This is a genomic window from Zafaria sp. Z1313, from assembly GCF_050563205.1.
In the GTDB taxonomy this organism is placed as follows: domain Bacteria; phylum Actinomycetota; class Actinomycetes; order Actinomycetales; family Micrococcaceae; genus JAZDCJ01.
On sequence record NZ_JBNWUK010000020.1, the window covers coordinates 1 to 54,208 of the forward strand.

Sequence of the window (54,208 nt, forward strand, 5' to 3'; positions counted from 1 at the left end):
GAACCGTGGGGATCGTCGGGTTGTGGTTTAGGTGGGGGTGGCTTGGGGGTGGAAGTAGGTGTTGCGTTGTGGTCTTCGGGCGGGGTCGATGTGGGGTGGTGGGATCCAGTAGGGGGCGTTGTTGATCATGGTGATCTGCCAGCCGCCGTCGTGGACGAGGTGGTGGTGGAAGGGGCAGCAGAGGGCGCCGTTGTCGATGTCGGTGGTGCCGCCGCGTGACCACCAGGTGATGTGGTGGGCTTCGGTGCCGCTGGCGGGGGTGGTGCAGCCGGGGGCGGTGCAGCCGCGGTCGCGGGCGTAGAGGATCTTGCGTTGTTCCTCGGTGAAGAGCCGTTCGGAGCGTCCGGCGTCCAGGACCTGTCCGGCGGATCCGAGCACGACGGGGATCAGCTCGGCTTCGCAGGCGAGGCGGCGGATCTGGGCGGGGCTGACGAGTCCGGCGTGCACGGCTTCGGAGCGTTGGGTGCCCATCGTGGCGAGCTCGCCCAGCAGGGTCTGGTAGTCGATGGTGACCATGACCTGGGGCCGGTTCCCGCCGTTGCGGGGCAGCTTGTTCGTGGACAGGGCGATCCCGACCGCGTTGACGAGTCCCTCGAGTTGGTGCTGGGCCCGCGTCCTGCCATCCGCGGGCGCCTCGGCCGGCTCCCCCTCCACGTCGGCCGCCGCGGTGGGGGCGGGATCGCTGGCGGCGTCTGCGGTGTCACTGGTCTCGGTGCTGTGGGCCTTGGTGTCTCCGGCCCCGTCGGCGTCGTGGGGCGCGGTGCGGGGGCCGGTGCGGGGGTTGGCGGCCGGGGCGCAGACGCTGAAGAGCTGTTCGGCCTGGGCGTCGTCGGTGACGAGTTTGAACACGTGCAGGTTCTGGGACCGGCCCTGGTAGAACAGGCCCTGGAGCGCGCGCTTGGTTTCCTCGCTGGGTTCGCGGCCGTCGGGGTCCAGGAACAGGGTCCAGGTGTCGGCGACCTGGTGCATCGTCGCGGGCCCGTCCTGCAGCACGGTCTGAACGAGGCTGTCTTCCATCGCGGCCAGTTCCGCGGTCCCGCCTCCGGGGCGGGTCCTGGCCGTGGGCGCCGCCTTCTCGACGCGGCGGGTCAGTTGCAGGGCGGCCGGGACCGAGAGCCGGCCCGCGTGCACGGCGGCCGCGGCGGCCTCGTAGCGGGCCGGGAGCGGTTCGCCGGTCAGGGAGGTGCGCGGAAGCAGTTTCCGGGCCGCTTCGAGCCGGGCCCGGGCCTCGGAGCGTGGGATGTGCAGTTCCTTGGCCAGGTAGTCGGAGGTGTCCCGGTACTCGGCCCGCCCGCCGGGTCCCGGGGCGGCACCGAGGAGGGTGATCTGCTCGTCCTCGGCCGCGCGGGCGGCGATGACCTGGGCGCGTTGGACCTCCACGGAGAGCTTCTCGAGTCCGCGCAGCAGGCCCGCGAGCGCGTGCCGGCCCGGTGGTTGGGCCTGGATGGTGTCCGACCAGCCGCGCAAGGCCTCCCGCAGCCCGGCCAACGCCACGGCCCCGCTGCCGGCCCCATCGCCGGCTCCATCCCCGGACCCGTCCGGCAAGGGCGCGGGACCCGTTCCGGGGACGGCCCATCCGTCGTCAGGGACAATGGCCCCGCTGTCAGCGGGCATGCCGTCGCCGGTTCCCGGGCTGCCGCCTGGAGCGGGCCCGGCGGCCGCAGCGGCCGCGGCAACACCGCCCTCCGGGAAGGGCGCGGGATCCGCTCCGGGGACGGCCCACGCGCCCTCCCGGAACGGATCCGCCGGCAGCTCGTTGATGGTCATGAATCCATCATCATCGAAACTTTCTTCGAATGAGCAAGAGTTTCCGGCAACCGTGGACAACACCCCCGGCATCGAAGCTGTGGAGGAGAAACCGGGTAGCGAAGGAACGCCGGATTTCTCCATCCGCTTAATGGGTGAACAGTCCACAGCAACGGTGGACTCTTCGTCCCCGGCATGCCTAAGGTAGGCAGCGGTGGGTCCACGCGGACCCGCCATCCAGTGTCAACCCCAGCAACCAGTGACGGAAGAAGGTAGTGCCATGGGACTCGGAGACAACCTCGGCGGCCTCGGCGACAAGCTGAACGACCTGAAGAACCAGCACGGCGACAAGATCAACGAAACCATCGACAACCTCCAGGCGCAGCACGGCGACAAGCTCGGCGAGCACGCCGACAAGGTGAACAAGTTCGTCGACGACGCCCAGGCCCAGCACCTCGGCGGCAAGGACGCCAAGCCGCAGGAGGGCCAGCAGTAGCTGCCCACTCCGTCAACGCCTGACGTCCCCGCGGCCGCCGGCCGGGGGACGTCACGCGTCCGGGCGACAGGAGCTTGGGCAGCGTGCATCCGGGCCTGCCGAAGCGTGGCTCGCGGTCAGTGCGTCGCTTCCCGGAGGCCCTGCCCGTCCAGGACCAATGCGAGTTGGGTGCCCGCGATCCGGCACTGACCCGCGCCGTGGCTGACCTCGCCGGCCTCCAACGCGGCCCGGGCTTCGTCGAGCCCCTCGGCGGAGAACGCCACCTCGACGGCCCCGGGGAGTAGCTCGGGCGCCGGCCAGAAGCCATGGAGCGTCCCGTTGGGGACGGAGGAAGCGGAACAGGCATCGTCGGGGCCGTCGCCGTCGCACCCGAGATCCACGGTGTCGGAACCCGCGAAGAGCTCGAGCACCACTTCGTGGCACGCCCCGTCCTGGCACCAGGTCAATGACCCCTGGGCCGGCGGATCCGCGGGCACGATGTCGGCCGCGATCGTCAAGGAGACGCCCGTCGCGAGTCCGATCGCCGGGCAGCCGCGCTCCGGCAGCATGCCGCAACCGGCTAGGAGCGCCACGGCGCCGATCGCCAAGGCCGCCGCCGACGTCGGTAAGGGCGGCACGGTCTTCGTCGCGCGCGCCCGGCTTTCCGTCACTTCCCGCCGTGGTGCGTCCCGGTGTGCCGTCATGGCGCCAGCCTACGAGCCCCGGCGCGGTCGCCGGAAGCACGGGAAGGCAACGACCTGCCGCCCGGCCGTCGTCAGTGGGGCCAGCGACCTGCCGCCCGGCCGTCGTCAGTGGGGCCAGCGACCTGCCGCCCGGCCGTCGTCAGTGGGGCAGCGCGATGCCCTCTGACCCCTCGTGCGCGAGTCCGTCGGCGAGCAGCCCCTCGAGACAGCGCTCCCTCTGTTCCCCGCCCGCGGGCAGCTCGGCAAGCCTCTTCCACGCCGCGGAGTACGCCGCAGGGTACGACGCCGGTGCCTCCCCGGTCTCGCCGGCGGTGGCCGGGCCCTGGGTCGTGCCGACGCCAGTCGGGACCTCCGCCTCGACGCCTCCCGCGGGCGCTTCCCCGGCGGAGAGGTGGGCGCCGAGGAGCGCCGCGCGCGGCACGGGGGCGTCGGCCTCGCGCAGAACGGCCATGAAGGCCCCGCGCACCTGGCGGTCGGTCCCGGCCCACGGCTGGCCCTTGGGCACGTAGTGGGGTTCCGGACGTCCGGCGTCGACCCACGCGCAGTCCTGAGCCACGGGGCAGTCCCCGCAGCGCGGCGCTCGGGCCGTGCAGACCAGCGCGCCCAGCTCCATGACCGCGGCGTTCCAGCGGCAGGCGAGGGCACCGGCGTCGTGCTCCTTCTCCGGCATCAGCGCCTCGGCGAGCCGGGCCTCGGCCGCCGTATAGGAGGGTTCGGGCAGGGCACGGCCGGATACGAGCCGGGCGTGGACCCGGCGGATGTTGGTGTCCACGACGGTCTCCGGGATCCCGAACGCGAAACACGCGACGGCCGCGGCCGTGTACGCGCCGACGCCCGGCAGTGCGAGGAGCGCGCCCGGATCCGAGGGCACCTCCCCGGCGTGGTCCTCGGCGATCCGCTGCGCCGCGGCGTGCAGGCGCAGCGCCCGGCGCGGATACCCGAGCCGCCCCCACGCGCGCAGCGCCTCCCCGGCGGGTTCGACGGCGAGCGCGGACGGCGTCGGCCAGCGCTCCATCCATTCCTCCCACACCGGCAGGACGCGCACCACGGGGGTTTGCTGGAGCATGAACTCGCTGACCATCACGCCCCACGGGGTCCGCTCCGCCCGCCGCCACGGCAAGTCGCGCGCGTGGACGTCGAACCAGTCGGTGATGCCGCGGTGCAGCGCGGTCGTGTCGGTCGTCGCGGGCACGGCTCTCCTCTCCAGAACCCTCAAGGGCTCTCCGGGTGCGCTTCGGGCCGCGTCCAGGCGGGAACGCCGGGCCCTCATCGGCCCCAGCCCGACGCCGGACGCCGGCCGGGTGCGGGGCCGCACCTGACGGGTCGGGTGCTTCCCGGCACCAATACTCTAGTGCCCGGCGTGGGAACGGGGGCGCCCGCACGCGGGCTCATAGCCTAGAAGCATGGCACAACAGCACCCTCGGCCCCCGCGCCGTCCGAGCCCCGCCGTGTACCGGAGGCGCCGGCTCGCCGCGGGAATCGTGCTGCTCGTGGTGCTGGGACTGCTGGTCTGGGCCGGCTTCGCTCTCGCCTCCCTCTTCTCCGGTTCCGACGACGGTCAGGGCGCCCCGCAGGGGTCCGGCACCTCGGCCCCGGGCAACGACCCGGACGGAACCGGGGGCGGCGCGTCGGAGAGCGGCGCCCCGGAAGGCTCGGCCCCGGCGTCGGACGCGGGGGAGCCGAGCGGGGCCCCGGAATCCCCGAGCTGCGTCGCGGGCGACGTCGTTGTCAGCGCCGAGACGGACCAGAGCGCCTACGGGGCCAACGAGAACCCCGTGCTGATCATGACCGTCGGCAACCAGGGCCAGGCGCCCTGCACGGTCAACGTCGGCACCGGGCAACAGGAGTTCCAGGTCCTCAGCGGTGACGACCGGATCTTCAACAGCAGCGACTGCCGGACCGAGCCCACCACCGTGGAGCTCGAGATCAAGCCCGGAGGCCAGGAGACCGCCCGCTTCACGTGGGAGCGCGTCCGCAGCGCCCCCGGCTGCGAGGCGGTCGCGACCAAGCCCCGCCCCGGCACCTATGTCTTCACGGCCAAGCTCGGCGAGCTGACGAGCAACAAGGCGCCCTTCCAGTTGCGCTAGAGCGCGTCCGGCGGGGACGCGCGGAGGCAATCGTCGCGGCTGCCCGTCCCGCCAGCCACGCCAGCCCCCGTCGCGGTCGCCGCGTCCAAGGCGGTCCGCCGCGCGCGGCCGGGCCCCGGCGTCGGAATCCTAGGAGAAGCGGTCCAGGAGGCTCGATTCGGCGATCCGCGAGAGCCCTTCACGGATGGTCCGGGCCCGCTGCTCGCCGATCCCGTCGACGTTCATGAGGTCCTCGATGTTGGCGGCCATGAGCCGCTGCAGCCCGTCGAAGCTCGCCACGAGCCGGTCGGCGACGGCGCGCGGCACGGCTTTGATCCCCGCGACGAGCCGGAAGCCCTTCGGGTGCACGATCGCCTCGAGCGAATCGGTGCCCGGCGTGACGCCGAGGACGGTGGCGATCCGGGACAGGTCGATCATCTCGGTCGAGGAGAACCCCTGCAGCCGCGCGAGCGCGGCGTCGATCTCCTGCTGCGAGTCCAGCTCCGCGTAGTCCCTGAGCAGCAGGTCGCTGCCGGGGCCCAGCCCCGCGCTGAGTTCGTCGAGCTGCAGGGCCAGGAGCCGGCCGTCGACGCCGAGCTCCAGGACGTACTGGGCGATCTCCTCGGAGATCCGGCGCACCATCTCCTGCCGCTGCAGGACCACGGCGACGTCGCGGACCGTGACCGTCGCCTCGATCTCCAGCGCCGAGAGCGTGGCGGTGACCTGGTCCAGGCGGTTGCGGTAGCGCTCGAGCGTCGCGAGGGCCTGGTTGGCGCGGGCGAGGACGGGCTCGGAGCCCTCCAGGACGTGGCGGATCCCCTGCACGTACACGGCGATGATCTGCATGGACTGGGAGACGGAGATGACGGGCAGCCCGGTCTGGATGGCCACGCGCTCGGCCGTGCGGTGGCGCGTGCCCGACTCCTGCGTGGGGATCGTGTGGTCCGGGACCAGCTGCACGGCCGCCTTGAGGATGTTGGAGGCGTCCTTGTCGCAGACGATCGCACCGTCCATCTTGGCGAGCTCGCGCAGCCGCGTCGGGGTGAACGGGATGTCGATGTCGAAGCCGCCCGAGCAGATGGAGTCCACGACCCGGTCGGAGCCGAGGACGATCAGCGCGCCGGTGCGCCCCCTCAGGATGCGCTCGAGTCCGTCGCGCAGATGGGTGCCGGGCGCGACTCGGGCGAGGGTCGTCCGCAGCGCGTCTTCGGGGCTCTTGGCCATGGTGGTTGTCCTTCCGGGGCGGCTACCACCATCGTAGGGGGAAGGGTACGACGCCGGACGCCGCGCGCGCCTATCCTTCCTGCTCCCCGCCGGGGAAGGCGATCTCGAGGGCCTCGTTGAGCGTGCCGACCTCCTTGACGCGGAAGCCCTCGGGGACGGTGCCGGGGCCGTTGGGGGAGGCGGGGACGATCGCGTACCCGAAGCCGAGCCGCTCGGCCTCGGTGATCCGGCGAGAGATGTCCGGGACGGGGCGGACCTCGCCGGCGAGGCCGACCTCGCCGAACACCACCATCCGCGAGGAGAGCGGGCGGTCCATCCGCGCCCCGGCGACGGCCAGCGCGGCCGCGAGATCGACGGCCGGCTCGGCGAGGCGCACGCCGCCGACCGTGGCGACGTAGGAGTCCTGGCTGGACAGGTCCAGGCCGGCCCGGCTCTGCAGAACGGCCAGGACCATCGCCGTGCGGGAGGAGTCCAGTCCGCTCGTGGCCCGGCGCGGCTGGGCGGTGGAGGACTTGGCGATGAGGGCCTGGACCTCGGCGACGAGTGGGCGCCGGCCCTCCACGGTGACCGTGATGCACGTGCCGGAGACCGGTTCACGGGTCCGGGTCACGAACAGCCCGCTGGGATCGGCGAGCCCCTCGATGCCGGTCTCGGTGAGGTCGAAGCAGCCCACCTCGTCCGTCGGACCGTAGCGGTTCTTGACGGCCCGCAGCAGGCGCAGGCGGGAGTGGCGCTCGCCGTCGAACTGGCAGACCACGTCCACGAGGTGCTCGAGGAGGCGCGGTCCCGCGATCGAGCCCTCCTTCGTGACGTGGCCGACGAGCAGCGTGGCCATGTGCCGCTTCTTCGCGGCGTTGATCAGGGAGGCTGCGACCTCGCGGACCTGGGTGACGCCGCCGGCCGCGCCCTCGACCTCGGACGAGGAGAGCGTCTGCACGGAGTCCACGATGAGCAGGTCCGGGGCGAGCCGCTCCACTTGTCCGAGCGCGATCCCGAGGTCCGTCTCGGCGGTCAGGTGCAGCGTGTCCGCGAGTGCCCCGATGCGATCGGCCCGCATGCGCACCTGGGCCGCTGACTCCTCGCCCGTGACGTAGAGGACGCGGCGCCCGCCGCGGGCCGTCCGAGCCGCGACGTCCAGCAGCAGCGTGGACTTGCCGACGCCCGGTTCGCCCGCCAGCAGGATCACCGCCCCGGGGACGAGGCCGCCGCCGAGGACGCGGTCCAGCTCGCCCACGCCCGTGGGGCGGTAGCCGGCCGCCGTCGCGTCGACGTCGCCGATCGCGGGGGCGGGATGGGCGATCACCGTCGCCGGCGTCGTCCGGGCGACCGTCTGGCCCGTCTCCTCGACCGTTCCCCACGCCTGGCACTCGCCGCAGCGGCCGACCCACTTCACGGTGGTCCAGCCGCACTCGGTGCAGCGGTAGCCGGAAGCGGGCTTGGTGCGCGTGGAGGACTTCGTGGCCATGGGTCACAAGGCTAGCCGCTGGCCCCGACGATTGGGGGCGCGGGCGCGGCTGGCGGCCCCGGCGGTCAGGACCGGAGGCGCGGCAGGTAGCCCGCGGCCTCCTCGTTGTCGAGGCCCGCCGCCTCGAGCAGGTCCACGAGCATCGGGCGCAGCAGGAGCACGATCCCCTCGCCTTGGAGGCCCGAGACGCCGAAGGCCTCCGGACTCAGGCGCGCAGCCGAGGAGGCGAGCTCCTTGCGGGCCCCGTGCTCGGCCCGGTCGCGAGCCGGCTGGCTCGGTTCGACGACGGAGCGGCCCAGGGTGTCGACGCCGTCGGCGACCTCGTCGAGGAACTGGGAGAGCGCGTCGATGGCCTCGTCGCTTAGCGCCGCGTGCGTGATCACGGAGGTGAGCCGGCGCGTGAAGACGCGGGAGTTGCGGACGGCCAGGTCGGTCTTGTCCGCGAGCCGGGCGAGCCGCTCCACCTCCCCGCGCTGGCTGCGGTAGGCGGGGGAGAGCGTCGCGATCTCGCGCGCCCCGCGCATCGAGGAGGGCAGGGCGTCCATGAGCTGCTGGGTGCCCCGGGCCCGGATCAGCGCGTGCCAGGCCCGTGTCGAGTCGGAGGCGCGCAGGGCCGCCGAGGAGTCGCGCAGGACGCCGGCGAGCTCCTCGAGCAGGGCGCGCAGCTCCCGGGCGGGCTCGCGGCGCGGGTTCCGCGGCGTCAGCGCGGCGATCACGAGCGCGAACACGCCGCCGATGATCGCGTCGGCGCTGCGGGCGAACACGCCGTCGGCCGGGGCGGGCAGCAGGACCACGAGGAGGGACTGCAGGCCCATCTGCGTCGTGAAGATCGTGCCGCTGTCCAGGAACCGCGCGATGACGAGGGAGACGAGGAGGACGGCCGCGGCCTGCAGTGGGCCCGTGCCCAGGACGTGGAGGAGCAGGTCCCCCACGAGGATCCCGAGGGTGCAGCCAAGGGCGACCTCGATGGTGCGGCGCGTATGGGTGTCGCGGCCGAATCCGAGGGCGATCATCGCCGACGTCGCGGCAAACAACGGCCCCGCATGCCCGAGGACCTCCTCGGCGAACCAGTACGCGCCGACGGCGCACACCGTGATCTGCACGATCTTGAGCGAGGAGGACTTGACGCGCAGCGCGCCGACGACGGTCCTGCGGCGCAGGAAGCGCCACGCGCTGCGCAGGGGCCGGGGGCGGGTCATGAAACCAGTCTGGCACGCGGGCCGCGCCGTGACGGGAATCACCGCCGCCCCCCCACTACCGCCGAATGCCGCGGCAAACCAGCCCCTCCGCGCGGAAAAGGTTCAAAATGCCAGTTCCGTTCACCCCCCGTTCACTTTCGGCGGAAGGTTCCGTTACCTCGCGCCCCTACCTTCAAGTACGGAGCGCGACGGCGAACACCGCACCGCGCCGGCCCGGAGCACGTGGTTGCCCGGCATCCACCACTGACGGGGACCCGTTCCCCCCGAGCACTCGACGAAGGAAAACTCGTGAAGGTTACCCGCTTCGGCCAAGCAGCCGTTGTCCTGTCCGTCGCCGCCCTGGCCCTGACCGCCTGCGGCTCCGACAACGCCACCGGCGCTCCCGCCACGACCCCCGCCGCCGGCGGCTCCGAGGCGCCCGTCTCCGCGGTCACCGGCACCCTCACCGGCGTCGGCGCCTCCGCGCAGAACGCCGCCATGGACGCCTGGAAGGTCGGCTTCTCCGCCGCCCACAGCGGCGCCAGCGTGCAGTACTCCCCGGACGGCTCCGGTGCCGGCCGCAAGGCCTTCCTGGCCGGCGCCGCGCAGTTCGCCGGCTCCGACGCCTCCCTGAAGGACGACGAGTACGAGGAGGCCAAGCAGGTCTGCGGCCCCGACGGCGCCTTCAACATCCCGGCCTACATCTCCCCGATCGCCGTCGCCTACAACCTCGAGGGCGTCGACGAGCTGAAGCTCGATGCCGAGACGATCGCCAAGATCTTCAAGCAGGAGATCACCACCTGGAACGATCCCGCGATCGCCGCGCACAACGAGGGCGTCGAGCTGCCGGACACCGCCATCACGGTCGTCCACCGGAACGACGAGTCCGGCACCACCGAGAACTTCACCGAGTACCTCGAGCAGGCCGCAGGCGATGCGTGGGGCTTCGAGGCCTCCGGCGAGTGGCCGTCCGACATCCAGGCCGAGAACGCCAAGGGCACCTCCGGCGTCGTCTCGACCGCCTCCTCGACCGCCGGCGCGATCACCTACGCCGACGCCTCTGCCGTCGGCAACCTGGGCACCGTCAGCGTCAAGGTCGGCGAGGACTACACCAAGCTCTCCTCCGAGGCCGCCGCCAAGGCCGTCGAGGCCGCCACCCCGGTCGAGGGCCGCGCCGACATCGACATGTCCCTGGTCCTGGACCGCAACACCTCCGAGTCGGGCGCCTACCCGATCGTCCTCGTGAGCTACCACATCTACTGCACGAGCTACAAGGACCAGGCGACGGTCGACCTCGTCAAGGCCTTCGGCGAGTACATCGTCTCCGAGCAGGGCCAGCAGGACGCCGCGGAGTCGGCCGGAAGCGCCGCGCTCTCGGAGACCCTGCGCGAGAAGGCGATCGCCGCCATCGAGACCATCACGGTCGCTTCCTAGCCAAGCACCCCACGTCAATGCTTGAGTAGGTAGACGACGCAGCGCCGCCGCCTCCGCCCCGTGGCCACCACCACGGGGCGGAGGCGCGGCACCCCCTCAACGCAGCGGCGCCCTCCGATCCCCCGGGGCGGCCGCCGCCCAACACGACCGAAGGGTCACCATGTCCACCAGCGCGCTCACCCGCGGTGAGAAGTCGGGCCAGGCCGGAGACAAGGTCTTCTCCACGGCCTCCATGTCCGCCGGCATCCTCATCCTCGTCACCCTCTTCGCCGTCGCCGCCTTCCTCTTTGCGCAAGCCGTCCCCGTCTTCCAGGCGGACGCCGAGGACGTGTCCGGCGGCAACGGATTCGCCAGCTACATCTTCCCGATCGTCATCGGCACGATCATCGCCGCCGCGATCGCCCTGGTCATCGCGACCCCCGTGGGCATCGGCGTCGCCCTCTTCATCTCCCACTACGCCCCCCGGCGCCTCGCCGCGGGGCTCGGCTACGTGATCGACCTGCTGGCCGCGATCCCCTCCGTCATCTACGGCGCCTGGGGCTACATGGTCCTCGCTCCCGCTCTCGTGCCGGGCTACGTCTGGCTCGCCGAGAACCTCGGCTGGATCCCGATCTTCGAAGGACCGGCCAGCCAGACCGGCAAGACCATGCTCACGGCGGGCATCGTCCTCGCCGTCATGGTCCTGCCCATCATCACCTCGCTCTCCCGCGAGATCTTCCTGCAGACGCCCAAGCTGCACGAGGAGGCCGCCCTGGCCCTCGGCGCCACGCGCTGGGAGATGATCACCATGGCCGTCATCCCGTTCGCGCGGCCCGGCATCATCTCCGCCGTGATGCTCGGCCTCGGCCGCGCCCTGGGCGAGACCATGGCCGTCGCGCTCGTGCTCTCCACCGGCGGGCTCATCCCGTCGCTGATCAAGACGGGCAACCAGACCATCGCCGCCGAGATCGCCCTGAACTTCCCGGAGGCGTTCGGCCTCCGCCTGGCCGAGCTGATCGCCGCCGGCCTGGTCCTCTTCGTCATCACCCTCGCCGTGAACATGATCGCCCGTTGGATCATCAGCCGGCACAAGGAATTCTCGGGAGCCAACTGATGAGCAACGCCACCCTGACCTCGCAGCGCAACTCCCTCGCCAAGGGCCGCCTCCCGCGGTGGGCCGTTCCCGCCGTCCTGGGCGGTGCCCTCGTGCTCGGCGCGGCCCTGTCCACGCTCGGCGGCTTCAGCATCGCCACCTTTCTGATCTACACCGCGGTCCTGTTCGTCGCCGCGGCCACGATCACCACGACCGTCGTCGAGGGGCGGCGCCAGGGCACGAACGCCTTCGCCAAGTACCTCGTCTACGGGGCATTCATCCTCGCGGTGATCCCGCTCGTGTCCGTGATCGTCACGGTCCTCGCCCGCGGCGTGCCCGGCCTGACGCCCGAGTTCCTCTTCACGTCCATGAACGGCATGACCGGCGCGGTGGACAACGCCTCGGTCGAGAACGGCACCCCGGTGCTCGGCGGCGCCTACCACGCCGTCGTCGGCACCCTGCTCATCACCCTGTGGGCCACGCTGATCTCCGTGCCCGTCGGCATGCTGACCGCGATCTACCTCGTCGAGTACGGGCAGGGCAAGTCGCTCTCCCGCGGCATCACGTTCTTCGTGGACGTCATGACGGGCATCCCCTCGATCGTCGCGGGCCTCTTCGCGGCCGCGCTCTTCGCGGTCATCCTCGGCCCGACGGCCCGCATGGGCATCGTCGCCGCCGTCGCCCTCTCGGTCCTCATGATCCCCACCGTGGTCCGTTCCACGGAGGAGATGCTCAAGATCGTCCCGAACGAGCTGCGCGAGGCGTCCTATGCCCTCGGGGTGCGCAAGTGGCGCACCATCACCAAGGTGGTCATTCCGACGGCGATCTCCGGCATCGCGTCGGGCGTCACCCTCGCGATCGCCCGGGTCATCGGCGAGACGGCCCCGATCCTGGTCACGGCCGGCCTCGCGAGCAGCATCAACTGGAACGTTTTCGCGAACTGGATGGCCACGCTGCCGACGTTCATCTACTACCAGATCCTCACCCCGACCTCCCCGACGAACATCGATCCGAGCGCCCAGCGCGCCTGGGCCGCGGCCCTGCTGCTGATCCTGATCGTCATGCTCCTGAACCTCGTGGCCCGGCTCGTGGCCCGCGTCTTCGCCCCCAAGACCGGCCGCTAGGCCCCCGCACACCCGAAGGAACACTTCACATGTCCAAGCGCATCGACGTCAAAGACCTCAACGTCTACTACGGCAAGTTCCTCGCCGTGGAGGGCGTCAACATCAACATCGACGCACGCTCCGTGACGGCCTTCATCGGCCCGTCCGGCTGCGGCAAGTCGACCTTCCTCCGCACCCTGAACCGCATGCACGAGGTCATCCCGGGCGCCACGGTCGAAGGGGACGTCCTGCTCGACGGCGACAACCTCTACGGTTCCGGCGTGGACCCGGTGACCGTGCGCAGCCAGATCGGCATGGTCTTCCAGCGCCCCAACCCGTTCCCGACGATGTCCATCCGCGACAACGTGCTGGCCGGGGTCAAGCTCAATGCCCGGCGCATCAGCAAGGCCGACGCCGACGAGCTCGTGGAGCGCTCGCTGCAGGGCGCCAACCTGTGGAACGAGGTCAAGGACCGCCTCGACAAGCCCGGCTCCGGCCTCTCGGGCGGCCAGCAGCAGCGCCTGTGCATCGCCCGCACGATCGCGGTCAAGCCCGACGTGATCCTCATGGACGAGCCCTGCTCCGCCCTGGACCCGATCTCCACGCTCGCGATCGAGGACCTCATCAACGAGCTCAAGAGCGAGTACACCGTGGTGATCGTGACCCACAACATGCAGCAGGCCGCCCGCGTCTCCGACAAGACGGCGTTCTTCAACATCGCCGGCACCGGCAAGCCCGGCAAGCTCATCGAGTACGACGACACGACCACGATCTTCAACAACCCCTCGGTCAAGGCGACCGAGGACTACGTCTCCGGCCGCTTCGGATAGGCCGTCCACGCGTCCCCCGGCCGACGAACGGCGGCCGGGGGAGGCCCTGAAGGGGGATCTTCAGGGGATCTTGAGGGGGATCGACGGCGGGTGCCGGCTGTGGCCGGCTCCCGCCGTTTCCGTTTCCGTTCCCGTGCCCACGCCCACGCCGGGACGGGCGCCGGGGGGTGGGGCCCCGGCGTCGTCCTCGGTTCCGGCGCCCCGGCACGCGTCAGGTGAGCAGCGGGTGCAGGGCCAGGAAGAGGACCGCGGCGGCCGTCCCGCACGCGACGGGGGCGGCGAGCCAGTAGCCGGCCACGCCGAGCACCTTGCCCCAGCGCACCGTCTCGAAGCGCTGGTTCGCCCCGGCGCCCACGATCGCGCTCGTCACGGCCTGCGTCGTGGACAGCGGCAGGTGCAGCACCAGGGCGCCGACGAACAGCATCGCCGCCGAGACGGTCTGCGCGGAGGCCCCCCGCAGCGGATCGAAGTTCACGAGCCGGTGGCCCAGCGTGTAGGTGATCCGCCAGCCGCCGGCCAGTGCGCCGAGCGCGAGGAAGGAGGCGGCCGTGAGCTGGGCCGCGAACGGCACCGGCGTTCCCGGCTCGAGGACGTGCGCCGTCACGAGGGCGAGGGTGATCATGGCCCCGGTGCGCTGCCCGTCCTGCAGGCCGTGGCCCAGCGAGACGGCGAACGCGCTGACCGACTGCGCGCCGCGGCCCACCCGCGTGACGTCGGCGGAGGACCAATGGCGCATGAGCCACGTCGCGGGGAGCACGAGCAGGTAGGACGCCGCGAACGCGACGAGGGGCGTCACGAGCAGCGGCAGGAGCACGGCGAACAGGAGCATCGAGCGCGCCCCGTGCGTTCCGTCGCCGCCGAGCAGCGCGGACGCGGCGCTCGCGCCGGCCAGGCCGGAGATGACGGCGTGGGTCGACGACGTCGGGATGCCGCGCCACCAGCAGAACAGCCCCCAGCCGCCCGCCGAGACGAGCGCGGCCAGGAGGATGCCCAGTCCCAGCGAGCGTTCCGGGACGTTGAGTTCGACGGCGGAAACCAGGTAGGTGCCGAACGTGGAGCTGAGGAGGGTGCCCAGGAAGGCGAAGGCGGCGGCGCAGACGACGGCGATGGTCGGGGTGAGCGCGCGGGTGCGGACGGCGGCCGCGACGGAGTTCGAGATGTCGCGGAAGCCGTTGAGGAAGGCGAAGGCACACGTGGCCGCGAGGACCAGTGCCAGCAGGATGGAGTCCATGCCGCCCGTCAGGACTCCTTGACCAGGACCTGGCCGAGGTGGTCCGCGAAGGAGCGCATGAACCCGGCGCCCGTGAGCAGCTGGTCGGCCACGGCGCGGTGGCGGATGATCGTGGCGGTCTTCTGGATGTCGCCGAGCTCGCCGAGCCAGGCGCGGTGCGTGCCGTTGATGCGGTGCGTCAGGCGGACCATCTGCAGCCAGGTCTCCTCGACGTCGTCGAGGCGGTTCAGGTCCGCGATGGCGGTCAAGGCGAGCTGGGCCTGGCGGCCGATGAGCTCGAGCTGCTGCGAGGCGCGCTGGGAGATCCACGTCAGCCGGGACTGCTGGACCAGGTCGCCGGCGCCGCTGAGCGCCCCGACGGCGTCGTGCAGGCGGCGGGAAAAGGCGTAGAGGTCCTCACGGGGCAGGGGGTTGACGTAGCTCGTGCGGAGGTGCGTGAGAATGCTGTAGTGCAGGTCGGTGGCACGGGTCTCGCAGGACGTGAGCTCGTCGAGGAGCTCGGCCGAGTCGGTGCCGAGCGCGCCGAGGAGCTGGGCCAGGACGTCGACCGCGCGCTGCACTTCGGAGCAGAGGTTGGCCAGGAGGTCCAGGCCCCGGGTTTCCTGGGGGAACAGGCTGAATTTCACGTGGGGACCGCCGGGGGATCGCAAGGGGAGGATGAAGCAGGCCCCAGTCTACGCATCGGGGGTGAACAGCTCCGCCGCGCGCTGCGCCGGCGGCGACACGGAGCCGCTCCGGGGGAGGTCTTGATGGTGCCGAACCGGGAACGCCTCTCGGCGGAAGGCCGCTCGAAGCGGCTGCAAGTTGGAGCCCGGGGTTACCGCGGCCCGGCACCGCCTACAGTGTTCTCCCCGCGGCCGGGGCCTGTCAACACGGCCGCCCCGGGCCGGCTCAGGAGAGCTCGCCGCGGCGCCACGACTCCGCGGCGGCCTCGAGGTCCTCGGCGGTCTTGACGAGCTGGTGGGAGTTCCGGGTCAGCCGGCTGGCGTGCCGGGAGTCGGCGGCCTCGGCGGCGTCGGCGTGGTGCGTCTGCCCCAGCGCGACGACGCGGCAGAAGGCGGCGGTGCGTTCGAGGGCGACGTCGAAGTCGCCGTCGAACGCGCCCGAGAGGATGGAGTCCGCCATGCTGCGCAACTCGTCGGCGCCCGGGGGCTCGGCGACGCCGGAGACGACGTGCGCGACCTCGGCGGCGTGGCGGCCCGCCGAGAAGAACGAGGCCATGCGCTCCGGCTGCTGGATCGTCGCGGCGCGCAGCGCGTAGAGCCGCCACAGCACGCCCGGCAGGGAGCGGGCAGGGCTCTCCGCCCAGAGCTCCGCGATGGCCTCGAGACCCTCCTTGTCGGCGAGCTTCACGAGGCGGCGGGTGATCTCGGGGTCGTCGGTGGCGCGGCCGCGGCTCACGAGGGCCTGGGCGGCCAGGTGCGCGGCCTCGGAAACGCGGGCCGGATCGGCCCCGCCGATGAACGGCTCGAAGTCCGCCGGCGCGAACGGCTTGGGCTTGTGGTGGCGCGGCGCAGCGTCGCCCGGTCCTGCTGGGTCTGCCTTCATGCCCCCGAGGATACTCCCCGTCGGCTGCCCGCACAGGGGCTCCGGGTGCCGTGCGGTAGCATGGATCCGGGCCGGATTCCCGGTCCAAGGGGCCTTTAGCTCAGCTGGTAGAGCACCGGACTTTTAATCCGTGGGTCGCGGGTTCGATCCCCGCAGGGCCCACCCGTCAAGGCCCGGAAACGCACGGATTCCGGGCCTTTTCCGCTGCCCTGGCACCGGGTGGACCGACCCCGGTTTGACCTCAGTTTTCACCCGGAGCGCTTCCGGCTCCGCGGGAATCCGCCGCACGGGCGCGGTGCCGGCGGACGGCCGCGCGGTTGGCGCAGCGCACGGAGCAGTACCGTTGGCGGCCGTTGCGGGTGACGTCGACGACGACGGCCGTGCAGGGATCGCCCGGGTCGGCGGCGTCCACGACCGCCAGCCACTCGTCGATGACTCCCCGGACCCGGCAGCGTGGCAGGGCCTGGGGCAGCTCACCCCGGACCAGGCCGCGAAACAGCTCGATGCCGGGTTCGACACCGTCTCGCTGGTGACCAATGACTCCGGCACCGCCGCCTTCGCCCGTCTCCCGATCGGCCTGTACCTCGTCACGGAGACGGACACGGGGGCCAACAACATCGCCTTCCACGGCGAGCCGTTCCTCGTCACGATCCCGATGGCGGATGCGAACGCCTGGAACTACGACGTCCACGTGTACCCCAAGAACACCGCGACGGGCCTGACCAAGGCCGTGGACGACTCGGGCGCCCACGTCATCGGCGACACCGTCACCTTCACGCTCACCGCCCAGGTCCCCTCGCTGCCGGCCGCGCAGACCCTGACCGACTTCGGCATCACCGATGCGCTCGACAAGCGGCTGCGCTACGCCTCTGCGACCGTCGCCGTCGAAGGGCTGACCCTGGCCGACGGCGACTACACCGCCGGCGCCGACGGCCAGGAGTTCTCCGTGGTGTTCAGTGACTCCGGCCGGGCGAAGCTCCGCACCGTCCAGGGCAACGCCATCACCGTGACCCTGCAGACGACCGTCGCCTCGCTCGGTGACGGCAAGATCACCAACCAGGCCGCGATCTACGTCAACGACCCCAAAAAGTCCTTCGGCTCCAACACGGTCACCACCTCGTGGGGGGCCCTGACGGTCCTCAAGCACGCCAAGGACGAGCCGTCCAAGACCCTCGCCGGCGCCGAGTTCGAGCTCTACGCCCTCGACGCCCAGGGGGACAAGATCATCGCCGGCCCGCTGAAGGACGTGAGCGACAACGACACGATCTTCACCACGGGCGCCGACGGAACCTTCACCGTCAACGGCCTCAAGGCCGGCCTGTTCGTGGGCGCCGGCGTGGCGCTGATCGTGGGCGGCATCGCCCTGTCCGCCGCGCGCCGCAACCGCGCCCGCACGGCCTAGGACGGGGAGGGGGCGTGGGCACCATGACCGCACGGTCCACGCCCCCTCGCACCCCCGCACCGGCGGGCGGCCCGCTTCCCGCCTCCCGCCCGGATGGGGCCCCGGCCCCGCGTGCCCGCGGCCGCCGACGCGCCCACCGGGCGTCCCGCCGTCGTGCCCCGGCCCACGTCATCGCCACGGCGGTCCTCGTGCTCGTCGGGACGTGCATCATGCTCTACCCGCCGGCGGCGAGCTGGTTCTCCGCGCTCGGGCAGGGGCACGAGGCGGATCGCTACGTCGCGGCCGTGGACGGCATGTTCCCGGCCGACCGCGAGGCGGGCCTCGGCGCGGCGCAGTCCTACAACGCCTCCCTCGCCGACGGCAGCCGCGTCGTGGACCCCATCGCCGCCATCCAGGAGGAGACGGTCCGGGACGGCGATCCCTACTGGGGCCTGCTCGACCCGGCCGGCGACGGGGTCATGGCGCGCCTGCGCATCCCTTCGCTCGACCTGAGCCTGCCCGTCTACCACGGGACGGGGGCCGACGTCCTCATGGACGGCGTCGGGCATCTGCAGGGAACGGCGCTTCCGGTCGGCGGGGCGGGGACGCACGCCGTCCTGACGGGCCATCGCGGGCTGCCCCAGGCGACGATCTTCACCCACCTGGACCGCCTCGAGGCGGGCGACGCGATCGAGCTCGACGTCTATGGCCGCACGCTGCTCTACCGGGTCGCGAGCTCGACCGTTGTGCTCCCGACCCAAACCGATCCGCTGCGCGCGCAGCCGGGACGGGATCTGCTGACCCTGGTCACCTGCACGCCCCTGGGCGTGAATTCCCACCGGATCCTGGTCCAGGCCGAGCGCGTCCTGCCGCTCCCCGCGGAGGCCGGGGCCCCGGTGGAGCCGGCGGGTTTCCCGTGGTGGGCCGTGGTCCTGGGCGTCGTCGTCCTCGCCGATGCCGCCTACGTCGCGAGGGCCAGGCCCGGGGCGTCGGCCACGAGGGCGGCCGCCGCCTGAACGACCGCCTTTCTCAGCGCCTGGGCGGCGAGGGTGGGTACGACGTCGGAGCGCTGGGCCATGCTGATGGTGCGGCCCAGGCGCGGGCCGGCGAGGCGGGCGGAACGGAGCCCGGGCCGGTCGATCAGGACCATGGCGGGCACGATCGCGACGCCGAGGCCGCGCTCGACGAAGCGCAGCACGGCGTCCATCTCCGCGCCCTCGACGACCGCCGTCGGGGCGAGGCCCGCGTCCCGGAAGGCGGTGTCCGTCGTCGCACGCAGTTCGTAGCCCTCGTGGAAGACGACCTGGGGGAGCGAGGCGACCTCGGCCAGCCCGATCTCCGCCGCCCCGGCGGCGAGCGGCGGCCGGGCGGCCGAGGAGACCACGACGAGGTCCTCGCGCAGCAGCGGGGCGCGGTCCAGGCTCGCGTCCGCCCCCGGGCGCCCGGCGGGCCCGGTCACGAGGGCCAGGTCCAGCTGGCCGGCGGAGAGCTCCTCGATCAGGCCGCGGGATCCACGCTCCGTGACGTGCAGCTGGATGCCCGGATGGGCGGCGTGGAAGCCGACGAGCGCTTCGGCCACGAGCGTGCCGCACAGCGTCGGCGTCGCCCCGATCCGGACCCGTCCGCGGCGCAGGCCCGCGAGCTCCTCCATGCCACGGCGCACGGAGTCGGCGTCCGCGAGCATGCGCCGGGCGAGCGGCAGCAGGAGCTCGCCGGCCGGCGTCAGCGAGATGTTGCCGCGGGAGCGGTGGAACAGGACGGAGCCGAGCTCGTGCTCCAGCGTCGAGATCTGCCGGCTGAGCGACGGCTGGGCGAGGTGCAACCGGGCCGCGGCCCGCGTGAAGTGCCCCTCCCGGGAGACCTCCACGAAGCCGCGCAACTGCTCGAGATTCATGATTCATAGCCTAAACGCATTGAAACCACTCGGATAATTCATTGGAGTTATCGTCGAGGTCTTCCTAGCGTGGACCACATGAACGCACGGAACAACAGGGAACGCAGGATCTCCACCACGGTCCTGGTCATCGGCACGGGCGGCTCCGGCCTGCGCGCGGCCATCGAGGTCGCCGAGCAGGGCGTCGACGTCGTAGCGGTGGGGAAGCGTCCACGCCACGACGCCCACACCGCCCTCGCGGCGGGCGGCATCAATGCGGCCCTCGGCACCATGGATGCCGAGGACAGCTGGCAGCAGCACGCGGCCGACACGATCAAGGAGGGCTACTTCCTCTCCAGCCCGCACACGGTGGAGATCGTGGCGCGGGGCGCGGAGCAGGGCATCCGCGACCTCGAGCGCTACGGCATGGGCTTCGCCCGGGAGGACGACGGCCGCATCTCCCAGCGCTTCTTCGGCGCCCACACCTACCGCCGCACGGCCTTCGCCGGCGACTACACGGGCCTCGAGATCCAGCGCACGCTCGTCGCCCGGAGCGAGCAGCTCGAGATCCCCCTCCTGGACACCGTCTACATCACCCGCCTGCTCGTGAAGGACAACACGGTCTTCGGCGCCTACGGATTCGACCTGCGGGACGGGACGCGCTACCTGATCCACGCCGACGCCGTCATCCTGGCCGCGGGCGGCCACAACCGCATCTGGCGCCGCACGTCCTCCCGCCGCGACGAGAACACGGGCGACTCCTTCCGCCTCGCCGTCGAGGCCGGCGCCCGGCTGCGCGACCCGGAGCTCGTCCAGTTCCACCCCTCGGGCCTGATCGATCCGGAGAACGCGGCCGGCACGCTCGTCTCCGAGGCCGCGCGCGGCGAGGGCGGGATCCTCCGGAACGGCCTCGGCGAGCGGTTCATGGAACGCTACGATCCGGAGCGCAAGGAGCTCTCGACGCGGGACCGGGTCGCCCTCGCCGCGTACACGGAAATCAAGGAGGGGCGCGGCACCGAGCGCGGCGGCGTCTGGCTCGACGTCTCCCACCTGCCCCGCGAGACCATCATGCAGCGGCTGCCGCGCGTCTACCAGACGCTCCTGGAGCTGCAGATGCGGGACATCACCGCGGAACCGATCGAGATCGCCCCCACGGCCCACTACTCCATGGGCGGCGTCTGGGTCCGGCCGGAGGACCACCGGACGGACGTCGGGGGGCTGTACGCGATCGGCGAGGCGTCATCGGGCCTGCACGGAGCCAACCGGCTCGGCGGCAACTCGCTCATCGAGCTGCTGGTCTTCGGCCGGATCGTGGGGCGCGCCGCCGTCGAACACTCCACGGGGCTGACCGCGCAACGGCGCTCCGCGGCGGCCGTCCTCGAGGCCCGGGCGGAGATCGACGAGCTGCTCGCCGCCGACGGCACCGAGAACGTGCGCGCCCTGCAGCGGGCGATCCGCGACACCATGACCGAGCACGCCGGCGTCGTCCGCGACGAGGCGGGGCTCCGGGCCGGGCTCGCCGAGCTCGACGCGATCGAGGCGCGCCTGGCCGACGTCGGAATCCACCCCGACATCGCCGGCTTCCAGGACCTGGCCCACGCGTTCGACCTGAAGTCCTCCGCGCTCGCCGCGCGGGCCACCCTCGAGGCCGCGCTCGAGCGGCGCGAGACGCGCGGCTGCCACAACCGCAGCGACCACCCGGAGCTGGATCCGTCGCTGCAGGTGAACCTCGTCTGGTCCCCCGCGCGGGGGATCGAGCGGGAGGAGATCCCGCCGGTTCCCGAGGAGATCGCGGCGCTGATCCGCGAGGTCTCGACGGCCGGCAAGCTCGTCGAGTAGCCGCCGCTGCGGTGCACCGGTACCCCACCCCGGGCCCCGAGCGGCCCGGGGCGGGCCGCCGGCTTGTTGCCGCCGGGTATCAATCGGGCAACGATGCCGGGCCGGTGCGCGCGCGGGCCGGAGGGCCCGCCGATCCGCGTCCTGTCTAGTGCCGACGCGGGTACGACGCCGGACGCGGGCTGCGCGGGACGCCTCCCGCGGGTGCCGATCACCCCCTCACACCCCTGTCGCCCCACAGCCCGACCCCCTAGTCTGATATCCATGCGTTCATTGATCCGGGCGGCTTCCGCCGTGCTCGCGGCCGTCGTGCTGACGGCCGCCGCGGTCGTGCCCGCATCCGCGCAGAGGGGGATGGACGAGACCTTGGACGCCATGGACCCGCGGGCCTTCCACCGGACCTCGACCCACGAGCACGCCGCGCAGGCGGGCGACGGCCTCCGCGTAGCCACCTTCAACGCCTCGCTGCACCGCGCCGCTCCGGGCGACCTCATCGGCGACCTGCTCAGCCCGAACAACGCGCAGGCCCAGGCCGTCGCCGAGATCATCCAACGCACGGCACCGGACGTCGTCCTGCTCAACGAGTTCGACTACGACGACGGTCACGAGGCCGCCGGGCTCTTCCGCGCCAACTACCTGGCCACGGGCCAGAACGGTCAGCAGGGCATCGACTACCCCTACGTCTACACCGCGCCGTCCAACACCGGAGTCGGCATCGGAGCCGACCTCGACAAGGACGGCGCCGTCGGCGGCCCCGCCGACAACTTCGGCTACGGCGACTTCGAGGGCCAGTACGGCATGGTCCTCTACTCCAAACACCCCATCGTCGAGGACCAGGTCCGCACCTTCCAGCGCTTCCTCTGGAAGGACATGCCGGAGAACCTCCTGCCGACGGACTACTACGGGCCGCTCGTGTCCAAGGTCTTCCGCCTCAGCAGCAAGTCGCACTGGGACGTCCCGGTCAGGGTGGGAGGGCGCACCGTCCACCTCCTGGCCTCGCATCCCACGCCCCCCGTGTTCGACGGGGAGGAACGCCGCAACGCCCGCCGCAACCACGACGAGATCCGCTTCTGGTCCGACTACGTCTCCGGTGGCGACGCCGCGGGCTACGTCTACGACGACGCCGGGACGCGCGGCGGACTCGAACCGGACGCCGACTTCGTGGTGCTTGGCGACCTGAACGCGGACCCGTCCCGCGGTGACTCGTACGACGGGGCCGTCAGCCAGCTGCTCGGCCATCCCGCGCTCGTCGACCCGCGGCCGTCCTCGCCCGGCGCCGTCACGGGCAGCCGCTCGGGCCTGCAGTCCTTCATCCACCCCTCCACCGGGGTCGAGGCGGTCGATCCCGCCGCCGCGGCCGAGCTGCGGACGGCCGACTTCGGATCCGCCGGGCCGCTGCGGGTCGACTACGTCCTGCCCTCGGCCACGCTCGGCTTCACGGGATCCGGCGTCTTCTGGCCTGCCGCGGAGCAGGACGGCGCCCGGCTCGTGGGCGGCCACCCGCCCCGCAGCAGCGACCACCGGCTCGTCTGGGTCGACATCGCCCTCTGAGCAGCGGCCGCCGCCCCGCCTCAGGCGATCGGGACCTGAGTCCCGTCGTTCCGGCGCGACCACGAGAGCGCGTGGACGGCCAGGGCGGAACTCGCCGCGACGACGGCGCCCATCACGAGCCCCGTCATGAGCTGCGGGAAGTACTGCGCCCGCGCCATGCGTTCCGGAGTCGGGCCCTCGCCTTCGAGGGACTGGACCAGGCTGCCCTGGCCGCCCGCCCCGTAGAGGATCCGGTAGAGGTCGCCAATGTCGCGGTAGGCGAGCAGCGCCGCGAGCGCGAGCAATCCGGCCAGGACCCACAGGGCCACGAGGAACGGATTGGCGCGGCGTCGTCGCACGGAGGCGAGGGCCCCGGCGTCGTCCTGCTCCGCGACGCCGTCCGCCGCGGCCGACGCAGAGCGCCCGGCCGCGCCCGGCCCGTCCAGTCCGTTCCGCCTATCCAGCCGCTGCCGCCCGTCCGGTCCGGCGGCCGCCGGGCCGGGGGCCGCGGCGGGGGCTCCTGCGGTCCCGGCGGGGGCCGACGCGGGGTCGGCGGAGGACGGGCCCGACGGCGCGGACGCACCGGAGCGCGAGGGGAGAGCGGACCAGCCCGGCCGGTGCGCCGGGGAGCCGTCGCCGGTGGAAGGCCGCTGGTAGATCGGGTCGTAGCCGTTCGCATCGGTTCTCGCCATGGACCCAGCGTAGATGCCCCGATGGCCGATGCCGGGATACGATCATCCGCGGCCCGCGGCCCGCGGCCCGCGGCCCGCGGCCCGCTGCCCCACTCGCCTGCCCCAGGAGATCACCATGAAGAAGTCCCACCGTTTCGCCGCCGCCGGTGCGGCGCTCGCACTCGCCGGAACCGCCGCCCTCGCAGGGCCGGCGATCGCCGGCCCTGCCCCCACGGTCCCCGGCCTGTGCTGGGTGCTCAGCGGTGGCGGCTGGCTGGGAGCACCTTGCCCGTCCACGACCGGCGACGCCAAGCCCGCGCCCGCTCCCGCACCGGAATCCGCGCCCGCGGGCCCGGCCCCCGAGGCCAAGGCCGGCCAGTCCGTGACCGGATACCGGATCGGCGGGGCGACGCGCTGGGAGACGGCCGCGCTCATCAGCCGCGCGAACTACGAGCCCGGCGTGGACAACGTGTACCTCGCGAACCCGAACGGGATCGACGCCCTGGCGGCGTCCACGACGCTGGACGGGCCGCTCCTGCTGGTCCCGCCGACGGGCGCCCTGCCCGCCCCGGTGGTGGCCGAGCTCAAGCGCCTCGACCCGGCCGCGGTCACCGTGCTCGGCGGGCCCGGCGCCGTCTCGGACGCCGTGTTCGCCGCGGCCGTCGAGGCGGCGCGGCAGTAGGAGCCCCCGGCGGTACGGGCGGGCTCCCGGAGATGGGCGCCCGCCCGCGCCGGTCTTCTCCCTAGGATGGGGCCATGCTGCACGCGGTCTTCTCCCGCCCGCCGGCCGAGCGCCCGGGCACGCACCTGCTCATCATGCTCCACGGCTACGGCTCCACCGAGCAGCGCATGGTGGAGCTCTTCGACGTGCTTCCGGAGAACACCACGGGCGCCGCGCTGAGGGGGCCGTTCGCCGTCGGCGGCGACCACGGGTGGTTCCTCCTGGACTACTTCCTCGCCCACGACTTCGCCGCCGTCGTCGCGGCCGTCCAACAGGTCTACGACTGGCAGGACGCGCACTCCGCGCAGCACGAGTCGGTCTCCGTGCTCGGCTACTCGCAGGGCATGGCCATGGCCACGACCATGATGCGGCTGCGCCCCGGGCGCTACGCGGCGGGCGTCGGGCTGAACGGATTCGTCCTGCACAGCGAGCTCCTGGCCCTGACCGACGACGTCCCCGCCGACCCCGCGCTGCGCGTGCCGTTCTTCTGGGGCCGGGACCCCGAGGACCCGGTCATCAACCAGGACGCCGCCGAACACACGGCCGCCTGGCTCGAGGACTCCACGCGGCTCACCTCCCGCCGCTATCCGGGCATGGGCCACGGCATCTCGGCCGAGGAGCGGCGCGACGCCGCCGCGTTCCTGCGCCACTACCTCCCCTGAGCCGCTACCTCCCCTGAGCCGCGCGCCTCCGCCCCCGTGCCGGACGACCACCCGCCCCCGTGCCGGGCCCCTTGCCCGGCGCCGCGTCGCGTCATCCGCCCGCACGGCGGTTGGCCGGGTGGCGCTCCTCACCCCGGGACTCAACCGGACGGTTGATCCGCCCCGGGCCCCGCCGCAGAAGAATCGATGGTGGGACGAACGCCCTCCCCGGCGCATCGGCGTCGTTCCCCGTGACCACGGCCGGGACCCCAGGGAAAGGACCGACGTGCTCCGTCTCCTCAAGACCTCCTTCGCCTTCGCGTTCGCCGGAGTCGCCTCCGGGCTGTACTACCGCGAGCTGACCAAGCTCAACGACTTCACCGACCGCGCCGGCTCCCAGCTGGGCCTCGTGCACACGCACTTCCTCGTCCTCGGCTTCCTGGTGCTGCTGATCGTCCTGGCGCTCGAGAAGGCGTTCGCGCTCTCCGCCGCCGCGCCGCGGCTGGGGGCCTGGTTCTACTGGACGTGGACCACCGGGACCGCGCTCACGGGCGGCATGATGCTGCTCAAGGGCTCCCTCGTGGTCCTCGGCGCCGACGCCTCCTCCAAGGCGTTCGCCGGGATCGCGGGCCTCGGCCACATGCTGCTGACCGCGGGGCTCGTGCTGCTCTTCCTGCAGCTGCGCCGTGCGCTCGCCGCCACCCGGCGCTCGGCTGGCACAGAGGGCGCCGCCGCCGAGGAGGCGCGACCCCAGGGAACGCCGGCCGCCTGAGGTGCCGCGCCGGCCGACGCCGGGCCGGTCCACGCCGCGCTGGATCACGCCACGCCGGTCCACGCCGCGCCGGCCGCGGCTCGGTCGGCCAAAGCCCTGCGCGAAAATCCTCCCGGCGAGGCTCCATGGGCCCTAGAGTGGGCACCACGATGAAAGAACAGCTACCAGACGTGGTCCTCGGTCCCGACGGCAAGCCCGTGGCGGGGCTGCAGGGCGCCATCATCAAGGCGATCGGCGTGCAGCGCCCCCTCGTGATCGGCTACCTGCGGCGCTTGCGGCGCAAGCATCCGGACGCGACCGCGGCCGAGCTCGCGCGGCTGATCGAACGCGACTACCTGCTGGCCGTCACGGGCGGCGGCGCCGCGGTCGGCGCGACGGCGGCCGTTCCCGGCGTCGGCACGGCGGCCTCGCTCGGCCTGTCCGTGGCCGCGACGGTCGGCTTCCTCGAGGCGAGCGCGCTCTACGCCCAGTCGCTCGCGGAGCTGCACGGCATCACCACCGAGGACCCGGCCAAGGCGCGCGCCATGGTCATGGCGATCCTCATGGGCGACGAGGGCAGCTCCATGATCTCCTCGCTGACCCACCAGGTCGCAGGCCGCGGCGCCGGTCCCGTGCAGGGCTGGGGCGCCGTGTTCGGGGCGAGCAGCCAGAAAGGGCTGTGGGGCGGCATCTCGGGGAACATCCAGCGCCGCTTTCTGCGCAAGATGCTCGCCACGCAGGGCGCGTCCGTCCTGGGCCGCGCGATTCCGTTCGGCGTCGGGGCGGCCATCGGCGGGGTCGGCAACCGCTTCCTCGGCAAGAAGGTCGTCGAGGCGGCGTCGCTGGCCTTCGGCCCGCTGCCGACCGTCATTCCCGGCGAGCTCGAGCTGGAGACCCAGGGCGCCGGAGTACGACGCCGGGAGCTCGCCTCCGGCGCCGACGGCACCCCGGGCGGGGCCCCGTCGTCGTCCGTGTCCGTGCGCACCGCGGCCGACGAGGAGCGCGTGCGCCGCCTCGCCGAAGAGGACGTCGAGCGCCGGATCGAGGCGGAACGCCTCCGCCGCGGAGGTTCCCAGGGCTAACTGCCGCCCCGGCCTGTCCCCGCGCCACCCCTCCCGCGCGCCCGAACTTCCCGCGCGACCACCCCTCCCGGCGGTGTCGGGGTAGATGCTCGCAAGCGCGAGGTGTTCCAACACCTTCCCCGACGCCGCGGGAGCAGGCGGAGGGGGTGGCAGGGTGGCGGGAGGAAGAAGGGCGGGAAAGTCGCGGGAGGGGGCGGAAGCGACGCGGGTCAGCGCAGGATCAGGTCGGCGACGGTGAAGATCGCCAAGCCGGCAAGCGAGCCCACGACGGTTCCGTTGATGCGGATGAACTGCAGGTCGCGGCCGACGTGGAGCTCGATCTTCCGGCTCGTCTCCTCCCCGTCCCAGCGCGCCACGGTGTCGCGGATGAGCGCCGAGATCTCCCCGCGGTAGGTGGAGACGAGGTATCCGGCCGCGCCGGCCAGCCAGGCGTCGATCTTCCCGGCGAGCACCTCGTCCCGCGTCAGGCGCCCTCCGAAGTCCGCGACCGCGCGGACGAACGAGCGGCGCAGCTCCGACTCGGGATGCTCGACCGCCTCGAGGACGGCCGCCTTGACGCTGGACCAGCTGGCCGCCGCGAGCTGTTGCAGCTGGGGATCGCCGAGCAGGGAGTGCTTGAGCGCCTCGACCTTGGCGATCGTGGACGGGTCCGCCTGCATGTCGGCGGCGAAGGCGGCCAGCCAGGAGTCGATGCTGCCGCGCAGCCGGTGGCCGGGATCCGTGCGGACGGCCGCGATGAACTTCAGCAGCTCGCGGTGCAGCTTCTCGCCCACGAGCTGGTCCAGCACGCCCGGCAGCCAGGACGGAGAGCGCTCCGAGACCAGCGACACGACGGTCGCCCGGTTCCGCTCCACCCAGTCCCCGGCGCGGTCCGCGAGCAGGTCCACGAGCTGGCGGTGGTGGCCGTCGCGCACCACGGTCTCGAGCATCCGCCCGAGCGTCGAGGACCACTCCGGAGCCAGCATGTGCCGCCGCGCGAGGGATTCGAGGAGCCGCAGGACGTCCTCGTCGTCGAGGACCTCCAGCACGCCCCGGATCGCGACCGAGCCCTCCCGGGCCACGCGCTCGGCCCCCTCCGGCCGGGCGAGCCACGCGCCGGCCCCCGCGGCGAAGCGCACCTCGGCGAGCTTGCTCCGCACCACGGCGTCGTCGAGGAAGTTCTCCTGCACGAACCCGCCCAGGCTCTCGCCGATCTGGTCCTTCTTCCGCGGGATGATCGCGGTGTGCGGGATCCTCAGCCCCATCGGGTGGCGGAAGAGAGCCGTCACCGCGAACCAGTCGGCCAGCGCGCCGACCATGCCGCCCTCCGCCGCGGCCCGCACGTACTCGAGCCACGGGTAGCGCTCCTGCAGGGCGAAGGCGATCGCGAACACCACGGCCATCGCGAGCAGCAGCCCGGTCGCGAGCCGCTTCATCGAACGCAGCGCCCGGGCGCGTCCGGCCTCCGTCGTCGTCGGTTCCATGGGGCTCCCCTTCCCGTCCTCGTCGGCCTCGCCGTCCGCGCTCCCCGCGTCAAGGCTTCAACAGTAGTTCACGTCACCCGGCCACACGCGGGCCGTCCGGGCCCGTCGGGTGGCGTATTTTGGGTGGATGCACTCCGTCTACGCGCACCGCGGATCCAGCGGTGCCTTCGCCGAGAACACCCGTGCCGCGTTCCTGCAGGCGATCGCCGACGGAGCGGACGGGATCGAATGCGACGTCCACCTCAGCGAGGACCTGCAGCTCGTCTGCTTCCACGACGCCTCCGTGGACCGGACCTCCGACGGCACCGGGGCGCTCGCCGGCCGGACGCTCAAGGAACTGCGCCGCCTCGACGTCTCCTCATGGAAGGGCGTGCGGATCCCGGACGAGTTCGGGGCGCGCAGCGAGCAGCTCGTGACGCTGCGGGAGCTGATCGGCCTCATGGTGGACTCCGGCCGCGAGCTGGGGCTGGCGGTGGAGCTGAAGCATCCGAGCCCGTTCGGCCGCAAGCTTGAGGAGCGCGTCCTCGCCGAGCTCATGGGCCTGGGCTGGGACCCGGACACGTCGCGGATCGGCGGGATCACGGTGAGCCTCATGAGCTTCGACGCCGGATCCATCCGCTACCTCCTGGATTCCGTCCCGGGCGAGCACTTGTGCCAGCTCGTGACCGGCGTGGACGAGGACGCCGTGGAGAGCCTCGGCCAGCTCGGCCGCGCCGCCGCGACGCAAGTGCTCAACCGGGTCCTCGCCGACGGACTCGAGGTGATCGGCTCCGGCGCGGTCGGCATCGCGGGCCCCGGCGTCGCGTTCGTCCGCGAGAACCCGGAGCTCGTCCGCGGGTGGATCGACGCGGGCCGGACCGTGCGGGTGTGGACCGCCAACGCGCCCGAGGACGTCGACTTCCTCGCGGACCTCGGCGTGCAGGAACTCACGAGCGACTACCCGGTGCGCGTCAAGGAGCGCCTCGCCGCGGGCTCCGGGGGCCCCGCGGAATGAGGCTCACGCGGTCCCCGGCGTTCCGGATCGGCGCCTCGATCGCCGTGGCCACGGGGCTCTACGGTGTCTCCTTCGGCGCGCTCGCGGTGGCCGCCGGGCTGTCGTTCTGGCAGACGGTAGCGCTCAGTGCGCTCATGTTCACGGGCGGGTCGCAGTTCGCGTTCATCGGCGTGCTCGCCGGTGGCGGTGCCGGCCCGGCGGCGTTCGGCGCGGCCACCCTGCTCGGCATCCGCAACGTCGTCTACGGCATGCAGATGAACGCCCTGATCCGCCCCGCGCCCCGGCTGCGCCCGCTGGCCGCCCACCTGACGATCGACGAATCCGCCGCGACGGCGTCGGGACAGGAGGATCCGCTCGAGCGGCGCCGGGGCTTCTGGACGGCCGGGATCGGCGTGTTCCTGTTCTGGAACCTCTTCACGGTGCTCGGCGCGCTGCTCGGCGACGCGCTCGGGGATCCCAAGGCGTGGGGCCTGGACGGCGCGGCGGTGGCCGCCTTCCTGGGCCTGCTCTGGCCGCGGCTGCGCGGCAGGGACCCGGTCGCGATCGCCGTCGTCTGCGCCCTCGTGACCGTGCTCGCGGTCCCGTTCGCCCCTCCCGGCCTCCCGATCCTGCTCGCCGCGCTCGTCGCCGGGGCGTGGGGCTGGTTCGGGCGCGGGCCGCAGGACGAGGGCATGGAACCGGACGTCGACCCGTACCCGGGGCGGCACGCGGGGGCGCCGGGTACGACGCCGGAGCCGGGCGGCGGCGCGGAGGGCACCGGCGCGTCCGGTGCCGGCGGAAGGGGGAGCGCGTGAGCGTCTGGTTCTGGATCCTGGCCGCCTGCGCGGCCGCGTACGCGATCAAGGTCGCGGGCTATCTCGTGCCCGCGCGGGTGCTGGACCACCCACGGATGCTCCGGGTCGCCGGGACGCTGACGATCGGCCTGCTGGCCTCCCTGACGGCCGTCAACGCGTTCGCCTCCGGGCAGCAGCTGGCCTTCGACGCCCGCGTCGGCGCGCTCGTGGCCGCGGGGATCGCGCTGGCCTGCCGGGCGCCGTTCCTCGTGGTCGTGATCGCCGGAGCCGCCGCGGCCGCACTGCTGCGCCTCGCCGGCATCGGCTAGATCCCGCGGCCGGGGAGGCCTCCGTCACCGAATCGTGATCATTTTGGGACTGTGACGGATATGGGCCAAGTCACACTTCTTTCACATTTGGCGTTAGGCTCGCTCACATGCATCCGTGCCCCATCCCCGGGGCGCGCCGGTTGCGACACCGGACTTGCACGGACTCGACCCACAGGAGAGAAGCCATGACACCCAATGGCCTGCCGAAGCGGCCATCCCGCCGCTTCGCCGCCATCACCACGTCGCTCGCGATCGGAGCGCTCGTGCTCAGCGGCTGCGCCGAAAGCCAGCGCGGCGACGACGGCGGCACCGCGGGCGGGGGCGACGCCGAGGTCAACTCGACGTTCATCTTCGCCGCATCCTCCGACCCGGCCTCGCTCGACCCGGCCTTCGCCTCCGACGGCGAATCGTTCCGCGTCAGCCGCCAGATCTTCGAGGGCCTCGTCGGCACCGAACCCGGCACCGCCGACCCTGCCCCGCTGCTCGCCGAATCCTGGGAAGCCTCCGAGGACGGCCTGAGCTACGACTTCACCCTCAAGGAGGGCGTGAAGTTCCACGACGGCACCGACTTCAACGCCGAGGCCGTGTGCGCGAACTTCGACCGCTGGTACAACTTCAAGGGCATCCAGCAGGCCGAGAGCGTCGGCTACTACTACAACTCGCTCTTCAAGGGCTACGCCGACTCCCCGGAGAACGCGGTCTACGAGTCCTGCGAGGCCACCTCCGGCAACCAGGCCACGATCAAGCTCGCCAAGCCGTTCGCCGGCTTCATCGCCTCCCTTTCCCTTCCGGCCTTCGCGATGCAGTCGCCGGCGGCCATGGAGGAGTTCGAGGCGGACAAGATCGAAGGCACCGCCGAGGCCCCCGTGCTCTCGGAGTACGCCACGGCGCACCCGACCGGCACCGGCCCGTTCAAGTTCGACTCGTGGGACAACGGCCAGCAGATCGAGCTGAGCTACAACGAGGACTACTGGGGCGAGAAGGGCCAGATCGACCGGCTGATCTTCCGCGTCCTGGATGATCCCGTGGCGCGCCGCCAGGCCCTCGAGGCCGGCACGATCGACGGCTACGACCTCGTCGCCCCGGCCGATACCCAGGCCCTCGAGGACGCGGGCTACAAGATCATGGCCCGCGAGCCGTTCACCATCCTCTACCTCGGCATCAACCAGGCCGTCGAGGAGCTCGCCGACCTCAAGGTCCGTCAGGCGATCTCCTACGCGATCGACAAGGACGCCCTCATCCGCCAGACCCTGCCCGAGGGCACGGAGAAGGCCATCCAGTTCATCCCGCCGGTCGTCAACGGCTGGACCGAGGACGTCGAGGCCTACGACTTCGACCCGGAGAAGGCCAAGGAGCTGCTCGCCGAGGCCGGCTACCCGGACGGCTTCACGGTCGACTTCAACTACCCGACCGGCGTCTCCCGCCCGTACATGCCGACCCCGGAGCAGATCTTCACCAACATCAGCGCCCAGCTGGCGGACGTGGGGATCACGGCCAACCCGCAGCCGGACAAGTGGAGCCCGGACTACCTGGACCGCATCCAGGGCGGAGCCAACCACGGCATCCACCTGCTGGGCTGGACCGGCGACTACAACGACACGGACAACTTCGTCGGCGTCTTCTTCGGCGGCACGAAGCCGGAGTTCGCGTTCGACAACCAGGAGCTGTTCGACAAGCTCACCGAGGCCCGCGGCATCGCCGTCCTCGAGGAGCAGACGCCGCTGTACGAGGAGATCAACCGCGACGTGTCCGAGCTGGTCCCGGCCGTTCCGCTGGCCCACCCGGCCCCGTCGCTCGCGTTCAACGAGCGCGTGGACTCGTTCCCGACGAGCCCGGTCAACGACGAGGTCTTCAACGACATCAAGCTGAACAAGTAACCCCGGCGGGGGTACGACGGCGGGCGCGCGCCCGCCGTCGTACCCTTGTCCACGTTCCGACGAGAGGACGCGATGCTCCAAGTCATCGGCAAACGGCTCGCGCTGCTGGTCCCCACGCTGCTGGGGCTCTCGGTCCTGCTGTTCCTGTGGGTGCGCAACCTGCCCGGCGGCCCCGCGACCGCGCTGCTGGGCGACAAGGCCACGCCGGAGGCGGTGGCCAGGATCAACGAGGCCTACGGCTTCAACAAGCCCGTGATCGAGCAGTACATGACGTACATGGGCAAGCTGCTCACGGGCGACTTCGGCGTCAGCCTCCGCACGGGGCGGCCCGTCCTGGAGGAGTTCGCCACGCGCTTCCCCGCGACGATCGAGCTCACCGCCGTGGCGCTCGTGTTCGCGATCGGCCTCGGCATCCCGCTGGGCTACTGGGCGGCACGGAACGTCGGGAAGTGGCAGGACCACTTCTCCGTGCTCCTGTCGCTGTTCGGGATCGTGATCCCCGTGTTCTTCCTGGCGTTCATCCTCAAGTGGGTGTTCGCCATCCAGCTGCCGTGGTTCCCCACCGACGGCCGGCAGAACCCCCGCATCGACGCCACGCACGTCACCGACTTCTACGTGCTCGACGGCATCCTGACCCAGGAGTGGGACGCCGCGTGGGACGCGTTCATGCACCTCGTGCTGCCCGGCATCGCCCTGGGCACCATCCCGCTCGCGATCATCGTGCGCATCACCCGGGCCTCGGTCCTGGAGGTCATGAACGCCGACTACGTGCGCACCGCGCGGGCCAAGGGCCTCACGGCGCCTCTGATCCGCAACCGGTTCATCCTGCGCAACGCCATGCTGCCCGTGACCACGACGATCGGCCTGCAGTTGGGACTGTTGATCTCGGGGGCGGTGCTCACCGAGACGGTGTTCGCCTTCAACGGGATCGGGCGGTTCCTCCGGGACGCGATCTTCAACCTCGACTACCCCGTGCTGCAGGGATTCATCATCTTCATCGCGTTGATCTACTCGCTGATCAACCTGTTGGTTGACGTCTCCTACGGCTTCATCGACCCGAGGGTGCGTGTGCAATGAGCATGTCTCTTCCCCCCGCCAGCGGATCCGGGCTGCCGGATCCGAACCTCCCTGACCACGGGGCGGCGCACGCCACGGCCGGCCCGCCCGCGGGCGGGCCCACCGAGCCCGCGGCGCGCGGCACGAGCGTGTGGCGCGACGCGTTCCTGCGGCTGCGGCGCAACCCGGCGGCGATCGCCGGCGCCGTGATCGTGTTCCTCTTCCTGCTCGTCGCGGTGCTGGCCCCCGTGCTGGCCCCGTTCGGCGGCGAGGAGCTCCCGGGCCGCACCGAGGTCACGCCGACGCACATCCCCGGGCCCGGCGAGCTGCCGGACCACGTGCTCGGCCTCGACCGCTTCGGCGGCGACGTGTTGTCCAAGCTGATCTGGGGCGCGCAGGCGTCCCTGACCATCGGGATCGTCTCCACGGCCATGGGGCTCGTGGGCGGGATGATCCTGGGCCTGATCGCCGGCGGCTTCGGCGGCTGGGTGGACAACGTGATCATGCGCTTCGTCGACATCCTGCTCTCCGTGCCGAACCTGCTGCTCGCGGTGTCCATCGCCGCGGTCCTCGGGCAGGGCGCGTACGCGATCATGATCGCCATCGGCGTCTCCGCGGTCCCGGTGTTCGCGCGCCTGCTGCGCTCCTCGATGATGCAGCAGAAGGGCGCCGACTACATCCTGGCCGCGCAGACGCTGGGCCTGAGCCGGCGCACCATCACCATGAGCCACCTGCTGCCGAACTCGGTCGGCCCCGTGATCGTGCAGGCCACCCTGACGCTCGCGACGGCGGTCATCGACGCGGCCGCCCTGTCCTTCCTGGGCCTCGGCGGCGGCGTCCCGCAGGTCGCGGAGTGGGGCCGCATGCTCACCTACGCGCAGGCCGAGCTCGGCATCGCGCCGCAGCTCGCGTTCCTGCCGGGCCTGTGCATCGCCATCACCGCCCTGGGCTTCACGCTCCTGGGCGAGTCGCTGCGCGAGGCGCTGGACCCGAAGTCCCGCCAGCGCTGAGCCGCGGGGCAACGCACGGAGGCGGGGCCGGTCCAACCGGCCCTGCCTCCACGCGTTCCTGCCCGCTGGTTCCGCCCCGAACGCTCTGGGGCCCACCGCCGTGCCGCCGCCGTGCCGCCGCCGTGCCGCCGCCGTGCCGCGGCCCTATGCCGGGCGCGGGCCCTGCGCCGGGCCGGTCTCCCTCACGGCCGCCCACAGCTCCATGTCGCGGCGCCGTCCCCGCCCGATCTCCTGGTGGCTGCGCAGGAGGCCCTCCCGGACGTATCCCGCGTGTTCGGCCGTCCGGAGGGACGGCGTGTTCCAGGGCTCGATGTAGAGGGCCACGCGGTACAGCCCCGGCACGGTCCACGCCAACGCCGTGAGCGCGGCCAGGGCCTGTTCCTCCGTGGCCCGCGCGGGGAGCGATCCGACGGTCGGCACAGAGGGGTCCGTCGACAGCTCCCGGGCCAAGGGCACGTCGCCGTCCAGGACGCGGCGCAGGGCCACCCGCCCGTGGGCGGGCGCCTGCTCCGGCCACGGCGGTAAGCCCGGGGCCGGGGGCCGGATGCCGGACACGGCGCGCCCCTACGCTGCGTCCGGGTCGATCTCCAGCTCGTTGCCCGGGATCGAGGCCAGGAGCCTGCGGGTGTAGGGATGGCGCGGGTTCGTGAAGATCTCCTCGGAGCTCGCCGCCTCGACGAGCTCGCCGTCCTTCATGACGCACACGTAGTCGGAGATCAGGCGCACCACCGCGAGGTCGTGGCTGATGAACAAGTAGCTCAGACCGAGCTCGGACTGCAGATCGCCGAGCAGCTTGAGGATCTGCGCCTGCACGAGCACGTCGAGGGCGGAGACCGGTTCGTCGCAGACGATCAGCTCCGGTTGCAGGGCGAGGGCCCGGGCGATCGCCACGCGCTGGCGCTGCCCGCCGGAGAGCTCGGCCGGATAGCGGCGCAGCATCGACTGCGGCAGGGCGACCTGGTCCATGAGCTCGCGCACCCGGACGCCGCGCTCCTTCGCGGTGCCGCGCTTGTACGTGGTCAGGGGCTCCTCGATGATCCGGCCGATCGTGAACATCGGGTTCAGCGAGGAGTACGGGTCCTGGAAGACGGGCTGCACGCGCTGGCGGAAGTCGCGCAACTGCTCCTTGCCGAGCGTGGCCACGTCCATCCCGTCGAAGAGCATGGTGCCGGAGGTCGGCTCGATGAGCTTCAGGAGCATCCGCGCCGTCGTCGTCTTGCCCGAACCGGACTCGCCGACGATCGCCACGGTGGAACCGCGCGGGATGTCCAGGGTGACGTTCTTGGCGGCGTGGAAGTCCTCCTTCGAGCCGCGCCGCTTGTAGACCTTGGTCAGGTCGCGGATCTCGACGATGTTGGGGGTGGCCTCCGCCTCCACCGCGGCCTCCGCGGCCGCCTCCGCCCGCTCGGCGGCGTCGCCCGTGTAGGCGCCCGGCCGCAGCCGCACGGCGGCCACGGACGGCGCGGCACGCACGAGCGACTGGGTGTAGGGGTGCTGCGGGTCCTCGAGCAGCTGGCGCGCGGGGCCGGATTCGACGACCTTGCCCCGGTGCATCACCACGAGGTCCTCGGCCCGCTCGGCGGCGAGGCCCAGGTCGTGGGTGATGAGCAGGACGGCGGTGCCGAGCTCGTCGGTCATCCGCCCGATCTGGTCGAGGATGGTCTGCTGCACGGTCACGTCGAGCGCGGACGTCGGCTCGTCGGCGATGAGCAGGCGCGGCCGGCAGGCCAGCCCGATCGCGATGAGCGCGCGCTGGCGCAGGCCGCCGGAGAACTCGTGCGGGTACTGCTTGGCGCGGGCCGCGGCGTCCGGGATGCCGGCGGCCTCGAGGGTGGCGACGACCTTGGAGTCCACGTCCCGCCGCGTGGCCATGCCGTGCACCAGCAGGGTCTCGGCCACCTGCTGGCCGATCTTGGTGACGGGGTTCAGGTTGGACATCGGGTCCTGGGGGACCAGGCCGATCTGCCGGCCGCGGATGTGGACCATCTTCGACTCGGGCAGCCCGACGAGCTCCTGGCCGTCGAAGACGATGCTGCCGGAGACGCGGGCGTTGCCGGGCAGGAGTCCGATCGCCGCCATGGCCGAGGTGCTCTTCCCGGAGCCGGACTCGCCGACGATCGCGAGCGTGCGCCCGGCCTCGAGCCGCAGACTGGCGCCCTCCACGGCGCGCACCGGGCCGTGCATGGTCTGGAAGTCGACCGCGAGGTCGCTGATCCGCAGCAGCGGGGTCCCGGGCGCGGCCGCGGTGGCGGACGCGTCGGGCGTGATGTCGAGGGGTTCGGGGGTGGAATCCGTCATGCAGTACATCCTGCCTTAAAACGCGGCCCGGGTGAGTCACATCACAAGGAGGGTGCCGCCGTCGTCAGGGCGCGGAGGGCCCGGGCCGCCAGCTCGTCGGGGGAGGCGTGGCGCGAGTCGAGGACCACGCGCCCGTCCTTCCACAACGCCAGCTGCCTCCGGCGCCGGTTGAGCGACTCCCACGTGGGCGCCCCGATGAGCGGATCCTCCTCGCGGCGGCGCTGCTGGAGCCGCATCCGGTGCACGGTGGGGTCCGAGCACACGACCTCGAACCACTCGAGCGCCGCCCCCGTCCGGTCCGCGAGCCGGATCCACTGCCCCCGCGCCTCCGCGACGTCGTTGACGGCGTCCACGATCACCGTGATGCCGGCCCGCAACTGGGCCTCGGCCAGGGCCTCGACGACCGTGTAGGCGGCCAGGCCGGTGGGCTGGCGGTGCTGCTCGATCCCCGCGCGCACGAGAGCGGCCTCGGCCGGGTCGACGCCGAGCACGGGCCATCCGGTGGCCCGGGCCAGGGCCCCGGCGGCGGCCGACTTGCCGGCCCCGGGCAGCCCGCAGAAGACCACGAGCCGCAGCGGTCCTCCCTCCACGTTCCTAGCCTCCGCAGAGGGCGGCCGTCGCCGCGGCGATCTGCGCTTCCTCGTCGGTGGGCACCACGAGCACCGGGATCGCCGACTCCGGCGTGGAGATGACGCGGGGCGCGCCGGAACGCCGGACGTTGGCGTAGCGGTCCAGTTCCACCCCGAGCGCCCCGAGGCCCTCGACCACGCGCTCGCGGAACGGCCACGAGTTCTCCCCGATGCCCGCGGTGAACACGAGCGCGTGCGCCCCGCCCACGGCCACGTGGTAGCCGCCGATGTACTTCTGCAGCCGGTAGGCCGCGACCGCGAGCGCCAGTTCGGCGCCGTCGTCGCCCTCGGCCGCCGCCTCGACGACGGAGCGCATGTCGTTGTTCCCGGATAGTCCCTTGAGGCCGGAGTCCTGGTTCAGGATCCGGTCCAGGTCCCCGGCCGTGTACTCGCCGCGCACGATCAGCTGCGTGACGATCGAGGGGTCCAGATCGCCCGAGCGCGTGCCCATGACGAGCCCCTCGAGCGGGGTGTAGCCCATGGAGGTGTCCACGCTCGCCCCGCCGCGGACCGCGGTCACGGAGGCCCCGTTGCCGAGGTGGGCGACGACGGCGTTGAACCGGCTCCGCTCGATGCCCAGCAGTTCCGCGGCGAGGCCCGTGACGTAGTCGTGGCTTGTCCCGTGGAAGCCGTAGCGGCGGACCCCGTGCTCCGTATAGAGGGCGTCGGGGATCGCGTAGCGCCACGCGTGCTCGGGCATCGTGCGGTGGAACGCCGTGTCGAACACGGCCACCTGCGGGATCCGGGGCCACTTGGCCGTGACCGCCCGGATGCCGAGGGCATTGGCGGGGTTGTGCAGCGGGGCGAGCGGGGCAAGCCGCTCGATCGCGCGGACGATCTCGTTGTCGATCAGCACGGGCGCCCCGAAGCGCTCCCCGCCGTGCACCACGCGGTGCCCCACGGCGTCGATCGACCGCCCGCCGAGCGCGCCCTCCAGCTCGGCGAGGACCTGCTCGATCGCCTCGCCGTGGTCTGCGGGATGGCCGCCGGAGGCATCCCCGATGCGTTCCACGAGCCCGTTGGCCAGGCGGGAACCGGCGGCGGTGTCCCGCACCTGGTACTTCAGGGACGAGGAACCGGAGTTGATGACGAGGACGAGCATGGTTCAGGCCTCCTGCGCCTGGATGGCGGTGATCGCGACGGTGTTGACGATGTCCTGGACGGTGCAGCCGCGGGAGAGGTCGTTGACGGCCTTGTTCAGACCCTGGAGGACGGGTCCGACGGCGACCGCGCCCGCGGACTGCTGCACCGCCTTGTAGGTGTTGTTGCCCGTATTCAGGTCCGGGAAGATGAACACGGTCGCCTGCCCGGCCACGTCGGAGCCGGGCAGCTTGGAGGCCGCGATCGAGGCGTCGACGGCGGCGTCGTACTGGATGGGGCCCTCGACCGCGAGCCCGGGCGCGGCCTCGCGCACGAGCTCGGTGGCGGTGCGGACGTCCTCGACCGAACCGCCGGACCCCGAGGTGCCCGTGGAGTAGGAGAGCATGGCGACGCGCGGGTCGACGCCGAACTGGCGGGCCGTCTGCGCGGAGGCGAGGGCGATGTCGGCGAGCTGGCGGGCGTCGGGCTCCGGATTCACGGCGCAGTCCCCGTAGACCAGGACGCGGTCCTTCATGAGCATGAGGAACACGGAGGAGACGATCGAGACGCCCGGACGGGTCTTGATGAACTCGAGCGAGGGGCGGATGGTGTTCGCGGTGGTGTTCGCCGCCCCGGAGACCATGCCGTCCACGAGGCCGAGGTGCACCATCATGGTGCCGAAGTAGGACGGGTCCACGATGCGCTCGCGGGCCTGGCCGACGGTGACGCCCTTGTGGGAGCGCAGCCGGGCGTACTCCTCGGCGAAGCGGTCCAGCTCCTGGCTGCGGGACGGGTCCACGATCTCGATCCCCGTCAGGTCGATGCCGTTCGACGAGGCCGTCTCGCGGACGTCCGCCGGCCGGCCGAGGAGCACGAGCTCGCAGATGTCGCGGCGCGAGATGATCTCCGCGGCCCGCAGGATGCGCACGTCGGTGCCCTCGGGCAGGACGATCCGCTGCTTCTCGGCGCGAGCCCTCTCGATGAGCTGGTGCAGGAAGCGCAGCGGCGTGGTCGTGGCCGGCGCCGGGAGGCTCACGCGCTCGAGCAGCTCGTCCTCGTCGACGGCCCGGTACCAGCTGCCCAGGGCGGCGGCGGTCTTGCGCGGCAGGCCCGCGGCGAGGCTCCCACCGACCTCCCACACCTTGTGCGCCGCCGTGAACGTGTCGTCCGGGATCGCGAACACGGGGAACGGCGCCTCGGCCAGCAGGGGCAGCACGGAATCCTCGACGGGGCGGGGGCCGGTGAGCAGCAGGCCCGCCGTGGCGGGGAAGCCCGGCGTGCGGGACGTGGCGACCGCGGCGACCATGACGTCGGAGCGGTCGGCGGGAGTGATGACGAACGCCCCGTCCCGGTAGCGCTCCAAGAGGTAGCCGACGTTCATCGCGGCCACCATGACGTGCTGCACGTCCCGGTCCAGGTCCGCCCGGCCCGCGATGTGGCGGGCCTTCAAGGACGCGGCGACCTCGCCGACCGTGGGACGGACGATCTCCTCGATCTCCGGCACGACGTAGACGGCGCGCTGCTTCTGGCCCGGCCGGACCTCGGCGCGCAGCTGCTCGACGTGCTCCGGTGCGGCCCGGTTCACGATCATCGACAGGAGGGACACCTGCTCTTCCGCGAACGCCTTCCGGGCGACGTCGACGTCGTCGACCGCCTCCTCGACGCTCTTGCCCGCGGCACTGACGACGCCGACCACGTGGCAGCCGAGGTTGTTCGCCAGGCGCGCGTTGAGGTCGAACTCGACGGCGGCGTCGTGCCCCGTCAGGTCCGTGCCCTCGACGATCACGACGTCGACGTTGCGCGCGATCTGCTCGTAGGCCTCCACGGACCGGGTGTAGATCTCGTCGATGTTCCCCGCGACGATCAGCTCGCGCGAGGCCGCGCGCGTCATGCCGGCGCGGGCGTTCTCCGGGGCGATGCCGAAGACCTTGCGGATCAGCTCGGCCGTGGGGTCCGAGTCGACGTCGGCGGCCTCCGTCACCGGGCGGAAGAAGCCGATCCGGTCGGCGTGCCGGTGGAGGATGTCCGCGATCCCCAGCGTGACCAGGGCCTTGCCGCTGGAGGGGGTCGAGGCGCTGACGTAGAGGCCGCGGGTCATGGGGCTCCTTGCGGTGGCGGGACGGTGCAGAACCATCGTGCCATGCGCCGGCCTCCGGCGGGCAGGGAACGTGACCCGTCTCTACCGGCAGCGCGGGCACGAGGGTGCGGCCCCGGCGTCGTCCTCCCGGGCCCGGCCCCTTGAGGGTCAGCGGGAGACGGGCAGTTCGATCCGCCGCCGCCCCTCGGCGCCGACCAGGAAACGGTAGGCCGCGAGCATGAGGGCGAGCCACACGCCGCCGACGACGAGCGCGGTCCGCCCCGCCTCCGTGAAGGCCAGGATCACGGTCACGAGCGCCATGAACGCGAGCGCCACATAGTTCATCACGGGCCAGCCGGGCAGCTCGAACCCGGCGGTCGGCTCGCCCGCGGCCTTCATCTCGCGCCGCATCCGGTGGTGGCTGAGCAGGATCGAGGCCCACGTGAACACGGTCGCGAAGGTCGCGATCGAGGCGACCACGAGGAACAGCTGGTCCGGGATCCACAGGTAGACGCCGAGCCCGGCCACGAGGCAGACGCCGATGATGGCCACGGGCCACACGGGAACGCCGAAGCGGCTCACCCAGGTGAAGTTGCGCGGGGCATGTCCCTGCTCGGCCAGGCCGTACATCGTGCGGGTCGCGGCGTAGAAGATCGAGTTCATCGCGGACAGCGCGGCCGTCAGCACCACGGCGTTGATCAGGTGCTCCGCGAACGGGATGCCGAGGCCCGCGAAGACCTGCACGAACGGGCTGCCCTCCGAGCCGATCCGGTCCCACGGGAAGAGGCACAGCATGACGCCGAGGGAGAGCACGTAGAAGAGCAGGATGCGGATCGGGACCGTGTTGACGGCCTTCGGGATGGCGGTCTTCGGGTCCCCGGCCTCGCCGGCCGTCATGCCGAGGGTCTCGATGCCGCCGAAGGAGAACACCACGATCCCCAGGCTCATGACGATCCCCCAGACGCCGAACGGGGCGAAGCCGCCGTGCTCGACGAGGTGGTGGACGCCGGGCTCGTAGCCGCCGGTCGTGATGCCGAAGAGGATCAAGTACAGGCCGCCGGCGATCATCGCGATGATCGTGGAGACCTTGACCAGGGTGAACCAGAACTCCAGCTCGCCGAAGACGCTCACGCGCATCAGGTTCAGGCCGCCGATCAGCAGCATCGCGGCGACCATCCACACCCAGCCGGGCGTGTCCGGGAACCACATGCCCATGTACATCGCCACGGCGGTCATGTCCGCGATGGCCACGATGATCATCTCGAACGCGAACGTCCACCCGGTCAGGAAGCCCATGCGCGGTCCCAGATACCGCCCGGCATACTGGGCGAAGGACCCGGCGACGGGGTGCCGCACGGCCATCTCGCCGAGGGCCCGCATCACCACGAACACGGCGCAGCCGGCGATGATGTAGGCGAGAAGCACGGCGGGGCCGGCCGCCTGGATCGTCGCGGAGGAACCGTAGAAGAGGCCGGTGCCGATCGCGGAACCAAGCGCGATGAAGCGGATGTGCCGCAGGGAGAGCCGCCGCTTGAGCTCGGTGTCGTGCTGCGCGGTGGTCGTGGTGCTGGTCATCGTCGTCCTGTGGTGCGGCCGGGGCCGCGAGTCGCTGGTCCTGCGCCTGGTCCGGGGGCCGGCTGGGCCGCTCCGGTGTCGCGCCGCGTCCGCCCGGGGTGCGGCGGAGCAGCGTCAAGTCTCCCACATCGGGCGCGGTGGGCGCTCGCCGTGCCGTGGCCGCCGACCCGCCCAGTTCACGTCAACTCGGCGAGACCATGGATGGCAGGCCAGTTCATGGGGTAGACCCCGTGGCCTCGCCGAGACGACGTGAAGTGGGCAGGGGTGATGGCTTGTGGGCCGGCGAGGCCCGGTGGCAGGGTGGAGGCATGATCGTCGCCTTCTCCGTCGCCCCCAGCTCCTCCTCCCCGGACGGATCGGTGCACGACGCCGTGGCCGCCGCCGTGCGGATCGTCCGCGATTCCGGGCTGCCCCACCGGACGTCCTCGATGTTCACCGAGATCGAGGGGGAGTGGGACGAGGTCATGGACGTGGTCAAACGCGCCACGGAGGCGGTGGGCGCCTTCGGCAGCCGCGTCTCCCTGGTGCTCAAGGCGGACATCAGGCCCGGCCGCACCGGGGAACTCGACGGCAAGATCGAACGCCTCGAGCAGGCCATCAAGGAGCAGGAGCAGTGACATGACCACCACGCCGCAGGACGTCGACCGCTACCTGACCGCCACCGTCGTCGGCGAGGACCCCGCGCTCGCCGAGGGCAAGGCCCGCGCCGTCGAGGCCGGCCTGCCGCAGATCGAGGTCACCGCGGGGCAGGGCAAGCTCCTGCACCTGATCGCCCGCATCCACGGTGCCCGGCGGATCCTGGAGATCGGGACCCTCGGCGGCTACAGCACCACGTGGCTGGCCCGCGCGCTGCCTGAGGACGGCGCGCTGATCACGTGCGAGTTCGAGCCCCGCCACGCGGAGGTCGCCCGGGCGAACCTCGACGCCGCGGGTGTCGGGGACCGCGTGGAGATCCGCCTCGGCGCGGCGCGCGAGACCCTCGCGGCGCTCGCCGCCGAGGGCGCCGAGCCGTTCGACCTGGTCTTCATCGACGCGGACAAGGTCAACAACCCCCACTACATCGAGGGCGCGCTGGCCCTGTCCCGGCCCGGCACCGTGCTGGTTCTGGACAACGTCGTGCGCGGGGGCTCCGTCGTCGTTCCCGGGGACCCGGACACGGAGGACGGCCGCGCCACCAACGGCACGCGCACCGCGCTGGAGCTGCTCGGCGACGATCCGCGCGTCGACGCGACCGCCGTGCAGACCACCGGCTCCAAGGGCTGGGACGGCTTCGCCCTGGCGATCGTCCGCTGAGGCGCCGGCGGGCGCCCGGGGGGCCGAGTAGCCCCGCTGCCCCGGACCGGGGCCGCGCGGGCGAGGCCCCGGCGTCGTACGCTGGAGCGCATGAGCACCGAGCCGTACACCGTCCGCCGCGCCACCGCCGAGGACATCCCCGCGACACTCGCCATGAAGCTCGCCGCGTGGCGGGAGGCGTACGCCTCGCAGCGCCCGGAGTCCTTCTTCGCCGCGGAGGAGGCGCGCCGCGAGGCGCAGATCGACTGGTGGACGCGCGGCCTCGCCGCCGGTGCCGAGCTGTGGATCGCGGAGAACGCGGACGGGCGCATCGTCGGCTGCTCGGGCGGCGCCCCGGCCCAGGACGACGACGCCGACGCGGGCGTCGAGGTGGAGCTGCAGATGCTCTACGTCCTGGCCGAGGCGTACGGGAGCGGCCTCGGCGAGCGGCTGCTGCGCGCGGCCATCGGCGGGCTCCCGGCGCTGCTCTGGGTCCTCGAGGACAACCCGCGGGCCCAGGCGTTCTACCGCAAGCACGGCTTCGAGGCCGACGGCCGGGCCGAGCCGCTCGACGGCCTGTGGAAGGGTCTGAACGAGGTGCGCATGGTGCGCCGGAACCCGCGTGGCTAAGGGCCGGCGCGGTCGGTCGGCCGCGCCCGCGCCCCCGGCCGGAGGGCCCGTGGCGGGCGAGCACCCGATCGACACCGGCACCGCCACCCTGGAACGCGATCCCTACAGCTCCACCGGCTGGCTCCTGAAGGTCAACGGCGTGCCGTCCTCCCACGTGGACCTCGCGGACCCGGGGCGGCTGGACTTCGAATACATGCGCTGGATGGCCGCGCTCATCACCGAGCGCTTCGTCCCCGGGCGGCCGGGGGAGTGGCCTGCACGCCCGCCCCGGGAGGAAGCCGAGCGCGGGGACCCGGGCGCGGATGGCGCCGCGGGGGCCCGGCCGGCCGGGTACGACGCCGGGGTCCGGCTCCTGCGCGCCGCCCACCTGGGCGGGGGAGCCTGCTCGATGGCGCGCTGGATCGCGGCCGAGTACGGCGACGCGCGCCAACTCGTCGTGGAGCTCGACGGCCGGCTTGCCGAGCTGGTCCGCGGTTGGTTCGACCTCCCGCGCTCCCCGCAGCTGCGCATCCGCGCCGGCGAGGCCGGGGCGGAGCTGGCCCGCATGGCCGATGCCAGCCGGGATCTGGTGATCCGCGACGTCTTCGCGGGGGATCGGACACCCGTGGAGCTGACGGGCGGGGAGTTCACGGCGCAGGCGGCGCGCGTGCTCGATGCCGGGGGACTGTACGTGGTCAATTGCGGCGACGGGCCGGCGCTGGAGAACGCCCGCCGGGAGGCCGGCATGATCGGCTCGGTGTTCCGCCACACGGCGGTGGTCGCCGACGCGGCGATGCTCAAGGGCCGCCGGCGAGGCAACGTGGTCATCGCGGGGTCCGAGGCGCCGATCCCGGGCGGACCGACCCTGCGGCGCGAGCTGCTCGGCGGCGGCGTGCCCGCGCAGTTCTGGGACGACGCCCAGGTCCGCGCGTTCGCGTCCAAGAGCTGACCGCCCCTGTTGTTCCGTGGTTCCCGGAGAGGCCATGGCCCGCACGCGGCCGGGGCGATCCGCCGGCTGCGGCGGGAGGTCCGCCGCGCCCGCGGCAGCCCGTGGGCGGACGGCGTCGCGGAAATCCGCTCCGGGCAAGGCGAAGGCCCCAGCCTGGGGGATGGCTGGGGCCTTCTCATCACTCGCACCTCCATGAGGTATCTACGACTCTAGGACGCCCATCTGTGCGCACCCTGTGAGCCGCGTGCGCATTGCCTGCGGACGGGGCGGAATTGCTACCGTGGCCGGGTGAACGAAGGACAGAACGCACCGGATTCCGCGCCCAGCCCCGTCGACGCCCCGGGTCCCCGCACGCAGGAGCTCGCCCACCACCGCGACACCTACCTCTTCGAGGCGGACGCGGACGTCGTGGCCACCGGCACCGACGCTGCCGGCCCCTGGGCGGCCCTGAGCCCCAACATCTTCCACCCCCGCGGAGGCGGGCAGCCCGACGACGCGGCGAGCGTGGACGGGGCGCCCGTGGAGCTCTTCAAGCACGACGCCGGATGGGTCGCCTTCCGCCCCCGGCCCGCCGAGGGAACGGACTCGCCCGCCGAGGGCGAGGTACCGCCGCCCGGCACCCGGGTGCGCGCCGCCGTCGACCCGGAGACCAGGCTGCTGCACGCCGCGCTGCACACGGCCGGGCACCTGATCGGCTTCGTCGGTGAGTCGGTCAACGGCTGGAGCTACACGGGACACAGCCACTTTCCCGGGCAGGCGCGGCTCGACTTCGCCCCGGACGGGCTGCAGGAGCGCTTCGCGACGGAGGAGCTGCGCGCGGGCGAACTCGCCGCCTTCCAGGCGCGACTGGACGCCTTGATCGCCGGGGCCGGCGCCGTGACGGCCACGACCGCCGCCGACGGGCGCCGCACCGTCGAGATCGCGGGCGTCGGTTCCGAGCCCTGCGGCGGCACGCACGTGGACCACGTGGACCGGCTCGCCGCCGTGACCGTCACCGAGATGCGCATCAAGCGCGGCACGCTCAAGGTCAAGTACACGGCCTCGCACCGTCCGCTCTGATCCACGGCCGGCCCCGGCGCGACCCCGTCCGCGGGCCGCTCGGCGGGCGGTTCCGGCGCCTCGGTCCCCCAGTGCCGGGCCACTCGTCCGGGAGTCAGTCGAACGGGCTCGGGGCCTCGCCGAGCAGGAAGTCCTCCGCCTCGGCGACGGCCGTCTGGACGGCGCGTGCCACGAGCCCGACGGCGGGCTGCCGCAGCGTCTCCGGGCGCGCGACCATCCAGTAGGTGAGCCGCTCGGCCACCTCGCCGGGCAGGATCCGCACGAGGTCCGGGTGGCGCGAGGCCATAAAGCACGGCAGCAGGCCGATCCCGCCGCCGGCGCGGGTCGCTTCCACGTGGACGAACACGTTGGTCGAGGTGATCGCGTCCTGCATGCCCGGCAGGATCCGGCGGGGCGTGTCGAGGTCGTCGACCTGCAGCATGGAGTCGATGAAGTACACGAGTGGATGCCCGAGCACCTCGTCCATGGTCCGCGGCATCCCGTGCGCGTCGATCCAGGCCCGCGAGGCGTAGAGGCCGAGCCGGTAGTCGCCGAGCCGCTCGGCCCGCGCGCGGTGGACCTGGGGCCGTCCCACCACGATCTCCAGGTCGAGCCCCGAGCGGATCTGCGAGGCCCGTCGCGTGGCCGCGACGATCTCCACCCGGATGCCGGGGTGACGGCGACGCAGCCGCGCCACCGCGGGGGAGATCACGTAGGCGCTCATCCCGTCCGTGGCACTGAGGCGGACGACGCCGGACGGTCCGGTCCCGCCGTCGTCCGCGCCTTCCAGCCCGCCCAGTGCCGCGGCGATCTGCTCCGCGGCGGCCGCGGCGCGGGCGCCGAGGCCGGTCAGCTCCCAGCCGCCGGCCGTGCGCACGAGCAGGTGCTCGCCGAGCCGCTTCTCGAGCGCGGTGATCCGGCGGGAGACCGTGGTGTGGTTGAGACCGAGCTCGGCCGCGGCCGTGGCGTAGCGGCCGGACTGGGCCACGGCGCGCAGGATGAGGAGGTCGTCGGCGCTGAGGTTCGGTTCCATGGAGTATGCAATTCCGCAGGTTGAAGGTGCCTCTTTGGTCATTGATGTGCAGGAATGCATCACACCATACTCGTCCAGTGGTGTGACGCGCACCACGCACACGTCCCCACAGGAGATGAGATGAGTTCAACGGTGAACAACCACGGCTCCCGCCACCCCGCGCCGGAACCCGGCGCGGCCGGCGGTACCGGGCGCGACGGCTCGAACGGCGGGCTGAAGAAGATCGTCAGCGCCTCGATGGCCGGAACGGTCGTCGAGTGGTACGACTTCTTCCTCTTCGCCTCCGCGGCCGCACTGGTCTTCGGCACCCAGTTCTTCCCGCAGACCGGCAACGCCCTCGACGGCGTGATCGCCGCGTTCCTGACCTACGCGGTGGGCTTCGTCGCCCGGCCGCTCGGCGGAATCGTGTTCGGCCACCTCGGCGACAAGCTCGGCCGCAAGCACACCCTGCAGCTGACGATCATCCTCATCGGCGTCGCCACCGTGCTCATGGGCTGCCTGCCGACCATCCACCAGATCGGCTACCTCGCCCCCGTCCTGCTCGTCGTCCTGCGCTTCGTCCAGGGCCTCGCACTCGGCGGCGAATGGGGCGGCGCCGTGCTCCTCGTCGCCGAGCACTCGCCCAACGAGTCCCGCGGCTTCTGGTCCTCCTGGCCGCAGGCCGCCGTCCCGGTCGGCAACCTCCTGGCGACGCTCGTGCTGTTCGTGATGTCCGCCGTGCTCAGCCAGGAGGCATTCCTCGCGTGGGGCTGGCGCGTGGCGTTCTGGCTCTCGGCCGTCGTCGTCGTGGTCGGCTACTTCATCCGCACGCGCATCAGCGAGGCGCCGATCTTCGAGGAGGCCAAGCGCGAGGTCGAGCAGACGCAGGCCGTCTCCTACGGGCTCGGCGAGGTCGTCCGCAAGTACCCGCGCGGCATCCTCACCGCCATGGGCCTGCGCGTCGCCGAGAACATCCTCTACTACATCGTGGTCAGCTTCTCGATCGTCTACCTGGGCCACATCAAGTTGGACACGCAGCGCATCCTCGGGCTCCTCGCGATCGCCCACGTCGCCCACTTCGTGTTCGTGCCCCTCGCCGGACGGCTCTCGGACATCGTCGGTCGCCGGCCGCTCTACCTCGCGGGTGCCGCGCTCGGCGCCACGTGGGGCTTCTTCGCCTTCCCGATGTTCTCGACGGGCCACGACGTCGCGATCGTGGCCGCGATCATGATCGGCCTCGCCTTCCACGCCCTGATGTACGCGGGGCAGCCGGCGCTCATGGCCGAGATGTTCCCGACCCGGATGCGCTACTCCGGCGTCTCCCTCGACGAGGCGGACCGGGCCGAACGCGAGCGGGCCTCGGCGTGACGGGCCCGGCGGGAACCGTCGAGGAAGCGGCCCCGGGCGCTCGGCCGGTGGCGCCGGGCACGCGGGGCTCGGCTTCCGACGCCGGGGCGGCGGCAGCGCCGGCGTCGTCCTGGCCGCTCGCCGGGCGCCGGGCGCTGGTGACGGGGGCGGCGTCGGGGATCGGGCAGGCGGTCGCGGCCGGGCTGCGCGCCCAGGGCGCCGCCGTGACCCTCGCCGACCGGGACGCCGACGGGCTCGAGGCCGCCGCCTCCCGCCTGCGCGGCGCCCCAGGCCCCGGCGACGCCGAGGTGCGGACGTGGACGGTGGACCTCCTGGACACCGACCACCTCGCGCACGCGGCCGTGGACGCCGACATCCTGGTCAACAACGCGGGGATCCAGAAGGTCGCCCCGCTGCACGAGTTCGACCCGGCCGATTTCCGCCGCATCCTCGCGCTCATGCTCGAGGCCCCGTTCCTGCTGGTGCGGGCGGCGCTGCCGGGAATGTACGAGCGCGGCTACGGGCGCGTCATCAACATCTCCTCCGTGCACGGCCTGCGGGCCTCCCCGTACAAGGCGGCGTACGTCTCCGCGAAGCACGGCCTCGAGGGCCTGAGCAAGGTCACGGCCCTCGAGGGCGGGCCGCACGGCGTGACGAGCAACTGCATCAATCCCGGCTACGTGCGCACCCCGCTCGTCGAACGGCAGATCGCCGACCAGGCGGCCGCGCACGGGATCGGAGAGGACGAGGTGCTCGAGAAGGTCATGCTCACCGAGTCCGCCGTCAAGCGGCTCGTCGAGCCGGAGGAGGTCGCCTCGCTCGCCGCGTGGCTGGCCTCCGACCACGCCGCCATGGTGACCGGCGCGAGCTACACCATGGACGGCGGCTGGTCCGCGCGCTAGCCGGCCAGCGCCTGCTCGATCACGCCGATGCCGAAGAACAGCACGAACGCGGCGGCCACCGCCCACATGAGCGGGTGGACCTCCTTGGCGCGGCCCTGGACGGCCCGGATGAACACGTAGGCCACGAACCCGGCGCCGATGCCGTTGGCGATCGAGTACGTGAACGGCATCAGGGTGAAGGTCAGGAACGCCGGGAGCGCTAGGCCCCAGTCGGACCAGTCGATCTTCGTGACCTGCGTGATCATCATGAAGCCCACGACGACGAGCGCGGGGGCGACGGCCTCGAAGGGCACGAGGTAGATGAGCGGGGTCAGGAACATCGCGGCGATGAACAGCACGCCCGTGACGATCGCCGAGAAGCCCGTGCGGGCGCCCTCGCCGATGCCCGCGCCGGACTCGACGTAGATCTGGTTGGAGGACACGGACGCGCCGCCGCCGGCGATCGCGCCGAGGGAATCGACGAGCAGGACGCGGTCCACGTTGGGGATGTTCCCGTCCTGGTCGACCGTGCCGGCCTCGTTCGCGAGGCCCACCATGGTGCCCATCGCGTCGAAGAAGATGGACAGCAGGATCACGAACGCGAGCAGGAGCGCGGCGGTCACGCCGAGGTGCTGGAAGGGTCCGACGACGTTGGCCTGGCCGATGAGGCTCAGGTCCGGCGCCTGCCAGCTCGGCAGGGAGGGCACGACGAGCGACCAGCCGAGCGGGTTGGCCGTGGTGCCGTCCCAGCTGGGGCCGATCTTGAAGGCCCACTCGAGGAGGTTGGCGAGGACGGAGGCCACGACGATCCCGATGAGGATGGCGCCGCGGACCTTGCGGATCACGAGGGCGATCGTCAGGAGCAGACCGACGACGAACACGAGGGTCGGCCAGCCAATCAGCTCTCCGTCGAAGCCCAGCCCGACCGGGACCGTGGTGCCGGCGGCGTCCGGGATGCGCCGCACGAACCCGGCATTGACCAGGCCGATGAGGGCGATGAACATGCCGATGCCCACCACGATCGCCGTCTTCAGGCTCGGCGGCACGGCGTTGAAGACGGCCGTCCGGAAGCCCGTGAGCACGAGGATCATCATCGTGATGCCGGAGACCACGACCAGGCCCATCACGTCCGGCCACGTCAGCCCGGGGTTCGTGGCGACGGTGATCGCGACGAACGCGTTGACGCCGAGCCCCGTGGCCATGGCGAACGGGTGCTTGGCCCACGCGCCCATGAGGATCGTCATGATCCCGGCGACGAGCGCCGTGACGGCGGCGACGCGCTCGATCCCGAGCGTGTTCCCGGCCGAGTCCGCGCCGGAGAGGATGAGCGGGTTCAGCACCACGATGTAGCTCATGGCGAAGAACGTGGCGAAGCCGCCGCGGATCTCGCGGGAGTAGGTGGAGCCGCGCTCGGTGATCTTGAAGTAGCGGTCCAGGACGCCGGCGGCGGGGCGGGTGATGGTTTCCTGTGGGGACATGGGCAGAATCTTATCGGCCGGAGCCGGAGGCAATGGACCGGCGCGTGGGTAGGGTGAACAATAGTGGCAAGGACCACGCAGATCCGACGCAAAGGAGCGGTCACCATGAGTGAAGAAGGCGTTCACCAGGACATCCCCCCGGCCGACGGGATCGTCGTCGGCGTCGACGGGTCCGAGCCGGGCAACTGCGCCCTGAAATGGGCCGCGGCCGAGGCCGGGAGGCGCGGGGTCCCCCTGAACATCGTCACGGCCTACACCATCCCCGTCTTCGCGGCGTCCAGCATGGACGCCGGCTACGCGGCGCTCGACGACCAGGTGATCCGCGACGGCGCCCGCGAGGTCGTCGACCAGGCGCGCTCGCTCGTCGCCGATCCCGACGTCGAGGTCCGCACGCGCGTCGAGTCCGGGGACCCGGCCGGCGTGCTGCTGGACCTGAGCACCGAGGCGGACCTCGTCGTCGTCGGCACGCGCGGACGCGGCGGCTTCGTCGGGCGCCTCCTGGGCTCCGTCAGCTCGGCGCTGCCGGCCCACGCGAAGTGCCCGACCGTCGTCGTCCCGCTGTGCGTCAAGGACCGGGACGAGGGCTCGCCCGCGGTCCGCGACCTCGTCGTGGTCGGGGTCGACGGCTCCGAGCGGGCCCGCCTCGCCGTGCTCGTCGCCGCGGAGCAGGCCACGGCCCGGGGCATCGGCCTGCGCGTCGTGTGCGCGCTCCCGCCGATCAGCGGCTCGCTGGCGTGGATGCCGGCGACCGTTGACCAGGAGGCGCTGCAGCACGACGTCCGCCGCCAGCTCGCCGCCGGGGCCCGATGGCTCGCGAGCCACTTCCCCGAGCTGCACATCGAGACGGACGTCCTCGAGGGCCCGCCGATCGAGGTCCTGGTCCGCGAATCGGAGACCGCGCGGCTTATGGTCACCGGTTCCCGCGGCCGCGGCGGATTCGCCGGCATGCTCCTCGGATCCACGAGCCAGGGCGTGCTGCACCATGCGCGCGGTCCCGTCATGGTCGTCCCGGACCGCGAGGACCCGCGGCTCGCCGACCGCGCCACGTTCGACGAGCCGGACGCCGCCTGAGTCCTCAGGACCAACGCGTGGGCGGATCGGGCGATCGGCCGCCGCTCGCGGCCGCCTGATCCGCCCACGCGTTGACCCGGCGGGCGGCACCCGGAGCGCCCCGCGGGGGAAGCGGTACGACGACGGGGCCCCACCCGGGTGGGGCCCCGTCGTCGTACCGTCAGGGCCGGGATCGCGGCAGCGGCCCTAGTAGCGCGCCCCGTAGGCGTAGAGGTTGTTGACCCAGCTCAGCGGGGTGACCGAGATGCCCGCGGAGGGGTTCCGGGCGTGGACCACCTGGCCGTTGCCCAGGTAGATCGCCACGTGGTAGAACGACGCCCCGCCGTTGCTCGAGGAGAACACCAGGTCGCCGCGCTTGAGCTGATTCAGCGGGACCTTGGTCGGAGCGCTGAAGTACTGCTGGGTCGAGGTCCGCGGCAGGGACAGGCCGCCCTTGGCGTAGGCGGTGCGGGTGAAGGCCGAGCAGTCGAAGAGCGTCGGGCCGTTGCCGCCGTAGAGGTATCCGTAGGAGTCGTCGGCCGCGATCTTCTGCGCCCACGAGATCGCCGGCTCGACGACGGAGGACGGCATGCCGGGGCCGGGGTTCGGTGCCGGCGGGGGCGTGGGAGTCGGCGTCGGGGTGGGCTTCGGCGCGGGGGCCGGGGTGCTCGGGGCCGGCGTCGGCGTCGGGGTCGGCGTGGGCGTCGGTCGCGGTGCCTGCGTCGTGGGGGCCGGAGTCGGCGTCGGCGTGGGGCGCGGTGCCTGCGTCGAGGGGGCGGGCGCGGGGGCCTGCGTCGTCGGCGCGGGGGTGGGGCGCGGGGCCGGGGCCTGGGTGGTCGGCGCGGAGGTGGGCTGCGCGGCCGGGGTGCTCGGCGCGGCCGGTGCCGGGACGGGCTCCGGGCGCTCGGGGGCGACGGGGCGGAGGTCGTTCGCGACGGGGACGGCGTCCGGCACCGCGGCCGGCGCCTGGGGCAGGCCGGAGTCGGTGGACGACGACGGGGCCTGGGCGGGCGCCCCGGGGTTCGCGGCCAGCGCGGCGGCGAGGGCCTCCTCGCGGGCCTGCTGCTCCCGGGCCTCGATGCGGCTGCGCTCCTCGGCGACGCTCGAGTCCCTCAGGAAGGCGAGGTGTTCGAGGAGCTCGGCGCGCACGGACTGCTGCGCGGACAGGCGCTCCTCGTAGGCGGTGCGGCTGCGCTCGGCCGCGGCGAGCGCCTCGCGCGTCGAGCCCGCGGCCTCGGCGGCGGCGGCCTCCGCGGCCGCGGCGTAGTTCTGCCACTCGGCCCACAGCGAGGCGGCCTGCTGGGCCGTGGTGAGGGTGCGGGAGCGGTTGGCGGCCAGTGCGTTCATCGTGGCGGCCTTGTAGAGGACGTCGTTGCCTTCGCCCTGGGACAGCAGGGACGTGACGCCGGGGTTGATGCCGCCGTTGCGGTAGAGGTCGCCCGCGAGCTGGCTGAGCTGGACCTTGACCGCTTCGTAGTATTCGGTGGCCTTCGCGGCCTGGGCCCGGGCGTCGGCGGCGGTCGCGTTGCGGGCCGCGAGGGCTTCCTCGGCGGCGGTCGCGGCGTCGAGCCCCTCGAGGGCGGAGGTCTCGGCGGCCAGGAGCTCCGAGGCGTCGTCGGCGATGAGGGCCTCGATCTGCGAGACCATCTGCTGGAGCCGGGCCGGGTCCTCCTTGGCGGCCTCGACCTCGGCGCGGCTCGGCAGGCCGGATGGGGGGGAAGCGGGGAGGAACGTTCCCGGGCCGGCCTCGGCGGCGGGGGCCGCGGGGGTCGCGTGGGCGGGGATCGCGGAGAAGACGGTTCCGCCGATCAGCGCCGCGGCGCAGAGCGCGGCCCCCAGGGTCTGCCGCTGGGCCATGTGAATCCTCACTGCAAGGAGCGAATGGGCCGTGGCCGCGCGCCGGGCCGGCGCGGAAGGTCACGGAAAGGTGTAGCTCCCGTTGAGAATAGGTGACCAATTGCAACAATGGCAACACGAGTCACAACGTCATCATAAATCACATGAGTGTCATTCCGTACGGAAACGGCGCGCGTGTCGCACGGGCCCCAGGGGACGACGCCGGGGCCCAGACGCCCGCGGGAGGGCTCCGCGGGTGCGGGAGGGCGCGGGCGCGACTAGTCGTGGCTCGCGGGCTCGTGGCGCGCGTGGCCCTCGGGCTCGAGCTGGAAGGTGCTGTGCTCGGTGTCGAAGTGGTCTCCGAGGCATTCCAGGAGGGTGTCGAGCACCTCGTGGGCGCGCTGCGGGGTGAAGGCGTCGGCGGTGAGCGTGACGTGGGCGGAGCAGACCGGCTGCCCGGAGGTGATGGTCCAGGCGTGCAGGTCGTGGACGTCGACGACGCCGTCGATCTCCAGGATGTGGCGGCGCACCTCGTCGAGGTCGACGCCGCGGGGGGTGGCCTCGAGCAGCACGTCGACGACCTCGCGGAGCAGCGACCAGGCCCGCGGCAGGATCATGAGGGCGATCACCATGGAGGCGATCGGGTCGGCGATGGTCTGCCCCGTGAAGAGGATGACGAGCCCGGCGGCGACGACGGCGGCCGAGCCGAGCAGGTCGCCAAGGACCTCGAGGTAGGCGCCGCGGAGGTTGAGGCTGTCCTTGCGCCCGGAGTGCAGGATCAGCAGGCATGCGAGGTTCGCTACGCCGCCGACCACGGCGGCGAGCAGCATCGCCGGCGTCTCGATGTCGGGGGCGTCGCCGAAGCGGCGGACGGCCTCGATGAAGATCACGATCGCGATCACCGACAGGGCCACGGCGTTGGCCAGCGCGGCCAGGACCTCGGCGCGCTGCCAGCCGAAGGTCCGCTTGGACGTCGCGGGACGGGTGGCGATCCACGCGGCGAAGAGCGCGAT

The 54,208-nt window shown here is 72.5% G+C and carries 50 protein-coding genes, 1 tRNA gene and 1 pseudogene (1 of these 52 cut by a window edge); 29 read left to right on the top strand and 23 right to left on the bottom strand.

The window, feature by feature from the left end; translation table 11 throughout:
* Positions 1-27: 27 nt before the first annotated feature.
* On the bottom strand, positions 28-1,767 hold the full coding sequence (locus tag ACQ3I4_RS14255; RefSeq protein WP_430632570.1) for a DUF222 domain-containing protein: 1,740 nt from the start codon (positions 1,765-1,767) through the stop codon (positions 28-30).
* A gap of 259 nt (positions 1,768-2,026) precedes the next feature.
* Here ACQ3I4_RS14255 and ACQ3I4_RS14260 point away from each other — a divergent pair, with 259 nt between their 5' ends.
* Positions 2,027-2,242, top strand: a complete 216-nt coding sequence (locus ACQ3I4_RS14260) for a hypothetical protein (RefSeq protein ID WP_329862879.1) — start codon at positions 2,027-2,029, stop codon at positions 2,240-2,242.
* Between the two features lie 116 nt (positions 2,243-2,358).
* Here the strand turns inward: ACQ3I4_RS14260 and ACQ3I4_RS14265 are convergent, their stop codons facing one another.
* On the bottom strand, positions 2,359-2,925 hold the full coding sequence (locus ACQ3I4_RS14265; RefSeq protein WP_329862881.1) for a hypothetical protein: 567 nt from the start codon (positions 2,923-2,925) through the stop codon (positions 2,359-2,361).
* Positions 2,926-3,064: 139 nt separating this feature from the next.
* Positions 3,065-4,117 carry an A/G-specific adenine glycosylase gene (locus ACQ3I4_RS14270; RefSeq protein WP_329862883.1) on the bottom strand — a complete coding sequence of 351 codons (1,053 nt, stop codon included), beginning with the start codon at positions 4,115-4,117 and terminating at the stop codon, positions 3,065-3,067.
* Positions 4,118-4,328: 211 nt separating this feature from the next.
* Here ACQ3I4_RS14270 and ACQ3I4_RS14275 point away from each other — a divergent pair, with 211 nt between their 5' ends.
* On the top strand, positions 4,329-5,012 hold the full coding sequence (locus ACQ3I4_RS14275; protein WP_329862885.1) for a hypothetical protein: 684 nt from the start codon (positions 4,329-4,331) through the stop codon (positions 5,010-5,012).
* Between the two features lie 129 nt (positions 5,013-5,141).
* Here the strand turns inward: ACQ3I4_RS14275 and disA are convergent, their stop codons facing one another.
* The 3 genes from disA to ACQ3I4_RS14290 form a co-directional block, all read right to left on the bottom strand.
* Positions 5,142-6,215 (bottom strand): DNA integrity scanning diadenylate cyclase DisA, encoded by a 1,074-nt coding sequence (disA, locus tag ACQ3I4_RS14280; RefSeq protein ID WP_329862886.1) that lies wholly within the window; start codon positions 6,213-6,215, stop codon positions 5,142-5,144.
* 70 nt (positions 6,216-6,285) lie between these two features.
* On the bottom strand, positions 6,286-7,680 hold the full coding sequence (gene radA, locus ACQ3I4_RS14285) for a DNA repair protein RadA (protein ID WP_329862887.1): 1,395 nt from the start codon (positions 7,678-7,680) through the stop codon (positions 6,286-6,288).
* 65 nt (positions 7,681-7,745) lie between these two features.
* Positions 7,746-8,879, bottom strand: a complete 1,134-nt coding sequence (locus tag ACQ3I4_RS14290; RefSeq protein WP_329862889.1) for an FUSC family protein — start codon at positions 8,877-8,879, stop codon at positions 7,746-7,748.
* Between the two features lie 288 nt (positions 8,880-9,167).
* On the opposite strand from ACQ3I4_RS14290, the gene pstS reads away from it, so the two are divergent.
* The 4 genes from pstS (at position 9,168) to pstB (ending at position 13,297) form a co-directional block, all read left to right on the top strand.
* Positions 9,168-10,292 carry a phosphate ABC transporter substrate-binding protein PstS gene (gene pstS / locus ACQ3I4_RS14295; RefSeq protein WP_329862891.1) on the top strand — a complete coding sequence of 375 codons (1,125 nt, stop codon included), beginning with the start codon at positions 9,168-9,170 and terminating at the stop codon, positions 10,290-10,292.
* A gap of 160 nt (positions 10,293-10,452) precedes the next feature.
* Positions 10,453-11,385, top strand: coding sequence for a phosphate ABC transporter permease subunit PstC (pstC, locus tag ACQ3I4_RS14300; protein WP_329862893.1), 933 nt, complete (start codon positions 10,453-10,455; stop codon positions 11,383-11,385).
* Positions 11,385-12,488, top strand: coding sequence for a phosphate ABC transporter permease PstA (pstA, locus tag ACQ3I4_RS14305; protein ID WP_329862895.1), 1,104 nt, complete (start codon positions 11,385-11,387; stop codon positions 12,486-12,488). The genes pstC and pstA overlap by 1 nt, the downstream gene beginning before the upstream one ends.
* 29 nt (positions 12,489-12,517) lie before the next feature.
* Positions 12,518-13,297 carry a phosphate ABC transporter ATP-binding protein PstB gene (gene pstB, locus ACQ3I4_RS14310; protein ID WP_329862896.1) on the top strand — a complete coding sequence of 260 codons (780 nt, stop codon included), beginning with the start codon at positions 12,518-12,520 and terminating at the stop codon, positions 13,295-13,297.
* A gap of 211 nt (positions 13,298-13,508) precedes the next feature.
* On the opposite strand, the gene ACQ3I4_RS14315 is transcribed toward pstB, so the two are convergent.
* The 3 genes from ACQ3I4_RS14315 to ACQ3I4_RS14325 all read right to left on the bottom strand — a co-directional run bounded on the left by ACQ3I4_RS14315 (position 13,509) and on the right by ACQ3I4_RS14325 (position 16,076).
* Positions 13,509-14,528: an inorganic phosphate transporter gene (locus ACQ3I4_RS14315; RefSeq protein ID WP_329862897.1), complete on the bottom strand. Its 1,020-nt coding sequence runs from the start codon at positions 14,526-14,528 to the stop codon at positions 13,509-13,511.
* Positions 14,529-14,536: 8 nt separating this feature from the next.
* Positions 14,537-15,154 carry a hypothetical protein gene (locus ACQ3I4_RS14320; protein WP_329862899.1) on the bottom strand — a complete coding sequence of 206 codons (618 nt, stop codon included), beginning with the start codon at positions 15,152-15,154 and terminating at the stop codon, positions 14,537-14,539.
* 265 nt (positions 15,155-15,419) lie between these two features.
* Positions 15,420-16,076 (bottom strand): hypothetical protein, encoded by a 657-nt coding sequence (locus ACQ3I4_RS14325; RefSeq protein ID WP_329862901.1) that lies wholly within the window; start codon positions 16,074-16,076, stop codon positions 15,420-15,422.
* An 89-nt stretch (positions 16,077-16,165) separates the two neighbouring features.
* Between ACQ3I4_RS14325 and ACQ3I4_RS14330 the strand changes: the two genes are divergently transcribed.
* A tRNA-Lys gene (locus tag ACQ3I4_RS14330) sits at positions 16,166-16,238 on the top strand.
* A 79-nt stretch (positions 16,239-16,317) separates the two neighbouring features.
* On the opposite strand, the pseudogene ACQ3I4_RS14335 reads toward ACQ3I4_RS14330, so the two are convergent.
* A pseudogene (locus ACQ3I4_RS14335) lies at positions 16,318-16,467 on the bottom strand (CGNR zinc finger domain-containing protein); the annotation flags it as partial.
* Here ACQ3I4_RS14335 and ACQ3I4_RS14340 point away from each other — a divergent pair.
* Together ACQ3I4_RS14340 and ACQ3I4_RS14345 are read left to right on the top strand one after the other, a co-directional pair.
* Positions 16,420-17,478, top strand: coding sequence for a SpaH/EbpB family LPXTG-anchored major pilin (locus ACQ3I4_RS14340; protein ID WP_430633810.1), 1,059 nt, complete (start codon positions 16,420-16,422; stop codon positions 17,476-17,478). The pseudogene ACQ3I4_RS14335 and the gene ACQ3I4_RS14340 overlap by 48 nt on opposite strands.
* Before the next feature lie 23 nt (positions 17,479-17,501).
* Positions 17,502-18,473, top strand: coding sequence for a class C sortase (locus ACQ3I4_RS14345; RefSeq protein WP_329862931.1), 972 nt, complete (start codon positions 17,502-17,504; stop codon positions 18,471-18,473).
* Here the strand turns inward: ACQ3I4_RS14345 and ACQ3I4_RS14350 are convergent.
* Positions 18,419-19,351, bottom strand: coding sequence for a LysR family transcriptional regulator (locus tag ACQ3I4_RS14350; RefSeq protein WP_329862905.1), 933 nt, complete (start codon positions 19,349-19,351; stop codon positions 18,419-18,421). The two genes, ACQ3I4_RS14345 and ACQ3I4_RS14350, sit on opposite strands and share 55 nt — an antisense overlap.
* Before the next feature lie 78 nt (positions 19,352-19,429).
* Between ACQ3I4_RS14350 and ACQ3I4_RS14355 the strand changes: the two genes are divergently transcribed.
* Positions 19,430-21,169, top strand: coding sequence for an FAD-binding protein (locus ACQ3I4_RS14355; RefSeq protein WP_329862907.1), 1,740 nt, complete (start codon positions 19,430-19,432; stop codon positions 21,167-21,169).
* A gap of 261 nt (positions 21,170-21,430) precedes the next feature.
* Positions 21,431-22,717, top strand: a complete 1,287-nt coding sequence (locus tag ACQ3I4_RS14360) for an endonuclease/exonuclease/phosphatase family protein (RefSeq protein WP_329862909.1) — start codon at positions 21,431-21,433, stop codon at positions 22,715-22,717.
* Positions 22,718-22,737: 20 nt separating this feature from the next.
* Here ACQ3I4_RS14360 and ACQ3I4_RS14365 read toward each other — a convergent pair whose 3' ends face one another.
* Positions 22,738-23,388, bottom strand: coding sequence for a hypothetical protein (locus ACQ3I4_RS14365; RefSeq protein WP_329862911.1), 651 nt, complete (start codon positions 23,386-23,388; stop codon positions 22,738-22,740).
* Between the two features lie 115 nt (positions 23,389-23,503).
* On the opposite strand from ACQ3I4_RS14365, the gene ACQ3I4_RS14370 reads away from it, so the two are divergent.
* The 4 genes from ACQ3I4_RS14370 (at position 23,504) to ACQ3I4_RS14385 (ending at position 26,562) form a co-directional block, all read left to right on the top strand.
* Positions 23,504-24,049 carry a cell wall-binding repeat-containing protein gene (locus ACQ3I4_RS14370; protein ID WP_329862912.1) on the top strand — a complete coding sequence of 182 codons (546 nt, stop codon included), beginning with the start codon at positions 23,504-23,506 and terminating at the stop codon, positions 24,047-24,049.
* Between the two features lie 74 nt (positions 24,050-24,123).
* Positions 24,124-24,750: an alpha/beta hydrolase gene (locus ACQ3I4_RS14375; RefSeq protein WP_329862914.1), complete on the top strand. Its 627-nt coding sequence runs from the start codon at positions 24,124-24,126 to the stop codon at positions 24,748-24,750.
* Between the two features lie 265 nt (positions 24,751-25,015).
* The gene (locus tag ACQ3I4_RS14380) at positions 25,016-25,501 is read left to right on the top strand and encodes a DUF2871 domain-containing protein (RefSeq protein WP_430633811.1); all 486 of its coding nucleotides are present in this window, start codon (positions 25,016-25,018) and stop codon (positions 25,499-25,501) included.
* A gap of 149 nt (positions 25,502-25,650) precedes the next feature.
* Positions 25,651-26,562, top strand: coding sequence for a hypothetical protein (locus ACQ3I4_RS14385; RefSeq protein WP_329862918.1), 912 nt, complete (start codon positions 25,651-25,653; stop codon positions 26,560-26,562).
* A gap of 209 nt (positions 26,563-26,771) precedes the next feature.
* Here the strand turns inward: ACQ3I4_RS14385 and ACQ3I4_RS14390 are convergent, their stop codons facing one another.
* Complete coding sequence (locus ACQ3I4_RS14390; RefSeq protein WP_329862919.1) at positions 26,772-28,025, bottom strand: DUF445 domain-containing protein; 1,254 nt, start codon at positions 28,023-28,025, stop codon at positions 26,772-26,774.
* 127 nt (positions 28,026-28,152) lie between these two features.
* On the opposite strand from ACQ3I4_RS14390, the gene ACQ3I4_RS14395 reads away from it, so the two are divergent.
* The 6 genes from ACQ3I4_RS14395 to ACQ3I4_RS14420 all read left to right on the top strand — a co-directional run bounded on the left by ACQ3I4_RS14395 (position 28,153) and on the right by ACQ3I4_RS14420 (position 34,064).
* Complete coding sequence (locus ACQ3I4_RS14395) at positions 28,153-29,019, top strand: glycerophosphodiester phosphodiesterase (RefSeq protein ID WP_329862921.1); 867 nt, start codon at positions 28,153-28,155, stop codon at positions 29,017-29,019.
* Entirely contained in the window at positions 29,016-29,813 is a 798-nt protein-coding gene (locus ACQ3I4_RS14400) for an AzlC family ABC transporter permease (RefSeq protein WP_329862923.1), read from the top strand. The genes ACQ3I4_RS14395 and ACQ3I4_RS14400 overlap by 4 nt, the downstream gene beginning before the upstream one ends.
* On the top strand, positions 29,810-30,121 hold the full coding sequence (locus ACQ3I4_RS14405; RefSeq protein ID WP_329862924.1) for an AzlD domain-containing protein: 312 nt from the start codon (positions 29,810-29,812) through the stop codon (positions 30,119-30,121). The genes ACQ3I4_RS14400 and ACQ3I4_RS14405 overlap by 4 nt, the downstream gene beginning before the upstream one ends.
* A 185-nt stretch (positions 30,122-30,306) precedes the next feature.
* Positions 30,307-31,998: an ABC transporter substrate-binding protein gene (locus ACQ3I4_RS14410; RefSeq protein WP_329862925.1), complete on the top strand. Its 1,692-nt coding sequence runs from the start codon at positions 30,307-30,309 to the stop codon at positions 31,996-31,998.
* Between the two features lie 72 nt (positions 31,999-32,070).
* Positions 32,071-33,075, top strand: coding sequence for an ABC transporter permease (locus ACQ3I4_RS14415; RefSeq protein WP_329862927.1), 1,005 nt, complete (start codon positions 32,071-32,073; stop codon positions 33,073-33,075).
* Entirely contained in the window at positions 33,072-34,064 is a 993-nt protein-coding gene (locus ACQ3I4_RS14420; protein ID WP_329862929.1) for an ABC transporter permease, read from the top strand. The genes ACQ3I4_RS14415 and ACQ3I4_RS14420 overlap by 4 nt, the downstream gene beginning before the upstream one ends.
* 144 nt (positions 34,065-34,208) lie before the next feature.
* Here the strand turns inward: ACQ3I4_RS14420 and ACQ3I4_RS14425 are convergent, their stop codons facing one another.
* From ACQ3I4_RS14425 to ACQ3I4_RS14450, 6 genes are all read right to left on the bottom strand, one after another.
* Positions 34,209-34,619: a GNAT family N-acetyltransferase gene (locus ACQ3I4_RS14425; RefSeq protein WP_329862933.1), complete on the bottom strand. Its 411-nt coding sequence runs from the start codon at positions 34,617-34,619 to the stop codon at positions 34,209-34,211.
* A gap of 9 nt (positions 34,620-34,628) precedes the next feature.
* Complete coding sequence (locus ACQ3I4_RS14430; RefSeq protein ID WP_430633812.1) at positions 34,629-36,362, bottom strand: dipeptide ABC transporter ATP-binding protein; 1,734 nt, start codon at positions 36,360-36,362, stop codon at positions 34,629-34,631.
* 41 nt (positions 36,363-36,403) lie between these two features.
* On the bottom strand, positions 36,404-36,952 hold the full coding sequence (locus ACQ3I4_RS14435; protein WP_329862935.1) for an AAA family ATPase: 549 nt from the start codon (positions 36,950-36,952) through the stop codon (positions 36,404-36,406).
* 4 nt (positions 36,953-36,956) lie between these two features.
* Entirely contained in the window at positions 36,957-38,093 is a 1,137-nt protein-coding gene (locus tag ACQ3I4_RS14440) for an acetate/propionate family kinase (RefSeq protein WP_430633813.1), read from the bottom strand.
* A 3-nt stretch (positions 38,094-38,096) separates the two neighbouring features.
* Positions 38,097-40,169 (bottom strand): phosphate acetyltransferase, encoded by a 2,073-nt coding sequence (pta, locus tag ACQ3I4_RS14445; RefSeq protein ID WP_430633814.1) that lies wholly within the window; start codon positions 40,167-40,169, stop codon positions 38,097-38,099.
* 147 nt (positions 40,170-40,316) lie between these two features.
* Positions 40,317-41,723 (bottom strand): amino acid permease, encoded by a 1,407-nt coding sequence (locus ACQ3I4_RS14450; RefSeq protein WP_329862941.1) that lies wholly within the window; start codon positions 41,721-41,723, stop codon positions 40,317-40,319.
* Between the two features lie 308 nt (positions 41,724-42,031).
* Between ACQ3I4_RS14450 and ACQ3I4_RS14455 the strand changes: the two genes are divergently transcribed.
* From ACQ3I4_RS14455 to ACQ3I4_RS14475, 5 genes are all read left to right on the top strand, one after another.
* The gene (locus ACQ3I4_RS14455; protein ID WP_329862943.1) at positions 42,032-42,340 is read left to right on the top strand and encodes a thiamine-binding protein; all 309 of its coding nucleotides are present in this window, start codon (positions 42,032-42,034) and stop codon (positions 42,338-42,340) included.
* A 1-nt stretch (position 42,341) separates the two neighbouring features.
* Positions 42,342-43,016, top strand: a complete 675-nt coding sequence (locus ACQ3I4_RS14460; protein ID WP_329862945.1) for an O-methyltransferase — start codon at positions 42,342-42,344, stop codon at positions 43,014-43,016.
* Between the two features lie 90 nt (positions 43,017-43,106).
* Positions 43,107-43,625 carry an N-acetyltransferase family protein gene (locus tag ACQ3I4_RS14465; RefSeq protein ID WP_430633815.1) on the top strand — a complete coding sequence of 173 codons (519 nt, stop codon included), beginning with the start codon at positions 43,107-43,109 and terminating at the stop codon, positions 43,623-43,625.
* A 49-nt stretch (positions 43,626-43,674) separates the two neighbouring features.
* Positions 43,675-44,553 carry a spermidine synthase gene (locus ACQ3I4_RS14470; protein ID WP_430633816.1) on the top strand — a complete coding sequence of 293 codons (879 nt, stop codon included), beginning with the start codon at positions 43,675-43,677 and terminating at the stop codon, positions 44,551-44,553.
* A 288-nt stretch (positions 44,554-44,841) separates the two neighbouring features.
* Positions 44,842-45,612: a hypothetical protein gene (locus ACQ3I4_RS14475; protein WP_430633817.1), complete on the top strand. Its 771-nt coding sequence runs from the start codon at positions 44,842-44,844 to the stop codon at positions 45,610-45,612.
* A 94-nt stretch (positions 45,613-45,706) separates the two neighbouring features.
* Here ACQ3I4_RS14475 and ACQ3I4_RS14480 read toward each other — a convergent pair whose 3' ends face one another.
* Complete coding sequence (locus tag ACQ3I4_RS14480) at positions 45,707-46,624, bottom strand: LysR family transcriptional regulator (RefSeq protein ID WP_329862952.1); 918 nt, start codon at positions 46,622-46,624, stop codon at positions 45,707-45,709.
* Positions 46,625-46,744: 120 nt separating this feature from the next.
* On the opposite strand from ACQ3I4_RS14480, the gene ACQ3I4_RS14485 reads away from it, so the two are divergent.
* Both ACQ3I4_RS14485 and ACQ3I4_RS14490 read left to right on the top strand, forming a co-directional pair.
* Entirely contained in the window at positions 46,745-47,971 is a 1,227-nt protein-coding gene (locus ACQ3I4_RS14485; protein WP_430633818.1) for an MFS transporter, read from the top strand.
* A gap of 47 nt (positions 47,972-48,018) precedes the next feature.
* The gene (locus tag ACQ3I4_RS14490) at positions 48,019-48,852 is read left to right on the top strand and encodes a 3-hydroxybutyrate dehydrogenase (protein ID WP_430633819.1); all 834 of its coding nucleotides are present in this window, start codon (positions 48,019-48,021) and stop codon (positions 48,850-48,852) included.
* On the opposite strand, the gene ACQ3I4_RS14495 is transcribed toward ACQ3I4_RS14490, so the two are convergent.
* Positions 48,849-50,309, bottom strand: coding sequence for an NCS2 family permease (locus ACQ3I4_RS14495; RefSeq protein ID WP_329862958.1), 1,461 nt, complete (start codon positions 50,307-50,309; stop codon positions 48,849-48,851). The two genes, ACQ3I4_RS14490 and ACQ3I4_RS14495, sit on opposite strands and share 4 nt — an antisense overlap.
* A gap of 105 nt (positions 50,310-50,414) precedes the next feature.
* Between ACQ3I4_RS14495 and ACQ3I4_RS14500 the strand changes: the two genes are divergently transcribed.
* Positions 50,415-51,380 carry a universal stress protein gene (locus ACQ3I4_RS14500; protein WP_329862960.1) on the top strand — a complete coding sequence of 322 codons (966 nt, stop codon included), beginning with the start codon at positions 50,415-50,417 and terminating at the stop codon, positions 51,378-51,380.
* A 186-nt stretch (positions 51,381-51,566) separates the two neighbouring features.
* Here ACQ3I4_RS14500 and ACQ3I4_RS14505 read toward each other — a convergent pair whose 3' ends face one another.
* Entirely contained in the window at positions 51,567-53,216 is a 1,650-nt protein-coding gene (locus ACQ3I4_RS14505; RefSeq protein WP_329862962.1) for a C40 family peptidase, read from the bottom strand.
* A 257-nt stretch (positions 53,217-53,473) separates the two neighbouring features.
* Positions 53,474-54,208: the 3' portion of a cation diffusion facilitator family transporter gene (locus tag ACQ3I4_RS14510; protein ID WP_329862963.1), read on the bottom strand. Its footprint extends 201 nt past the window's final position; only the last 735 of its 936 coding nucleotides appear in the window; its start codon lies off the right edge, out of view; its stop codon occupies positions 53,474-53,476.

What these genes read in the sequence shown, in the direction of transcription:
- ACQ3I4_RS14390 (WP_329862919.1), bottom strand. Translation starts at nt 28,025, where the DNA reads ATGGAACCGACGACGACGGAGGCCGGACGCGCCCGGGCGCTGCGTTCG.
- ACQ3I4_RS14350 (WP_329862905.1), bottom strand. Translation starts at nt 19,351, where the DNA reads ATGAATCTCGAGCAGTTGCGCGGCTTCGTGGAGGTCTCCCGGGAGGGG.
- ACQ3I4_RS14460 (WP_329862945.1), top strand. Translation starts at nt 42,342, where the DNA reads ATGACCACCACGCCGCAGGACGTCGACCGCTACCTGACCGCCACCGTC.
- ACQ3I4_RS14495 (WP_329862958.1), bottom strand. Translation starts at nt 50,309, where the DNA reads ATGTCCCCACAGGAAACCATCACCCGCCCCGCCGCCGGCGTCCTGGAC.
- ACQ3I4_RS14450 (WP_329862941.1), bottom strand. Translation starts at nt 41,723, where the DNA reads ATGACCAGCACCACGACCACCGCGCAGCACGACACCGAGCTCAAGCGG.
- ACQ3I4_RS14275 (WP_329862885.1), top strand. Translation starts at nt 4,329, where the DNA reads ATGGCACAACAGCACCCTCGGCCCCCGCGCCGTCCGAGCCCCGCCGTG.
- ACQ3I4_RS14440 (WP_430633813.1), bottom strand. Translation starts at nt 38,093, where the DNA reads ATGCTCGTCCTCGTCATCAACTCCGGTTCCTCGTCCCTGAAGTACCAG.
- disA (WP_329862886.1), bottom strand. Translation starts at nt 6,215, where the DNA reads ATGGCCAAGAGCCCCGAAGACGCGCTGCGGACGACCCTCGCCCGAGTC.
- ACQ3I4_RS14410 (WP_329862925.1), top strand. Translation starts at nt 30,307, where the DNA reads ATGACACCCAATGGCCTGCCGAAGCGGCCATCCCGCCGCTTCGCCGCC.
- pstC (WP_329862893.1), top strand. Translation starts at nt 10,453, where the DNA reads ATGTCCACCAGCGCGCTCACCCGCGGTGAGAAGTCGGGCCAGGCCGGA.
- ACQ3I4_RS14480 (WP_329862952.1), bottom strand. Translation starts at nt 46,624, where the DNA reads ATGGAACCGAACCTCAGCGCCGACGACCTCCTCATCCTGCGCGCCGTG.
- ACQ3I4_RS14365 (WP_329862911.1), bottom strand. Translation starts at nt 23,388, where the DNA reads ATGGCGAGAACCGATGCGAACGGCTACGACCCGATCTACCAGCGGCCT.
- ACQ3I4_RS14400 (WP_329862923.1), top strand. Translation starts at nt 29,016, where the DNA reads ATGAGGCTCACGCGGTCCCCGGCGTTCCGGATCGGCGCCTCGATCGCC.
- ACQ3I4_RS14385 (WP_329862918.1), top strand. Translation starts at nt 25,651, where the DNA reads ATGAAAGAACAGCTACCAGACGTGGTCCTCGGTCCCGACGGCAAGCCC.
- pstA (WP_329862895.1), top strand. Translation starts at nt 11,385, where the DNA reads ATGAGCAACGCCACCCTGACCTCGCAGCGCAACTCCCTCGCCAAGGGC.
- pstB (WP_329862896.1), top strand. Translation starts at nt 12,518, where the DNA reads ATGTCCAAGCGCATCGACGTCAAAGACCTCAACGTCTACTACGGCAAG.
- ACQ3I4_RS14375 (WP_329862914.1), top strand. Translation starts at nt 24,124, where the DNA reads ATGCTGCACGCGGTCTTCTCCCGCCCGCCGGCCGAGCGCCCGGGCACG.
- ACQ3I4_RS14485 (WP_430633818.1), top strand. Translation starts at nt 46,745, where the DNA reads ATGAGTTCAACGGTGAACAACCACGGCTCCCGCCACCCCGCGCCGGAA.
- ACQ3I4_RS14260 (WP_329862879.1), top strand. Translation starts at nt 2,027, where the DNA reads ATGGGACTCGGAGACAACCTCGGCGGCCTCGGCGACAAGCTGAACGAC.
- ACQ3I4_RS14430 (WP_430633812.1), bottom strand. Translation starts at nt 36,362, where the DNA reads ATGACGGATTCCACCCCCGAACCCCTCGACATCACGCCCGACGCGTCC.
- ACQ3I4_RS14265 (WP_329862881.1), bottom strand. Translation starts at nt 2,925, where the DNA reads ATGACGGCACACCGGGACGCACCACGGCGGGAAGTGACGGAAAGCCGG.
- pta (WP_430633814.1), bottom strand. Translation starts at nt 40,169, where the DNA reads ATGACCCGCGGCCTCTACGTCAGCGCCTCGACCCCCTCCAGCGGCAAG.
- ACQ3I4_RS14415 (WP_329862927.1), top strand. Translation starts at nt 32,071, where the DNA reads ATGCTCCAAGTCATCGGCAAACGGCTCGCGCTGCTGGTCCCCACGCTG.
- ACQ3I4_RS14290 (WP_329862889.1), bottom strand. Translation starts at nt 8,879, where the DNA reads ATGACCCGCCCCCGGCCCCTGCGCAGCGCGTGGCGCTTCCTGCGCCGC.
- ACQ3I4_RS14355 (WP_329862907.1), top strand. Translation starts at nt 19,430, where the DNA reads ATGAACGCACGGAACAACAGGGAACGCAGGATCTCCACCACGGTCCTG.
- ACQ3I4_RS14420 (WP_329862929.1), top strand. Translation starts at nt 33,072, where the DNA reads ATGAGCATGTCTCTTCCCCCCGCCAGCGGATCCGGGCTGCCGGATCCG.
- ACQ3I4_RS14500 (WP_329862960.1), top strand. Translation starts at nt 50,415, where the DNA reads ATGAGTGAAGAAGGCGTTCACCAGGACATCCCCCCGGCCGACGGGATC.
- ACQ3I4_RS14370 (WP_329862912.1), top strand. Translation starts at nt 23,504, where the DNA reads ATGAAGAAGTCCCACCGTTTCGCCGCCGCCGGTGCGGCGCTCGCACTC.
- ACQ3I4_RS14455 (WP_329862943.1), top strand. Translation starts at nt 42,032, where the DNA reads ATGATCGTCGCCTTCTCCGTCGCCCCCAGCTCCTCCTCCCCGGACGGA.
- ACQ3I4_RS14315 (WP_329862897.1), bottom strand. Translation starts at nt 14,528, where the DNA reads ATGGACTCCATCCTGCTGGCACTGGTCCTCGCGGCCACGTGTGCCTTC.
- ACQ3I4_RS14255 (WP_430632570.1), bottom strand. Translation starts at nt 1,767, where the DNA reads ATGACCATCAACGAGCTGCCGGCGGATCCGTTCCGGGAGGGCGCGTGG.
- ACQ3I4_RS14395 (WP_329862921.1), top strand. Translation starts at nt 28,153, where the DNA reads ATGCACTCCGTCTACGCGCACCGCGGATCCAGCGGTGCCTTCGCCGAG.
- ACQ3I4_RS14325 (WP_329862901.1), bottom strand. Translation starts at nt 16,076, where the DNA reads ATGAAGGCAGACCCAGCAGGACCGGGCGACGCTGCGCCGCGCCACCAC.
- ACQ3I4_RS14345 (WP_329862931.1), top strand. Translation starts at nt 17,502, where the DNA reads ATGACCGCACGGTCCACGCCCCCTCGCACCCCCGCACCGGCGGGCGGC.
- ACQ3I4_RS14360 (WP_329862909.1), top strand. Translation starts at nt 21,431, where the DNA reads ATGCGTTCATTGATCCGGGCGGCTTCCGCCGTGCTCGCGGCCGTCGTG.
- ACQ3I4_RS14505 (WP_329862962.1), bottom strand. Translation starts at nt 53,216, where the DNA reads ATGGCCCAGCGGCAGACCCTGGGGGCCGCGCTCTGCGCCGCGGCGCTG.
- ACQ3I4_RS14465 (WP_430633815.1), top strand. Translation starts at nt 43,107, where the DNA reads ATGAGCACCGAGCCGTACACCGTCCGCCGCGCCACCGCCGAGGACATC.
- radA (WP_329862887.1), bottom strand. Translation starts at nt 7,680, where the DNA reads ATGGCCACGAAGTCCTCCACGCGCACCAAGCCCGCTTCCGGCTACCGC.